At 63.6% G+C, this 57,046-nt stretch carries 50 protein-coding genes and 1 pseudogene (1 of these 51 running past the window's edge); 36 read left to right on the top strand and 15 right to left on the bottom strand.

The genetic code is table 11. The features are described from left to right. The 12 genes from murB to arfB form a co-directional block, all read left to right on the top strand. Window positions 1-130, top strand: the 3' end of a protein-coding gene (gene murB / locus ACYCTF_RS01045) for a UDP-N-acetylmuramate dehydrogenase (protein WP_461283023.1). Its footprint begins 758 nt before the window's first position; the window shows 130 of its 888 coding nt (coding positions 759-888); the start codon falls outside the window, past its left edge; its stop codon occupies window positions 128-130. After that, entirely contained in the window at window positions 127-1,035 is a 909-nt protein-coding gene (locus tag ACYCTF_RS01040) for a D-alanine--D-alanine ligase (protein WP_461283022.1), read from the top strand. Before murB ends, ACYCTF_RS01040 begins: the two co-directional genes overlap by 4 nt. Continuing rightward, window positions 1,032-1,811, top strand: a complete 780-nt coding sequence (locus ACYCTF_RS01035) for a cell division protein FtsQ/DivIB (RefSeq protein WP_461283021.1) — start codon at window positions 1,032-1,034, stop codon at window positions 1,809-1,811. The genes ACYCTF_RS01040 and ACYCTF_RS01035 overlap by 4 nt, the downstream gene beginning before the upstream one ends. Then, window positions 1,804-3,045, top strand: coding sequence for a cell division protein FtsA (gene ftsA / locus ACYCTF_RS01030; protein WP_461283020.1), 1,242 nt, complete (start codon window positions 1,804-1,806; stop codon window positions 3,043-3,045). Before ACYCTF_RS01035 ends, ftsA begins: the two co-directional genes overlap by 8 nt. A 51-nt stretch (window positions 3,046-3,096) precedes the next feature. Then, window positions 3,097-4,245, top strand: a complete 1,149-nt coding sequence (gene ftsZ, locus ACYCTF_RS01025) for a cell division protein FtsZ (RefSeq protein WP_461283019.1) — start codon at window positions 3,097-3,099, stop codon at window positions 4,243-4,245. A gap of 175 nt (window positions 4,246-4,420) precedes the next feature. Continuing rightward, on the top strand, window positions 4,421-5,332 hold the full coding sequence (gene lpxC / locus ACYCTF_RS01020; RefSeq protein WP_461283018.1) for a UDP-3-O-acyl-N-acetylglucosamine deacetylase: 912 nt from the start codon (window positions 4,421-4,423) through the stop codon (window positions 5,330-5,332). Between the two features lie 28 nt (window positions 5,333-5,360). Continuing rightward, entirely contained in the window at window positions 5,361-5,858 is a 498-nt protein-coding gene (locus ACYCTF_RS01015) for a hypothetical protein (protein WP_461283017.1), read from the top strand. Beyond that, a complete protein-coding gene (locus ACYCTF_RS01010; RefSeq protein ID WP_461283016.1) occupies window positions 5,855-6,766 on the top strand; it encodes a M23 family metallopeptidase in 912 nt (303 codons plus the stop codon). Before ACYCTF_RS01015 ends, ACYCTF_RS01010 begins: the two co-directional genes overlap by 4 nt. A gap of 69 nt (window positions 6,767-6,835) precedes the next feature. After that, window positions 6,836-9,517, top strand: a complete 2,682-nt coding sequence (secA, locus tag ACYCTF_RS01005; protein ID WP_461283015.1) for a preprotein translocase subunit SecA — start codon at window positions 6,836-6,838, stop codon at window positions 9,515-9,517. Between the two features lie 9 nt (window positions 9,518-9,526). Further along, a complete protein-coding gene (gene argJ / locus ACYCTF_RS01000; protein WP_461283014.1) occupies window positions 9,527-10,744 on the top strand; it encodes a bifunctional glutamate N-acetyltransferase/amino-acid acetyltransferase ArgJ in 1,218 nt (405 codons plus the stop codon). Further along, window positions 10,635-11,690 carry a Nudix family hydrolase gene (locus ACYCTF_RS00995; RefSeq protein ID WP_461284415.1) on the top strand — a complete coding sequence of 352 codons (1,056 nt, stop codon included), beginning with the start codon at window positions 10,635-10,637 and terminating at the stop codon, window positions 11,688-11,690. The genes argJ and ACYCTF_RS00995 overlap by 110 nt, the downstream gene beginning before the upstream one ends. 449 nt (window positions 11,691-12,139) lie before the next feature. Beyond that, window positions 12,140-12,562 carry an alternative ribosome rescue aminoacyl-tRNA hydrolase ArfB gene (gene arfB / locus ACYCTF_RS00990; protein ID WP_461283012.1) on the top strand — a complete coding sequence of 141 codons (423 nt, stop codon included), beginning with the start codon at window positions 12,140-12,142 and terminating at the stop codon, window positions 12,560-12,562. On the opposite strand, the gene ACYCTF_RS00985 is transcribed toward arfB, so the two are convergent. Continuing rightward, a complete protein-coding gene (locus ACYCTF_RS00985; RefSeq protein ID WP_461283011.1) occupies window positions 12,546-13,082 on the bottom strand; it encodes a GNAT family N-acetyltransferase in 537 nt (178 codons plus the stop codon). The two genes, arfB and ACYCTF_RS00985, sit on opposite strands and share 17 nt — an antisense overlap. 381 nt (window positions 13,083-13,463) lie before the next feature. Between ACYCTF_RS00985 and ACYCTF_RS00980 the strand changes: the two genes are divergently transcribed. The 3 genes from ACYCTF_RS00980 to ACYCTF_RS00970 all read left to right on the top strand — a co-directional run bounded on the left by ACYCTF_RS00980 (window position 13,464) and on the right by ACYCTF_RS00970 (window position 16,269). Beyond that, the gene (locus ACYCTF_RS00980; protein WP_461283010.1) at window positions 13,464-14,117 is read left to right on the top strand and encodes a beta-class carbonic anhydrase; all 654 of its coding nucleotides are present in this window, start codon (window positions 13,464-13,466) and stop codon (window positions 14,115-14,117) included. A 54-nt stretch (window positions 14,118-14,171) separates the two neighbouring features. Then, window positions 14,172-14,408, top strand: coding sequence for an FmdB family zinc ribbon protein (locus ACYCTF_RS00975; RefSeq protein ID WP_461283009.1), 237 nt, complete (start codon window positions 14,172-14,174; stop codon window positions 14,406-14,408). Window positions 14,409-14,517: 109 nt separating this feature from the next. Beyond that, window positions 14,518-16,269 carry a sigma 54-interacting transcriptional regulator gene (locus ACYCTF_RS00970; protein ID WP_461283008.1) on the top strand — a complete coding sequence of 584 codons (1,752 nt, stop codon included), beginning with the start codon at window positions 14,518-14,520 and terminating at the stop codon, window positions 16,267-16,269. On the opposite strand, the pseudogene coaE reads toward ACYCTF_RS00970, so the two are convergent. The 3 genes and pseudogenes from coaE to pilB form a co-directional block, all read right to left on the bottom strand. Further along, a pseudogene (gene coaE / locus ACYCTF_RS00965) lies at window positions 16,240-16,728 on the bottom strand (dephospho-CoA kinase); the annotation flags it as partial. The gene ACYCTF_RS00970 and the pseudogene coaE overlap by 30 nt on opposite strands. Next, on the bottom strand, window positions 16,721-17,587 hold the full coding sequence (locus ACYCTF_RS00960; RefSeq protein ID WP_461283007.1) for a prepilin peptidase: 867 nt from the start codon (window positions 17,585-17,587) through the stop codon (window positions 16,721-16,723). The gene ACYCTF_RS00960 and the pseudogene coaE, both read right to left, overlap by 8 nt. A 144-nt stretch (window positions 17,588-17,731) precedes the next feature. Further along, complete coding sequence (gene pilB, locus ACYCTF_RS00955) at window positions 17,732-19,456, bottom strand: type IV-A pilus assembly ATPase PilB (RefSeq protein ID WP_461283006.1); 1,725 nt, start codon at window positions 19,454-19,456, stop codon at window positions 17,732-17,734. 163 nt (window positions 19,457-19,619) lie between these two features. Between pilB and ACYCTF_RS00950 the strand changes: the two genes are divergently transcribed. The 10 genes from ACYCTF_RS00950 to ACYCTF_RS00905 all read left to right on the top strand — a co-directional run bounded on the left by ACYCTF_RS00950 (window position 19,620) and on the right by ACYCTF_RS00905 (window position 29,551). Continuing rightward, the gene (locus ACYCTF_RS00950) at window positions 19,620-20,039 is read left to right on the top strand and encodes a rubrerythrin family protein (protein WP_461283005.1); all 420 of its coding nucleotides are present in this window, start codon (window positions 19,620-19,622) and stop codon (window positions 20,037-20,039) included. Between the two features lie 73 nt (window positions 20,040-20,112). Further along, complete coding sequence (locus ACYCTF_RS00945; protein ID WP_461283004.1) at window positions 20,113-21,462, top strand: heterodisulfide reductase-related iron-sulfur binding cluster; 1,350 nt, start codon at window positions 20,113-20,115, stop codon at window positions 21,460-21,462. A 27-nt stretch (window positions 21,463-21,489) separates the two neighbouring features. Further along, window positions 21,490-21,795: an encapsulin-associated ferritin-like protein gene (locus tag ACYCTF_RS00940; RefSeq protein WP_461283003.1), complete on the top strand. Its 306-nt coding sequence runs from the start codon at window positions 21,490-21,492 to the stop codon at window positions 21,793-21,795. A gap of 15 nt (window positions 21,796-21,810) precedes the next feature. Then, window positions 21,811-22,392, top strand: a complete 582-nt coding sequence (locus ACYCTF_RS00935) for a DUF3501 family protein (protein ID WP_461283002.1) — start codon at window positions 21,811-21,813, stop codon at window positions 22,390-22,392. Next, the gene (parE, locus tag ACYCTF_RS00930) at window positions 22,392-24,284 is read left to right on the top strand and encodes a DNA topoisomerase IV subunit B (protein ID WP_461283001.1); all 1,893 of its coding nucleotides are present in this window, start codon (window positions 22,392-22,394) and stop codon (window positions 24,282-24,284) included. Before ACYCTF_RS00935 ends, parE begins: the two co-directional genes overlap by 1 nt. Then, entirely contained in the window at window positions 24,284-26,491 is a 2,208-nt protein-coding gene (gene parC, locus ACYCTF_RS00925; protein WP_461283000.1) for a DNA topoisomerase IV subunit A, read from the top strand. Before parE ends, parC begins: the two co-directional genes overlap by 1 nt. Beyond that, window positions 26,488-27,306, top strand: coding sequence for a tRNA pseudouridine(38-40) synthase TruA (gene truA, locus ACYCTF_RS00920; RefSeq protein ID WP_461282999.1), 819 nt, complete (start codon window positions 26,488-26,490; stop codon window positions 27,304-27,306). The genes parC and truA overlap by 4 nt, the downstream gene beginning before the upstream one ends. Before the next feature lie 78 nt (window positions 27,307-27,384). Further along, window positions 27,385-27,750: a metalloregulator ArsR/SmtB family transcription factor gene (locus tag ACYCTF_RS00915; RefSeq protein ID WP_461282998.1), complete on the top strand. Its 366-nt coding sequence runs from the start codon at window positions 27,385-27,387 to the stop codon at window positions 27,748-27,750. Then, window positions 27,750-28,196 (top strand): ArsI/CadI family heavy metal resistance metalloenzyme, encoded by a 447-nt coding sequence (locus tag ACYCTF_RS00910; protein WP_461282997.1) that lies wholly within the window; start codon window positions 27,750-27,752, stop codon window positions 28,194-28,196. The genes ACYCTF_RS00915 and ACYCTF_RS00910 overlap by 1 nt, the downstream gene beginning before the upstream one ends. 47 nt (window positions 28,197-28,243) lie before the next feature. Then, window positions 28,244-29,551, top strand: coding sequence for an arsenic transporter (locus ACYCTF_RS00905; RefSeq protein WP_461283046.1), 1,308 nt, complete (start codon window positions 28,244-28,246; stop codon window positions 29,549-29,551). Between the two features lie 57 nt (window positions 29,552-29,608). Here the strand turns inward: ACYCTF_RS00905 and ACYCTF_RS00900 are convergent, their stop codons facing one another. Both ACYCTF_RS00900 and ACYCTF_RS00895 read right to left on the bottom strand, forming a co-directional pair. Next, window positions 29,609-30,994 (bottom strand): PhoH family protein, encoded by a 1,386-nt coding sequence (locus tag ACYCTF_RS00900; protein ID WP_461282996.1) that lies wholly within the window; start codon window positions 30,992-30,994, stop codon window positions 29,609-29,611. After that, on the bottom strand, window positions 30,994-31,470 hold the full coding sequence (locus tag ACYCTF_RS00895) for a peroxiredoxin (RefSeq protein ID WP_461282995.1): 477 nt from the start codon (window positions 31,468-31,470) through the stop codon (window positions 30,994-30,996). The genes ACYCTF_RS00900 and ACYCTF_RS00895 overlap by 1 nt, the downstream gene beginning before the upstream one ends. 772 nt (window positions 31,471-32,242) lie before the next feature. Between ACYCTF_RS00895 and ACYCTF_RS00890 the strand changes: the two genes are divergently transcribed. The 3 genes from ACYCTF_RS00890 (at window position 32,243) to dapA (ending at window position 39,138) form a co-directional block, all read left to right on the top strand. Continuing rightward, the gene (locus ACYCTF_RS00890; RefSeq protein WP_461284418.1) at window positions 32,243-35,719 is read left to right on the top strand and encodes a HAMP domain-containing protein; all 3,477 of its coding nucleotides are present in this window, start codon (window positions 32,243-32,245) and stop codon (window positions 35,717-35,719) included. A gap of 9 nt (window positions 35,720-35,728) precedes the next feature. Continuing rightward, window positions 35,729-38,080, top strand: a complete 2,352-nt coding sequence (locus tag ACYCTF_RS00885) for a hybrid sensor histidine kinase/response regulator (RefSeq protein WP_461282944.1) — start codon at window positions 35,729-35,731, stop codon at window positions 38,078-38,080. A gap of 179 nt (window positions 38,081-38,259) precedes the next feature. Continuing rightward, window positions 38,260-39,138 carry a 4-hydroxy-tetrahydrodipicolinate synthase gene (dapA, locus tag ACYCTF_RS00880; RefSeq protein ID WP_461282945.1) on the top strand — a complete coding sequence of 293 codons (879 nt, stop codon included), beginning with the start codon at window positions 38,260-38,262 and terminating at the stop codon, window positions 39,136-39,138. Window positions 39,139-39,295: 157 nt separating this feature from the next. Here dapA and ACYCTF_RS00875 read toward each other — a convergent pair whose 3' ends face one another. Further along, a complete protein-coding gene (locus tag ACYCTF_RS00875) occupies window positions 39,296-39,436 on the bottom strand; it encodes a hypothetical protein (RefSeq protein WP_461282946.1) in 141 nt (46 codons plus the stop codon). A gap of 223 nt (window positions 39,437-39,659) precedes the next feature. Between ACYCTF_RS00875 and purL the strand changes: the two genes are divergently transcribed. Next, the gene (gene purL / locus ACYCTF_RS00870; protein ID WP_461282992.1) at window positions 39,660-43,544 is read left to right on the top strand and encodes a phosphoribosylformylglycinamidine synthase; all 3,885 of its coding nucleotides are present in this window, start codon (window positions 39,660-39,662) and stop codon (window positions 43,542-43,544) included. On the opposite strand, the gene ACYCTF_RS00865 is transcribed toward purL, so the two are convergent. Beyond that, complete coding sequence (locus tag ACYCTF_RS00865) at window positions 43,541-44,560, bottom strand: lipoate--protein ligase family protein (RefSeq protein ID WP_461282947.1); 1,020 nt, start codon at window positions 44,558-44,560, stop codon at window positions 43,541-43,543. The genes purL and ACYCTF_RS00865 overlap by 4 nt on opposite strands. Window positions 44,561-44,619: 59 nt before the next feature. On the opposite strand from ACYCTF_RS00865, the gene ACYCTF_RS00860 reads away from it, so the two are divergent. The 3 genes from ACYCTF_RS00860 to ACYCTF_RS00850 are packed head-to-tail and all read left to right on the top strand — an operon-like array spanning window position 44,620 to window position 46,374. Next, entirely contained in the window at window positions 44,620-45,312 is a 693-nt protein-coding gene (locus ACYCTF_RS00860; RefSeq protein WP_461282948.1) for a Crp/Fnr family transcriptional regulator, read from the top strand. 60 nt (window positions 45,313-45,372) lie between these two features. Then, window positions 45,373-45,822: a biotin/lipoyl attachment domain-containing protein gene (locus tag ACYCTF_RS00855; RefSeq protein WP_461282949.1), complete on the top strand. Its 450-nt coding sequence runs from the start codon at window positions 45,373-45,375 to the stop codon at window positions 45,820-45,822. Between the two features lie 24 nt (window positions 45,823-45,846). Next, entirely contained in the window at window positions 45,847-46,374 is a 528-nt protein-coding gene (locus ACYCTF_RS00850) for a hemerythrin domain-containing protein (RefSeq protein WP_461284414.1), read from the top strand. Here ACYCTF_RS00850 and ACYCTF_RS00845 read toward each other — a convergent pair. Continuing rightward, on the bottom strand, window positions 46,355-46,786 hold the full coding sequence (locus tag ACYCTF_RS00845; protein ID WP_461282951.1) for a hemerythrin domain-containing protein: 432 nt from the start codon (window positions 46,784-46,786) through the stop codon (window positions 46,355-46,357). The genes ACYCTF_RS00850 and ACYCTF_RS00845 overlap by 20 nt on opposite strands. Before the next feature lie 139 nt (window positions 46,787-46,925). Between ACYCTF_RS00845 and ACYCTF_RS00840 the strand changes: the two genes are divergently transcribed. The 3 genes from ACYCTF_RS00840 to ACYCTF_RS00830 are packed head-to-tail and all read left to right on the top strand — an operon-like array spanning window position 46,926 to window position 47,999. Then, a complete protein-coding gene (locus tag ACYCTF_RS00840; protein WP_461282952.1) occupies window positions 46,926-47,174 on the top strand; it encodes a thioredoxin family protein in 249 nt (82 codons plus the stop codon). Further along, window positions 47,171-47,545, top strand: coding sequence for a DUF488 domain-containing protein (locus ACYCTF_RS00835; protein WP_461282953.1), 375 nt, complete (start codon window positions 47,171-47,173; stop codon window positions 47,543-47,545). The genes ACYCTF_RS00840 and ACYCTF_RS00835 overlap by 4 nt, the downstream gene beginning before the upstream one ends. Continuing rightward, a complete protein-coding gene (locus ACYCTF_RS00830) occupies window positions 47,538-47,999 on the top strand; it encodes a hypothetical protein (protein ID WP_461282954.1) in 462 nt (153 codons plus the stop codon). Before ACYCTF_RS00835 ends, ACYCTF_RS00830 begins: the two co-directional genes overlap by 8 nt. Here the strand turns inward: ACYCTF_RS00830 and ACYCTF_RS00825 are convergent. Beyond that, on the bottom strand, window positions 47,979-49,775 hold the full coding sequence (locus ACYCTF_RS00825) for an ABCB family ABC transporter ATP-binding protein/permease (protein WP_461282955.1): 1,797 nt from the start codon (window positions 49,773-49,775) through the stop codon (window positions 47,979-47,981). The genes ACYCTF_RS00830 and ACYCTF_RS00825 overlap by 21 nt on opposite strands. Before the next feature lie 61 nt (window positions 49,776-49,836). Next, window positions 49,837-51,510 (bottom strand): energy-dependent translational throttle protein EttA, encoded by a 1,674-nt coding sequence (gene ettA, locus ACYCTF_RS00820; protein ID WP_461282956.1) that lies wholly within the window; start codon window positions 51,508-51,510, stop codon window positions 49,837-49,839. A gap of 234 nt (window positions 51,511-51,744) precedes the next feature. On the opposite strand from ettA, the gene ACYCTF_RS00815 reads away from it, so the two are divergent. Further along, window positions 51,745-52,527, top strand: coding sequence for a dienelactone hydrolase family protein (locus ACYCTF_RS00815; protein ID WP_461284413.1), 783 nt, complete (start codon window positions 51,745-51,747; stop codon window positions 52,525-52,527). 24 nt (window positions 52,528-52,551) lie between these two features. On the opposite strand, the gene argF is transcribed toward ACYCTF_RS00815, so the two are convergent. From argF to ACYCTF_RS00795, 4 genes are all read right to left on the bottom strand, one after another. Continuing rightward, on the bottom strand, window positions 52,552-53,451 hold the full coding sequence (gene argF / locus ACYCTF_RS00810; RefSeq protein WP_461282958.1) for an ornithine carbamoyltransferase: 900 nt from the start codon (window positions 53,449-53,451) through the stop codon (window positions 52,552-52,554). After that, window positions 53,448-54,629 (bottom strand): acetylornithine/succinylornithine family transaminase, encoded by a 1,182-nt coding sequence (locus tag ACYCTF_RS00805; RefSeq protein ID WP_461282959.1) that lies wholly within the window; start codon window positions 54,627-54,629, stop codon window positions 53,448-53,450. The genes argF and ACYCTF_RS00805 overlap by 4 nt, the downstream gene beginning before the upstream one ends. Window positions 54,630-54,771: 142 nt before the next feature. After that, on the bottom strand, window positions 54,772-56,238 hold the full coding sequence (locus tag ACYCTF_RS00800) for a M17 family metallopeptidase (RefSeq protein ID WP_461282960.1): 1,467 nt from the start codon (window positions 56,236-56,238) through the stop codon (window positions 54,772-54,774). Next, window positions 56,235-57,046: RRXRR domain-containing protein (locus tag ACYCTF_RS00795; RefSeq protein ID WP_461284412.1), on the bottom strand; the 812-nt coding region annotated here is incomplete at its 5' end. The genes ACYCTF_RS00795 and ACYCTF_RS00800, both read right to left, overlap by 4 nt.

Raw genomic sequence — 57,046 nt, 5'->3', positions numbered from 1 at the left:
CATCATCAACGATGCAGCGGCCACGGCCTCCGATATTGAGCGCCTGATCCTTCGAGTTCAGGCAGAGGTCCATGAGCGCATGGATGTGTGGCTGGAGACCGAGGTGAAGATCGTGGGAGACGCTGCATGAGTCCTTACGGGAAGGTCGCGGTCTTGTGCGGAGGGGCCTCGTCCGAGCGCGAAATCTCCCTGAAAAGTGGCGCTGCGGTGCTTGCCGCGCTGCGCGCGCGGGGCGTGGATGCTCATGGGGTGGATGCCGGGCGCGATCTGCCGATGCGGCTTGCCGAAGGTTACGATCGCGCCTTTATTGCGCTTCACGGGCGGTTGGGTGAGGACGGATGTGTGCAGGGTCTGCTCGAGGTCATGGGCATACCTTACACGGGCAGCGGTGTTGCCGCCTCGGCGCTTGCCATGGACAAGGTGGCGACCAAGGCGCTGTTCCTGGCGTCTTCTCTCTCGACACCGGATTATCGCGTGATCGATACCGAGGCCGATCTCGCGGCCGCGGCAACGCTTGGATTCCCTCTTATCCTGAAACCCGTGTCCGAGGGGTCGAGTGTCGGCGTAAGCCGGGTGGCACAAGCCACGACCCTTGCCGAGGCGTTTCATAAGGCGCGCGCCTTTGGTTTCGTGCTGGCTGAGACTTGCATCGTGGGCCCCGAGTACACCTGCGCCATCCTCGGGGACCGGGCTCTACCAATTATAAGACTAGAGACGCCGCATGACTTCTATGACTACGAGGCGAAGTATCTAGTCGGCACGACGCGCTATCACTGTCCGGCGGGCCTGACGCCAGAACGCGAACTTGCGATGCAGGACCTTGCCATGCGGGCGTTCAAGGCCTTGGGCGCGCGTGGCTGGGGCCGTGTGGACATTATGGAAGACAGCGCCGGTCGATTTTACGTGCTGGAGCTCAATACCGTTCCGGGCATGACAGATCATAGTCTCGTGCCGATGGCCGCCCGCGCTGCAGGATTGTCCTTTGAGGATCTGGTGCTCGAGATCTTGTCGCAAACTTTGGGGGATGGCCTGTGAGCGTCGGCGCAGACATCAGGGTACGGCCGACCCGCAATCGGCGGACATCACGCTGGTACGGGCGCTTTCGCGGGCTCAACCGGCGTCACTTACGCATCGCGGCCTTCGCGCTTTCGGCCCCGTTCGCGGCGTGGGGACTCCATTCCTTGCTTGCGCCTGGAAGGTTCCCGGTCCGGTCAGTGCGCGTCGTAGGCCACCTCGGTCACATCCCGCAGCCTCTGCTCGTGGCCGCCATCCGGCCTTTCCTATCCCAGGATTTTTATACTCTGCCGCTCGATCAGGTGGGGGCCGCCGTGAAGGCGGTCCCATGGGTCGGCTCGGTGCGCGTCGAGCGCCGCTTTCCAAGAACCCTTGTCATCCATGTGAAGCGTCTGCACCTCAAGGCGCAATGGGCGCGCGGCGGGTGGCTTGATGCGCAGGGCCTGCGCGCGCACTTGGATCATTATGAGCAGCCCAAAGGCTTGCCCTTGTTCCAGGGGCCGGCAGGCACTGAGAGCGCCATGTGGGCTCATTATGGACGCTTCGAGGCGCTCCTGAAGCCTGTCGGTTTGACGATAGCGACGCTCACTTTATCCGACCGAGGCGCTTGGCGTGCGACCTTGAGGGGAGGACCCAAGGTTGTTTTGGGTCATGACTCTTACGCGCGGCTCGCACGCTTCGTCGCGGTTTTTCCGCAGCTTGAGAGCGAACGGGCGAAGATGCGCCAGGTGGATTTGCGGTACACGAATGGTTTTGCCATAGGCTGGAAGACGGGCTCGGGAGATAAAAATGACTAAAAGGGGGGAAACCCGGCTTGTAGTGGGGCTCGATATTGGAACCTCTAAAGTGCTTGCAATCGTAGGCGAGGTTGGGCCAGGCGGGGCAATAGAGATCATCGGCGTTGGCCACCAGCCATCGCGGGGTCTGAAAAAGGGTGTGGTCGTCAATATCGAGTCGACCGTCCAGTCGATACAGCGCGCGGTCGAAGAGGCTGAGCTCATGGCCGGCTGCCAAATTCACTCGGTTTACGCAGGCATAGCCGGAAGCCACATAAATTCCGTCAACTCGCATGGAATCGTTGCCATAAAGACCAAGGAGGTCGGGCAAGGGGACGTCGATCGCGTCCTCGAGGCGGCGCGCGCGCTACCGATCCCGGCGGATCAGAAGATTCTCCACATCCTTCCGCAGGAGTACATCATCGATCGCCAGGAGGGGGTCCGCGAACCCATTGGCATGTCGGGGGTGCGCTTAGAGGCTAAGGTTCACATCGTGACGGGTGCCGTGAGCGCCGCTCAGAATATCATCAAATGCGTGCGGCGTTGCGGGCTCGAGGTCGAGGACATCATCCTTGAACAATTGGCGTCGAGCATCTCGGTTCTGACTGAGGATGAAAAGGAACTCGGCGTGTGCCTGGTCGATATCGGTGGCGGCACGACCGACATATCGGTCTTCACGCAGGGCGCAATCCGCCACACCTCGGTGATCCCCATCGCCGGCGACCAAGTCACAAATGACATCGCCGTAGCGCTGCGCACGCCTACGCAATACGCCGAAGACATCAAGAAACAGTGGGCCTGCGCCTCTGGGCGCGGCGTCGAGGATGGTGTGGTGGAGGTCCCGGGCGTGGGGGACCGCGCACCGCGCAAACTTTCCCGGCAGACGCTCGCGGAAGTGGTCGAGCCGCGCATAACGGAATTGTATGAGCTGATTGCCGATGATTTGCGCAAGAGCGGCTTCATGGACCTGTTGGGCTCGGGGATCGTGTTGACCGGTGGGAGCGCGAAGATGGAGGGCATGGTTGAGTTGGCTGAAGAGGTATTTCACGTGCCGGTGCGACTGGGGGTCCCGCAGTACGTGGGAGGATTAAGCGGCGTAGTGCACAACCCCATATTCGCGACCGGCGTTGGTCTTGTTTTGTACGGGCACAAGCAGACAGCGAGCGCTGTTTTTGCGCCAACGGGCCGCCAGAGCCCGGGGCGTTTTTCGGAAATATTGAATCGCATGAAAAGTTGGTTTCAAGGGAATTTTTGACATCGGGAAGGAAGTCGGTGCGACATCCATTAAAGGATAGGAGAGTGGGCCATGTTTGAAATCGTAGAGACGAGCGGCCAACAGGCCATCATCAAAGTCATAGGGGTTGGCGGCGGCGGCGGTAACGCCATAGAGTACATGATGAACTCCAATATCGACGGCGTAGAGTTCATCGTTGCCAATACGGACGCACAGGCGATCAGGAAGTCGTCGGCCAACGTGATCTTGCAGCTTGGTTCCAACCTCACCAAGGGGTTGGGCGCCGGTGCCGATCCTTCGGTCGGGCGCCAAGCGGCCATGGAAGACCGGGAGCGCATAGCCGAGGCGATTGCTGGGGCCGACATGGTATTCATCACGGCGGGCATGGGCGGAGGTACCGGTACGGGTGCGGCGCCCATCGTAGCCCAAGTGGCGAAGGATCAGGGCATCCTGACGGTGGCTGTGATCACGAAGCCGTTCCCTTTCGAGGGCAGAAAGCGCATGAGCGTTGCCGAGCAGGGGATACGGGACCTCGCCGAGTATGTCGACTCGATTATCACAATCCCGAACGAGAAGCTGCTTGCCGTGGTCGGCCGTGACATGACCTTGCTCGACGCCTTCGCCAAGGCCAACCAGGTCTTGCAAGGGGCTGTGCAGGGGATTGCCGAGCTCATAACGAAGCCCGGCCACATCAACGTCGATTTTGCCGACGTCCGCACGGTAATGTCGGAGATGGGGATGGCAATGATGGGGTCGGCGGTTGCGCGGGGTTCCGATCGTGCCCGCGAGGCGGCGCGTGCGGCGATCTCGAGCCCGCTTCTGGAGGATGTGGATATCGCCGGCGCCCGCGGTATGCTAGTAAATATCACCGCAAGCGCCGACATGTCTCTGGGCGAGTTTGCCGAAGTCGGCGATACGATCAAGGAGTTTGCGTCCGACGACGCAACCGTGGTCATGGGCCATGCGATCGATCCCACAATGGAGGACGCGATGCGCGTCACGGTGGTCGCGACCGGGCTTGGCGGCGGTCAGAAGCGGGCGGCCGTCGCATTGAAGGTGGCCAAGGGCGGCGCCGTGGGGGGTGGGGCCACTCCGCTCCCGGACTACGACGATCTGGATACTCCCACCGTCATCCGCAACCGGCGGGTGGGCCAGAAGCTCGACACCCAGGCCGCGGATTACCTTGACATTCCGGCCTTCCTCCGTCGTCAGGCCGATTAGGTCCGTTTGTCGGGGCAGAGGGGCCGGATATGACCGTATTGGACGACCGACCTGGACAGAGCCGGATTTTGTCTTTATTGTTTAAGACACTAGCCGAGGCTTGCCTCCGGTGGCCGAACAGGGAGGTCCGGCATGGTCAGCAAGGTGCTATTCTGCATCACAGCGCGGAAGTCTCATGATAAAGCAACGTACGTTAAAGAACGTGATTCGGGCCACAGGGGTCGGGTTGCATACCGGGGAGAAGGTTTACCTGACCTTGCGTCCGGCGCCGGTCGATAGCGGCATCATCTTCCGCCGGGTCGACTCACCGCAGCTCATGGAAATACGGGCGTGCCCCGAGAACGTCAGTGACACACGCCTCTCGACGACGCTCGAGCATAACGGGGCACGTGTTTCGACGGTCGAACACCTGATGTCGGCCTTTGCGGGTCTTGGGATCGACAACGCCTATGTGGATTTGACCGCGCCAGAAGTCCCCATTATGGACGGCAGTGCGGGGCCCTTCGTCTTTTTGATCCAGTCGGCGGGGGTCGAGGAGCAGGCGGCTCATAAGCGCTTCATCCGCATCCGTAAGACGATTGAAATTCAGGATGGCGACAAATGGGTGCGCTTTGAACCGTGGGACGGTTTCAAGGTGTCCTTTGCGATAGACTTTGATCATCCCATTTTCCGCAATTCGACCCAGACGGCTTGCATCGACTTCTCCACGACCTCGTTCGTGAAGGAGATCAGCCGGGCGCGGACGTTCGGCTTCATGCGCCAGCTCGAGGCCCTGCGACAGAATGGCTTGGCCCGCGGGGGCGGTCTCGACAACGCCGTCGTCATGGATGATTTCCGCATTTTGAACGAGGACGGGCTGCGTTACGAAGACGAATTCGTGAAGCATAAGATCCTGGATGCGATCGGGGATCTCTACCTTCTGGGGCATCCCCTGATAGGGGCCTTCAGCGCCTGCAAGTCGGGTCATGCCTTGAATAATCGCTTGCTGCGCGCGTTGGTTGCGGATGCCGAGGCCTGGGAGATCGTCTCGTTCGAGGAGACAGATCGTCCGGCCATCTCCTTCGCGAGGGCCATCCCCGCAGTTTGATGGGGTCAGGGCGACCGAGGACAGTGACGTGAAAGCGGACAAGCCTGCGAATGTGACGTTGAGGATCGTGGGCCACCGGAGCCGCTTGAATCGCCATTGGCGGCTTAGCGCACGGCAATGGCAGGTCGCGATCGGCGTCTGTGTGGGCGTCGTCCCCCTGCTGCTTGCGTTCGGGGTTTATGGGCTGCTCGCGGCCCTGGTCCCCGCCGTGCAGGGTCCTGGCCGGAGCGCAGGCGCGGCCATCGTGGCCCACGCGGAGCTCGCATCGATCACCCGCAATACCGCCGCCGGCCTCGATGTCATGGGCTCTGAGCTCGGCGCGTTGCATAGTGATGCCGTCCGACTGGCGCTTCTTGAGCGGCGGCTGGTGCAGTCAGCGGGCCTCCCGCTCGGCGCCGCGCTCCACCCGCACGCGCGGCTACGGACCATGCCGGTCTCGTCGGCGAAGCGTCCACGCCGGATCTCTAAATTGCGCGCCCTTGCGCAAGAGCTTTCGCTCCCGGCACGCAAGCGGCGAACCCTATGAACATCATCTTTATGCGCGAGGGCGATGCGCGTTCGCGGCCCGTCAGTTTGAGTGTTGGGCGGATAGCTGCCGGTGCCACGGCCTTGTTCGGCGTGATGCCGCTTGTTTTGGGGGTGCTCGCTTTTTGGTTATTCGCCCATCGGGGGCCTGATACGACAGCAAGTGCCGGTGCGCCCGACGCCCTGGCACAGGTTCAGAGGCTTGCTACCGTGAGCCGCACCGACCTCACGGGTCTTGCGACGGCAGTCGGTAGGCTGAGAGCCCGCGCCAGCCGGCTCGATGCCATGTCGGCGCGCCTCGGAGCTCTCGCGGGCCTGCCGGTCGGAGCCTTGTCGCTGCCGGCGGCTTTCTCTGCCGATGAAGCGGTGCCCAAGGACGGCCGGGGTTGGACGATTGCCGGTCTCCGGGCCTTGTCGGGGCGACTGAAGATCGAGTTCGCGCGCCGTTCAGCTCAACTGGCGGTGCTCGCAGCGATTCTGGCGGCCCATCGTGTCGCGGCGCGTATGACCCCGCGCGGCTGGCCTGTGCGCGGCGGCTGGATATCCTCACCCTTCGGCCCGCGCCCGGACCCCTTCACGGGTCGGCCGGGCTTCCATCCCGGGATCGACATCGCCGTGCCACTCGGCACGCCGGTGCGCGCCATGGCCGCTGGTATCGTCATTTTCGCTGGTCAAGATGGCGGTTTTGGCCGCCTCATCAAGATTTCGGATGGCCACAGTGAGGTGACCATGTATGCCCATCTGAGCGCGCGCTTCGTGCATGTGGGGGAGGTGATCCACAAGCACCAACTCCTCGGGCGCGTGGGCGATACCGGGTATTCGACGGGCCCGCACCTGCATTTCGAGGTTATGCTCCACGGCGTACCCATCAATCCGGCGGGCTTTCTGCGACTGGCCGACCGGCATTGAGTGAAAAAGTGTTCAAGTAGCCCCCCTTTTCGGCCATAATGCGACTTTTTCTGAGTCGTCCAGAGGGTTATGGCCGCGAACGTCCTAAGTAGATTCTTCGGTAGCCGCAACGAGCGCGTGGTTCGACGCTTGCGCCAGAAGGTGGGGTCGATCAACGCCCTCGAGCCGCGCTATGCGGCGCTTTCGGACGACGAGCTGCGCAATCAAACGGCCGTGTTCCGCGAGCGGCTCGGGCGTGGCGAGCCGCTTGATGCCCTGCTCCCAGAGGCCTTCGCGGTGGTCCGCGAGGGCTCGCGCCGAGCGCTTGGGATGCGGCACTTCGATGTCCAGTTGATCGGCGGCATGGTCCTCCATGAGGGCAAGATCGCGGAGATGCGCACGGGTGAGGGTAAAACCCTCGTGGCGACCTTGGCCGCCTATCTAAATGCCTTGCCCGGGTCTGGGGTCCATGTCGTCACGGTGAATGACTATCTGGCTGCGCGTGACGCGGAATGGATGGGGCGCCTCTACCGTTTTCTGGGCCTGTCGGTTGGGACCATCGTCTCATCACTGGACGGCCCGGCGCGTCGGGAGGCGTATAACGCCGATATCACGTACGGAACGAACAACGAGTTCGGGTTCGATTATTTGCGCGACAATATGGCGTTCAGCGCCGACGAGCGTGTCCAGCGTGCGCTGCATTACGCCATCGTAGACGAGGTGGATTCGATCCTCATCGATGAGGCCCGCACACCCCTCATCATATCCGGGCCTACCGAAGAGAATACGGATCTTTACGTCAAGATTGACGTCATCGTGCCCCGCCTGAAGAAGCAGGAGACGACCGGGGGCCCCGGCGATTATTCGGTGGACGAGAAGGCCAAACAGGTTTACCTCACAGAAGAGGGTCATGAGACAGCCGAGCGCCTGCTGGCACAGGCCGGTTTGCTCACGGAAGGGGAGAGTCTCTACGATCTTGCCAACATGGGTCTGCTGCATCATCTGAACGCCGCGCTGAGGGCTCATGCCCTGTACCATCGCGAGGTGGATTACATCGTGGCTAACGGCGAGATCGTCATCGTCGATGAATTCACGGGACGCATGATGACGGGACGGCGCTGGTCCGACGGGCTTCATCAGGCCGTCGAGGCCAAGGAGCGGGTCGAGATCCAGAACGAAAACCAGACGCTTGCGTCGATCACGTTCCAGAATTACTTCCGTCTCTACGAGAAGCTCGCCGGGATGACCGGCACGGCCGACACGGAGGCCTTTGAGTTTCAGGAGATTTATAACCTCGAGGTCACGGTGATCCCGACGCATCGCGCCGCGATCCGTAAAGATCAGGGGGATCAGGTCTACAGGACCACCGCCGAGAAGCATGCCGCCATCGTCACCGAGGTCGAGGAGGCCCACAAGAAGGGGCAACCGGTGTTGGTCGGGACGGCCTCCATCGAGAGCTCCGAGAGTCTGTCGGCCCTGCTGGAACAGGCGCGCATCCCTCACGAGGTGTTGAACGCTAAGCATCACGAGCGCGAGGCGCACATCATTGCTCAGGCGGGTCGCGCAGGGGCCGTGACGATCGCCACCAATATGGCGGGCCGCGGCACGGATATCGTGCTCGGAGGAAACCCGGAGGCGGAACTGACGCCCGATGCTGACGAGACGGCGCGTAAGCGGGCCCGGGATGAGTGGCAGGGAAGGCACGATCGCGTCATCGAGGCGGGCGGGCTCAAGGTGATCGGGACCGAGCGGCACGAGTCGCGCCGTATCGACAATCAGCTGCGTGGGCGGTCGGGTCGCCAGGGCGACCCGGGCGAGACCCGCTTCTATCTCTGCCTCGAGGATAATCTGATGCGTATCTTTGGGTCGGATCGGATTGCCGGTCTCATGGAGAAGCTCGGCATGGAGCAGGGCGACGCCATCGAGCACCCGTGGGTGACGAAGGCGATCGAGAACGCCCAGCGTAAGGTCGAGGCCCACAACTTCGATATCCGAAAGCAGTTGCTCGAGTATGACGATGTCGCGAACGATCAGCGCAAGGTGATCTACGAGCAGCGCAACAAGCTCCTCGTTGCCGACGATGTGGGCGCGAGTGTGGCGGCGATTCACCGTGATGTGGTTGATGCCCTGATCAGCAACCATGTGCCGCCGGCCAGCTTTGAGGAGCAATGGGATATCGAGGGGCTTAAGACGACGCTCGACCATGAACTGCGTCTCGGTCTGCCGGTCGACCAATGGTTGAAGGATGACACCAACCTGGACGAGGAGGGGCTGCGCGCGCGGATTCTGGAGGAGGCCGAGAAGCGTTATCGTGAAAAGGCTGAAGAGATCGGCGCGGAGACTATGCGTCATCTCGAGAAGGCCATCATGCTCCAAGTCCTCGATCTGCAGTGGAAAGACCACCTCGCGGCGATGGATCATCTTCGCCAAGGGATACAGCTGCGAGGGTACGCGCAAAAGAGTCCGCAGCAGGAGTACAAGCGTGAGGCCTTCGAGCTTTTCTCGCACATGCTCGATCGCATAAAGCATGAAGTAATCACGACCATCGCCCAAGTGGACATCCAGGACGATAGCGATATCGACGCCATCGACGAGCAGCGCCGCCAGCAAGGGGCCGCGTTCTATGAACACCCAAGTCTCGATCTCGCGGGAGAGGGCGCGGACCTTGCGGTGCAGACGATCACGCGCAGCGGGCGCAAGGTTGGGCGCAACGATCCCTGTCCGTGCGGTTCAGGTAAGAAGTACAAGCAGTGTCATGGGCGTCTCGTCTAAGGAGTTATTATGGCCGTAGGAGTGAGGGCAATGCCGCCGCTTGGCGTGATCGCGGGCGTACGGCTGGGGACCGTCGCTGCGGGGATCCGTAAGGCCGCTCGGCGCGATCTCGTCGTCATTCAGTGTGCCCCAGGGACGACGGCCGCCGCCGTCTTCACGCAGAGCCATTTCGCGGCCGCACCCGTGATCGTAGCTAAGGAGCACTTGCGCGCCTGTGAGCCGCGCGCGCTCGTCATTAATACTGGTTACGCGAATGCCGCGACCGGCGCCGCCGGCCTCGAGGATGCACGTTCCTGCTGCGTGGCCGTAGCCGAGGCTCTGGAGTGTAGGGTCCAGGAGGTCCTCCCTTTCTCGACGGGCGTCATAGGCGAGCGTTTGCCGGTGGCGGCGGTGGTGGCCGGGATCCCGGCGGCAGTGGCCGCTGCCACCGAGGACGGGTGGGCGGATGCCGCGTTTGGCATCATGACCACCGACACGGTGCCCAAGGCGGGCGTTCAGGAGGTGAGTATCGGCGGCGTATCGGTGCACTTGGCCGGTATCGCTAAGGGGTCGGGCATGATTCACCCGAATATGGCGACGATGTTGTCTTTTGTCGCGACCGATGTCGAGGCCCCGCGGCCCATCCTGCAGGCGGCTCTGGAGCGTGCCGTAAAGACCACCTTCAACGCGATTTCCGTCGATGGGGATACCTCGACGAACGATGCCTTGGTCGTGCTCGCCACCGGTCGCTCGGGCGCGCGCCTTACGGCCGCCGAAGGTCCGGAATTCACGGCTTTTTGCGATGCCCTGGAACGTCTCTGCGCGGAACTTGCGCAGGCCATCGTCCGTGATGGCGAGGGCGCGACCAAGTTTGTGCGCGTCGAAATCTCCGGGGCCCGCTCCGATGGGGAGGCGCGGGTGGTGGCTGACACCATCGCGGGTTCTCCGCTCGTCAAGACCGCCCTTTTTGCGAGCGATCCCAATTGGGGCCGCATCCTCATGGCCGTGGGGCGCGCACCTATCAGGCTCGATGATGCGAACCGTGTGGTCGTACATTTGAACGGGGTGCGGGTGTTCCGCCAGGGCATGGTCGATCCCGATTACCGTGAAGAGATGGGTCAGAAGGCCTTGGCCGGGGATGAGATCGTGGTGGCCGTGGATCTCGGGCAGGGCGTGGGGCGCGCGGCCGTGCACACCTGCGATTTTTCCTATGATTATGTCCGCATCAATGGATCCTACCGGACCTGAGCGCGTCGTCGCCGGCCTCCTTTGGGGGGACGGCGGGCGCGTGTTGGTCGCATGCCGTCCGCCAGGCAAGGCCGGCGCGGGGCTCTGGGAATTCCCGGGCGGCAAGGTCCGGGCCGGTGAGGCGGACGCTGATGCCTTGAGACGCGAGCTCCATGAGGAGCTTGGGATCACGGTGGGCGCGTGCACGTTTTTGCCTCACTACCGCGCGAACCCGCCTGCGGGTCTCGAGCTCACATTCTGGCGTGTCGAGTCCTATGACGGTGTACCGGAGGGTCGCGAGGGCCAGGAGATCCGCTGGTGTCCGATCGATGCGCTCGGAGATCTCCCCTTCCTACCAGCCGACCGCCCCATTCTGGCGCGATTGCGTCTGCCGTCCCTCTATCTGGTTAGCGACGTCGACGGTTTGGGTGAGGCCTTGTTTGAGGAGCGCCTCTTCCAGGCCGCCCGTCGCGAGCCGGTCTTGCTGCAGTTGCGCGAGCCGTGGGCCGCCCCGCGTCTGCGTGAGTATGCGGCGTATCTGAAGCGCGTATTGGCCCCCCATGGCGGCCGCTGTGTCGTGAACGGCGATCCCCAGGAAGCGCTTGGGTGCGCCGACGGGGTCCATCTGTCGGCGGCGCGGCTTGCGCGCCTGAGTGCGCGCCCGGCGTCGGCTGACGGGCTCGTAGGAACATCCTGCCACAATGCGCAGGAATTACGGCAGGCCGAGGCCCTGGGCTGCGATTTCGCCGTGCTCTCGCCTGTGAAGGCCACGCTGACGCATCCCGGCGCCACCCCACTAGGCTGGGAGCGTTTTCGGCACATGGTTTCGGAGGTAACGTTGCCGGTTTACGCTTTGGGGGGCATGACGCGCGCCGACCTCGGGGTGGCGGAGACCCATCTCGCGCAGGGCGTGGCTGTGCGCAGCGCAATTTTTGGGAAGGAGGGCGTGACGCTCCCGCCCCGCTAAAGCGGGTAGGCAATCTGGCTTAAAGCCGCGCTCAGCGCCGCGCCACACCGTTTCAGGCGGGCGATCTTTCCTTTTGATCCCGGGCTCCGGTTGTCTGATCTAGGCGCGCGTGGCGTCCGGCGCCAGGTCGACTCCCTGAGGTCCGCGCCGCGCCACACCTCACGCGCGCCTGCCCGAAGAGCGCATGGTCGGCTTAGGTGGCAAAACGCCCGCGTTGGCCGAACGGATGAGCGCCGTCAGATCCATCACGTCCTCGGCTCCCTCCCTGAATCGGATACGCAGACGACATGCGGGAAGGGCGGCGCGCTTGCCGCGGACGAATCCGTGTCGGACTCGTACAGGCTCTATGCGGCTTTATGGCGCCTTGATGCGACAGCCGGTGGGGGTTCGGCGCCTTCGCTTAGGCCGCGATCCTTGAAGGGGTGGGGGTCTGCGCGTATCGTGACGCCATGATCCCCATCGCACCAAGCCTGTCGCTCTCCGAGGATGAGATCGAGGAGCGCTTCGTCCGTTCCCCGGGTCCCGGTGGGCAGAACGTGAACAAGGTCGCCACGGCCGTGCAGTTGCGTTTCCATGTGGCAAGTTCCCCGTCTCTGCCTTCGGGCGCGCGCGATCGCCTGTTGCTTTTGGCGCGCGGGCGTATCACGCGCGAGGGGTACCTTATAATCCACGCTCATACCCATAGGACCCGCGAGTGCAACCGGCGCGAGGCCCGTAAACGGCTGGTCCATTGGATACAACGGGCCCTCGAGGTCCCGGAACGGCGTATCGCAACCCGTCCGACGCTCGCTGCGCGTCGGCGCAGGCTCGATGACAAGCGCGCCCGCGGGCAGGCCAAGGACCGCCGCCGCCCGGTCACGGCCGGTGACTAGCCAAGCCGCCGGAGGCCTCGCGGTCAGGTCCGGCGCTTCCTTCCGGTTCCTTCAGATCCTTGTCGAAATGGAAGCCTATGATGCGGTAGCCGCGATGCATGTAGAAGGCGTGCGCCCGATCGTTTGTGACGTAGGCGTCGAGCACGGCCTTCTGGCAGCCCTGCCGGCGGGCGTAGTCTTCCACCCAGTCTAGGAGCGCCTGTCCGATCCCGTGGCTGCGCCACGCAGGATCGACCACGACGTTGTCGATGTCGACGTAGCGGCCACACCAAAAGCGCGTCCCGAACCACATGCCGGCCACGCCCACGCACCGGCGGTCCACGAACGCCCCCGCGCAGCGATAGCCGTTGTCGCGCATCTCGCCAAGTCGCTGGGCAAGCACCGCCCGCGACGTGTCCGGATTCAGGATCTCGATGAGCGGCAGTATCGCTGCCAGCTCGTTTTCGGCCAAGAGCCGAATGCAGGACCGGGCCTCGGGCCGCGGCTGTTGCGCCTCGTCCATTTCATGTCGCGTTGCCAAATCACAGTCCTCGCGAGGGGTTTGAAGGGCATGCGCCCCGATCCGCCTTGGGCTCGGTGAGTTTAGCCGGCCATGGTCGCGGTGGCCACGGCCGGGGGTTGGCGCCCCTAGGGGGTGCTCGTCGGATGAGTCGGTGGGCAGCAGTGACGCAGGTGTTCCCTATGAGAACTTGTGTTTCCCACGGCAATTCCCCGGCGGCGAGTGTCAGCGGCCGGTTGTCCGCCGGAGAGTGAGTAGCGTCGCTTCCCTGTGGCGTCCTTTAAGCTATTGATTATTCAGAAACTCCTAATCGGCACGGTCCTTGCGCCCTAGATGGGGCCGAGCGCCACTTTGCAGCCTCGGTTGGACGTTCATTCATTCATGTCAGAGGAGATAGCAGCCATGGCGACATTGAAAGACCAATTGACGGCGCAGGTGGGCGCTTACGACAAGTGGGCCAAGCGGCGGCGTTACGGGGCCGACGGCCCCAATAATCGGCGACTGTGGGTTCTCGCCTGCATGGACGAGCGCCTGCCCGTGGATGAAGCGCTCGGCATTCATGTGGATACGCCCGCCGGCGGCGGTGATGCGCACTGCTTCCGTAATGCGGGCGGGATCGTCACCGACGACGCCATCCGTTCGGCCATGTTGACCTGTCAGTTTTTCGGCACCAGGGAAATCGTGATCGTCCAGCATACGCAGTGTGGGATGCTTTCGGCTAACGCTCGGGATCTCGAAAAGGTCCTGCGGGAGCGAGGCGTAGATCCCGACAAGCTGACGCTGGATCCGACTCTGCCGGAACTGACCTTGGCCAAGGGCGCGTTCGCCAAATGGATAGGCATGATGGATGACGTCGATGTGACATGCTTGAAGACGATCGAGGCCTTCCGTGCCCACCCCCTTATCCCTAAGGATGTGACCATTAGCGGCTGGATCTGGGAAGTGGAGACCCGTCGCCTGCGAGCCCCGCGCAGCGACAAGAAGGGGCGCGAGGCCACCGACGTCACGGCCGCCGATTTTGGCGTTAGCGGTCACCAGCCGCCGCGCTGGGCCTGACTATGATCGGGCGGGGCGTCCTGGGGGCGCCCCGCCCCTGCCCTGGAGGTGGCCATGGCGCCCACTTATGATTACCGTTGTCTCCGCTGCGAACAAAGGCTCACCGCCCGTCATCCCGTGCACGCGCTTAGGCCTCACTGTCCGTATTGCGCGGGTCCCTTGCGTCCCGTTGTGACGACCGCGCCCGCGGTCCATGGGACTATGGCTCGGGGGCGCGAGGCGGCGATACGTTCACTCGAGCACCCGCCTGCGCCTTGCCCGACATGTCGAGGACCTTGCGGTCATCACTAGGCCTATTGGGGTTCGCGGGCGGACCCCCTTATACTGGGGTCTACGCCTCCTCTAGGGCGCGACCCCGCAGGATGCGCGGGCCGCGCCCCCAGCCCCGAGGACTCGCATCATGACTATTAAAGACCCGCTTGCGGACCTAAGCCCGTTGTCGTTTCTTCAGATGTTCGTAACACAAAGCGCCAAGCTCTCGGGACAGGCCGGCGGCCGATCCGTCGATGCCATCGAGTATCTGGGGCTTACGGCAAGCAGCTGCCTCGAGCTCCATGCGCGCCAGCAGATGGATCTTCCAGAAACACTCGACCACGAACAATACGGGCGGCTCATCGTGCATATTAAGAACGCGATCGGCGGTGAGTTCCGCGCCGTTGCGGCGCCGCCGGGGGTCGTGCGCGTCAAAAACCTCCGCTGCCCTTTCGGCGCGCGTGTGCAGGATGCCCCGGAGCTGTGCCGCACCACCGCATCGGTTTTCGGCGGTATCGCCGCTCGCAGTTTCGGTTATGCGAAGGTGGAGATGAAAAAGCGCATCGCCCTGCGCGACGAATGTTGCGAGGTTGACATCTATACGGATCGGAAAGCGGCCGAGGGGCAAGCGGGCGATGAGTATGTGAGCGAAGGTAAGGAGATCGTGTCGCACCAGACCCTGAGGGATATAAGCGTACGCGTTGCCGAAAGGATGGCGCGCGCTCTCTGTCCGGCCGGCCCCGCGGGCCGCCCCCGCAAGCCGCCCGCGATCGTGGCCGAATCGCGCTCCATGCGCGAGATACTAAAGGCCGTGGAACTCGTGGCGCCCACCCGCTCGAGTGTCCTGATCAGCGGCGAGACCGGGGTCGGCAAGGAGATCATAGCGCGCGCCTTGCACGCCCTAAGTCCGCGCGCCCCGCGTCCCTTTCTAGCTGTCAACTGTGGCGCCGTCCCCCAGGACCTGATTGAGACTACGCTTTTCGGTCACGAGAAGGGCGCCTTCACGGGCGCTCAGAATCTGCACCATGGGCTCTTTGAGCGCGCCCATCAAGGGACCTTGTTCTTGGATGAGATCGACAGCCTGCCGCTCCTTGCGCAGGCCAAGCTTTTGCGTGTCTTGCAGGAAGGCGAGTTCGAGCGGGTTGGCGGGCGCGAGGCACGCCAAGTCGATGTCCGCGTCGTGGCGGCCGCGAATAGGCCCATAGGATCTCTGGTCGAAGCCGGGCTCTTTCGCAGCGATCTCTATTACCGGCTGAACGTCGTGCCCATAGCCGTGCCTCCCTTACGGGAACGTCCGGAGGACGTGACGGGTCTTGTCCATCATCTGCTTGCGGCCCTGGCGGTGCGCCACGGCAGCCCGAGTAAGTGCTTGGGCGGTCGCGCCTGGGCGCAGGTCATGGCGTATGCGTGGCCGGGCAACGTCCGTGAACTCGAAAATGTGCTGGAGCGGGCCTTCCTGTTTACGCCGGGATCCTTGATCGATGACGTTGGTTTGCGCGACGAGCCGCAGGGCTCCGCTGTTCGCGGCGCGTCCGGGGCTCGTGCGCCCTTGCATGTCGCCAAGCGCCAGGCCATGCAGAGCATTGAGACGCGTGTACTACAGGACGCCCTCGAGCGCCACCACGGAAACGTGACGGCCGTGGCGCGGGAGATGGGGATCACACGCCGCGCCGTTCATCAGAAGCTGAAGCGCTACTCGCTTCCCGCAGCGCCCTACCGGGATGCCGCTCAGCATTCGGGAGCGCCCCGCAGTCTGGCCTCAGCGGGTTTCCGCGAGGGCAAGGTAGCGGCTGTGGAGCGCCCGTACGTCGGCTGCGAGGGCGCGGAGCGAACCGTTATTGACGATGATGTCGTCGGCGCAGGCGCGACGGGTGGCGCTAGTCGCCTGGATCGCGAGTAGTCGCTCGATGGTGTCGGGGTCCCACCCCCGATCTTGAAGGCGGTGTCGCTGTTTTGAGGGGTCGGTCTCGACGGCGAGCACTCGGCTTATGTGGGTTGGGCGTCCGGTCTCAGCGAGCAGGGGGATGACGAGAACCGCATAGGGCCGCGCAGCCTCGGACCGACGCTTCATGAGCTCGTGGATGGGTGGATGCAGGATACCTTCAAGGGTCTTACGGGCGGCGGTATCGGCAAATACCCGTTCGCGCAATCTCGCGCGCAGGATGCGTCCCTCGCTATCGGCGATGTCATGACCGAAGGCGCTGATGATGGCGGCGCAGGTGGGTTGTCCCGGTTCCATGAGTTCATGGGCGGTCTGATCGGCGTCCACGACGAGCGCGCCGCATTCGGCAAACACTTGCGCGGCGGCCGATTTGCCGGCGCCCGCGCCCCCAGTCAGCGCCACGCGAAAGCTAGACATGCGTGCCGCGCAGATAGAGGGCCATGAGCGGCCAGCCATAAAACAGGGCAAGCCAGATCGCGGCACATAGGAACGGCCCGAAGGGCATGGGTGTCGAGCGCGTCAGTCGCCGCGTCAGAATCAGCGCGCCGCCGTAAAGTGCGCCCGCCAGCGATGCAAACAGCAGCACGAGTGGCAGCAATTGCCAGCCGAGCCATGCCCCACCGAGTGCGAACAGCTTGAAGTCCCCCTGACCCATGCCCTCCTTGCCGGTGGCTAATCGGAAGGCGTGGAACACGAGCCATAAAAAGAGATAGGCCCCGACCGCGCCTAGGACCGCTGAATCCAGGGACGCGTACAGACCATCCCGATTGACGAGCAGGCCCAGCCATAGAAACGGCAGGGTGATCGTGTCCGGAAGGATCTGCTCGCGCATATCGATGAAGGTGAGCGTGATGAGTGCCGCCCCCAGCAGGAAGGCCCCCGCGCCACGGGGCGTGAGCCCGAAATGCGCGACCGATACGAGGGCCGCCAAGGTCGTTAGGGCCTCAATCAGGAAATATTGTCGCGGAATCGACGTACTACAATGGCGGCACCGGCCGCGCAGCAGCAGAAAGCCAAAGAGCGGGATGTTATCGCGCAACTTGAGGGGCGCGTGACATTGGGGGCAGTGGGACGCGGGCCAAGCGATATTGAAGGTCTCGGCCTTTTCGGGCGGGGGAAGGGCGAGCGCCTCCCGGCAATCACGATCCCACTCGCGTTTTAGAATGATCGGCAGGCGGTAGACGAGCATGCTGAGGAAGCTGCCGACCACAGCCCCTAAGATCCCCACGACCAAGTAGGCTGCGACGGGATCGGACGCGAAAGAAGTGGGGTTCATGGTGATCATTTTCCGAACATCTCGGTCGTTGCCGACCGCCTATGGGGAATGGCGACAGATCCTGTAAGGGTTGCTGTCGCCGACGAGACGCGCTTACGGGCCCTGGGCGCGCGAACTGTGCCGGCGGGCAGTTTTGTGCGATCGCTATTCGTTGGTCACGCGTTCCACTTCCTCGAGGCTCGTGATGCCTTCCCGCACTTTTCTGAGGCCCGATTGCCTGAGGTCGGAAATCCCCTCTTTTTGGGCCTGTGCGGCAATATCGGTGGGGTTGCCGCCGTTCAATATGATCTGCCCGATGGCCGGGCTCACGGGCATGACCTGATAGATGCCCACCCGGCCCTTATAGCCGCCGTTGCATTGATCGCATCCAACTGGGCCGTAGATATTGAGGTTTGGGATGTCGGCCTCATGAAAGCCCACCTGACGCAGGGTGGTCTCGGGGAGCTTTACGGGTTTGCGGCAGTGCACGCACAATCGACGGGCTAGGCGCTGGGCGATGATGAGATTGACTGCCGAAGCGATATTGAAAGGCGGCACACCCATGTTGACGAGTCGCCCCAGGGTCTGTGGTGCGTCGTTTGTATGCAAGGTGGAGATGACCATGTGACCGGTCTGTGCCGCCTTGATGGCGATCTCGGCTGTCTCTAGGTCGCGGATCTCACCGACCATGATGATGTCCGGGTCCTGGCGCAGAAAGGCGCGCAGCGCGGTCGCGAAGGTGAGTTTCGCACGCTCGTTGATATTGACCTGATTGATGCCGGCGAGGTTGATTTCGACTGGGTCCTCCGCAGTCGAGATGTTCCGGTCCGCGGTATTCAGAATATTGAGCGCGGTGTATAGGGTGACGGTCTTACCGCTTCCGGTAGGCCCGGTGACGAGCACCATGCCGTAGGGGCGCTCAATCGCCTCAAGATAGATGGCCCTCTGTTCCGCCTCGAAGCCAAGCTTGTCGACGCCTAGTGACGCCGATGCCGGATCGAGGAGGCGCAGCACGACCTTTTCGCCAAAGAGCGTGGGCAGGGTGCTGACACGGAAATCGATCGCGCGGGTCTTCGAGACGCGGATCTTCATCCGTCCATCCTGTGGGACACGGCGTTCCGAGATATCGAGCCGCGCCAGGATCTTGACGCGCGCCGCGATCCGTGCGGCGAGCGCGATGGGCGGGGACGCGACTTCCTGAAGGACGCCGTCTGTGCGGAAGCGCACGCGGTAAATCCGCTCGTAGGGCTCGATATGGATGTCCGAGGCCCCGCGGTTGATGGCGTCGAGCAGGATCTTGTTGACGAAGCGGACGATCGGTTTGTCGTTGATGTCGCTTTCGGCAGCTTCGGTGGTCGGCTCTGTATCGCCGCTCACATCGATGTTTTCCAGGCCTTCGCTGGCCGCCATGTCAGCCAGCGACCCATCTTGCTGGGTAAGGTTGCGATCTATGATGTTCCCAAGCTTGCCTTCCTCGACCAGCAGAGGCTCTGGAAGTAAGCCGGTATTGAATTTAATTTCGTCGAGGGCTGCCAGGTTGGTCGGGTCCGCCACCGCCACGAACAGGCGGTTGCCGCGCTTGAAGATCGGCAGGACACGGTGGCGCCTGATGAGCTTGGCGTCGACAAGCTTGATCGGGAAGGTTTCGTTGTCGAAGGCGTTGATGTCGAGCAGCGGGATGCCGAATTCCTCGGAGGCGGTCTTGGCGACGGTTAGGGCATCGAGCTTTTTGCTCTCCACCAAGCGTGTCACAAAGGAGACCTTATTGGTCAACGACTCCGCGTTCAGGCGCTCCGCCTCGGCCGGCGTCAACAGCTGGTCGCGGACGAGACGCGCCGCGAGGCCAGTTAGGAGTACGCCGCCGTTTGCCATCGGATTGACTGTTGCCATAGATGCTGACTCAACCTTGCCTGAGATTGTGGTGAGCTTGATATCATAGTAGTTGACTTGGCGCCGTTAGCCAGTATGGTGTTTTTCAGACCGCCCGGGGCTTGACCGGGATCCCCCTATAATTTAGACTGATTCTAAAGTTACAACCACATGGAGCACGACAATGAACCTGAAAGGTACCAAAACACACGATAATCTCAAGGCCGCATTTGCCGGTGAGTCGCAAGCCAACCGCCGCTACCTGTATTTCGCCGCCAAGGCCGACGTCGAGGGTTATAATGACGTCTCCGCGGTATTCCGCTCGACCGCTGAGGGAGAAACCGGCCATGCCCACGGTCATCTGGAGTATATGGAGGCCGTCGGTGACCCCGCCACCGACCTGCCGATCGGCAGCACCTCGAACAACCTGAAGGCCGCGATCGCAGGCGAGACCCATGAGTATACCGATATGTATCCGGGTATGGCCAAGACTGCGCGCGGCGAGGGCTTCGATGAGATTGCCGATTGGTTCGAGACCCTCGCCAAGGCTGAGCGGTCGCACGCCAACCGGTTCCAAAAGGCGCTCGACAGCCTCGGCAAGTAAGTCTTTACAATACGGCACAGTAAAGGGGGGCGGGTCGGCGATGCCGGCCCGTCTTCATTTTTCAGGGGGGGTTATGGAGAAGGATACGGAAAAGTCCGTGGTCAACCGGGAAGGGAATCTCGAGGCGCCGACGCGTCACCCGATTGCCTGGCGGGACCCGCTCTTTACCGATGCTGCCGCCCTTGAAACCGAACTGACCCGGGTTTTCGATATCTGTCACGGGTGCCGGCGCTGCTTTAATCTGTGCCAAGCCTTTCCCACGCTCTTCGATCTCATAGATAACTCGGCCGATATGGAGCTGGAAAGCGTCGATCGTGCCGATTACGCGAAGGTGGTCGACCAATGCTATCTCTGCGATATGTGTTATATGACGAAATGCCCCTATGTGCCGCCTCATCCATGGAACGTGGACTTTCCGCACCTGATGCTGCGTGCCAAGGCGGCCAAGTTCCGCGCGGGTAAGACCCGCTTGCGTGATCGCGTCCTAACAAACACAGATGCCGTCGGCAGGCTTGCCGGGATCCCGGTCGTCACCCAGATCGTGAATGCCGCGAACCGTAATTCCGTGGCGCGGGGGCTCTTGCAGTCCACGCTCGGTGTCGACGCCCGGGCACGTCTGCCGGCCTACCACAGCCGCACCTTTCGCAAGACTTGGCGGCCGGCACCTCTGAAACCGGAACCTACGCCCGACACCCGGGGTCAGGTCGTCTTGTTTGCAACCTGTTTTGGTAACTACAACGAGCCGGAGCTTGCTGCAGACCTCGGGCGCGTGTTCGAGCACAACGGTATCGCCGTACGCATCTTCGAATCGGAGCGCTGCTGTGGGATGCCAAAGCTTGAGGTCGGCGACCTGGAGGGCGTGGCTTCGCTCAAAGAGGCCAACATACCCGCGCTCGCCGCCTTGGTCGACCAGGGCTTCGATATCGTGGCCCCAGTACCCTCGTGCGTCTTGATGTTCAAGCAGGAACTGCCGCTCTTATTTCCGGAGGACGAGGCGGTGACCAAGGTCAAGAACGCGATGTTCGATCCGTTCGACTATCTGCTCTTGCGCCACAAGGCCGGTCGCATGAATACCGATTTCCAGGAGCGTCTCGGCAAGGTAGCCTATCATGTCCCTTGCCATCAACGCGTGCAGAACATCGGCTTGAAGACGCGGGATCTTTTGATGATGGTCCCGGGGACCTCGGTGGAAGTGATAGAGCGTTGTTCGGGGCATGACGGGACCTACGGTGTCAAAAAGGAATTCTATGAGGATGCCGTCAAGATCGGGCGACCGGTGGTAGCGCGCATCCTCGCGGCCGAGCCCGATTACTTCATGAGTGATTGCCCCATCGCAGGCCACCATCTCGCGCAAGGGCTTGGGAGCGAGGCGCAGCCCGTATCACGGTTCGCGCTGCTGCGTCGCGCCTACGGCATCGATTGACGGACCAACCGATAAGGAGGAAGGCATATGGCGCACGAGGACTTGCACGAGGCGGCGTCTGATCTGACCCAGACGACCCGGGATATGCACAGGGCGATCATATCGCTCATGGAGGAGCTTGAGGCGGTGGATTGGTATCAGCAGCGGGTCGACGCCTGCCAGGATCCAGAGTTGCGGGCCATTCTGGCCCACAACCGGGACGAGGAGAAGGAGCATGCGGCCATGGTGCTTGAATGGATAAGGCGGCATGACCCGGCGTTCGATCACGAGCTTAAAGCAAACCTTTTCCAGGACGGCAGCATCGTCGCCCGCGAGCGTAAGGACAAAGACTGAGGGCAAGGAGGTTCCATGCAGGCACTGACACGCAAAGACCTGATGTCTCTTGAGAGATACGCCGAGGAGCGGCCCGCGTTCCGGGCCCGCGTCATGGCGCACAAGCGCGACCGGCAGATCGCGATAGGGCCGTATGCGCGGCTCTATTTCGAAGATAGGCTCACGATCCAGTATCAGGTCCAGGAGATGCTGCGTATCGAGAAGATCTTCGAGGCGAGCGAGATCGAGGAGGAATTGAAGGCTTATAACCCCCTCATACCGGATGGCGCCAATTGGAAGGCGACCTTCATGCTCGAGTACGAGGACGTGGCCGAACGCCGCGCCGCGCTCGCCAAGCTCGGTGGGGTCGGGTCCCGGGTCTATGTACGGGTGGGGGAACGGCCGCGGATCTATGCGGTGGCCGATGAGGACATGGGTCGCGAGAATGACGAGAAGACCTCGTCTGTGCATTTTCTGCGCTTTGATCTTGGAGGTGGTATCGTGGCCGCCGCCCGGGCTGGGGAGCTCATCGCTTGCGGTATAGATCATGCCGCCTATCGCGACGAGACCGTCCTCACTGAGCGTCAACGCGCGGCGCTGCTCGCGGATTTTGCCTGATGGCGCGTTACGACGCCTCCGACATCGAGGTTCTGACGGGGCTCGAGCCGGTTCGGCGACGCCCCGGGATGTATACGCAGACCGATCGGCCGCATCACTTGGCGCAGGAGGTCATAGACAACTCCGTCGACGAGGCCATAAGTGGTCATGCACATCGGATCGTCGTGACTTTGTATAAGGATGACTCGTTGTCGGTTGAGGATGACGGGCGCGGGATGCCGGTCGACCTCCATCCGGAGGAGGGCATCAGCGGCGTCGAGGTGATCCTAACCCGTCTGCACGCGGGCGGTAAATTCTCCGGGAAGAACTATACCTTTTCGGGGGGGCTGCACGGCGTCGGCGTCTCTGTGGTCAATGCCTTGTCAGAACGCCTCGAGGTTACGGTCAAGCGGGGCGGGCAATCCTATCGCATGGCGTTTTCGCGCGGCGAAAAGGTGGAGGACCTGGCGGTGATTGGGTCGGTTCCGCGCAAGGAGACCGGCACCACGCTCAGGTTCTGGCCGGAGGCCCGTTATTTCGACAGCGCCAAATTTCTTCCCGCCCGTCTAAAGCATTTGTTGAAGGCCAAGGCGGTGCTCTGCCCGGGCCTGCGGGTCGTGTTCCGCTCGGAGCAGGATCCAAACGACGACGCCGAATGGCATTACGAGGATGGCCTCGGGCAATATTTGGCCGAGTCGCTCGACGATCGCGAATTTTTCCCGTCCACGCCGTTCATTGGGGCCATGGCGGGCGGCGGCGAGCAGGCCGAGTGGGCGGCGGCGTGGGCTGCCGAGGAGGGTCCGGCACCAGTCCGGGAGAGTTACGTGAATCTCATTCCGACCACTCAGGAAGGCACGCACGTGAATGGTTTTCGCGTCGGGCTCACCGATGCGCTGCGGGAGTTCTGTGAGTTCCGTAACCTCCTGCCGCGTGGCTTGAAGCTCGCGGGAGAGGACGTATGGGAGCGGATCGCTTTTGTGTTGTCCGCCAAACTGAGGGAGCCACAGTTCTCGGGCCAGACCAAGGAGCGGCTCACGTCGCGTGAGGCGGCCTCGTTCGTGTCTGGGGTGGTGAAGGATGGCTTTGCCCTGTGGCTGAACGCGCATGTCGCCGAAGGGACGGAGATCGCGAAGATCGTCATCGAGTGCGCACAGGCCCGCGAGCGGCGCTCCAAGCGCGTCGAACGCAAGAAGGCGGTCAACGGCCCGGCCTTGCCTGGTAAGCTTGCCGATTGCACGATGCAGGATCTGGCCCGCACGGAGCTCTTCCTTGTGGAAGGCGATTCCGCCGGCGGGTCCGCCAAGCAGGCGCGTGACCGCACCTTCCAGGCCATCATGCCCCTGCGCGGGAAGATACTGAACACATGGGAGGTGGACTCAAACGAGATCCTCGCCTCCCAGGAGGTGCATGACATTGCCGTTGCCCTGGGGGTTGATCCGGGTTCCGATTCCGTGGAGGGCCTGCGCTACGGAAAGGTCTGCATCCTGGCGGACGCCGATTCCGACGGGGCGCATATCGCGACCTTGTTGTGTGCGCTCTTCGTGCGTCACTTCCGTCCGCTCGTGGCCGCCGGTCGCGTGCATGTGGCCATGCCGCCCTTGTATCGGATCGACGCCGGCAAGGACGTCTATTACGCGCTGGATGACAACGAAAGGCAGGGGGTGCTCGACAAGATCGCCGCAGGCCGCGGGCGCATGAAGCCCAATGTCCAGCGGTTCAAGGGTTTGGGCGAGATGAATCCGGTGCAGCTGCGCGAGACGACCATGAATCCGGACACGCGCAGGCTCGTGCGTCTCGTGCTTGTCGACGATGACGGCACGGACGCCTCCTTCGATATGCTGCTTGGCAAGAAGCGCGCTGCGGATCGCAGGCGCTGGCTTGAGGCGAGCGGTGACAAGGCGGAGGTGGCGTAATGGAGCAGACCGAACTTTTTGGCGAGCAGATGCCGGTCGTGGGCTTCACGGAAAAGGCCTACCTCGATTATTCGATGTACGTCATCCTGGACCGTGCCCTGCCGCATATCGGCGACGGCCTAAAGCCTGTGCAGCGCAGGATCGTTTACGCTATGTCCGAGCTTGCGCTCGCCGCGGGCGCGAAATTCAAAAAGTCGGCGCGTACTGTCGGCGATTGCCTCGGTAAATTTCATCCGCATGGCGATACGGCCTGCTATGAGGCCATGGTTCTCATGGCCCAACCCTTCAGTTATCGCTATCCGCTCGTGGATGGTCAGGGCAACTGGGGTTCCCCGGATGACCCCAAGTCTTTTGCGGCCATGCGCTACACCGAGGCGCGCTTGTCGCGCTTCGCCGACGTGTTGTTGGCGGAGCTTGGGCAGGGCACCGTCGACTGGGTGCCGAATTTCGACGGCACGCTCGAGGAGCCCAAGCTCTTGCCCGCGCGCCTGCCCCATGTGCTGTTGAATGGGGCCACCGGCATCGCTGTGGGCATGGCGACCGACATACCGCCGCACAACGCACGCGAGATCGCCGCCGCCTGCGTGCGGCTCTTGGATGAGCCTAAGGCGAGCGTCGAGGAGCTTTGTGAACATGTGCTCGCGCCGGACTATCCGACCGGCGCCGAAATCGTGACGCCCCGTGAAGACATCCTGGCCTTCTATCGTAGCGGCACGGGCTCGGTGCGGGCGCGCGCGGTCTGGGAGCAGGAGGATGGCGCGATCGTGGTTACGGCCCTGCCCCATCAGGCGTCGGGATCGAGGATCCTGGAGCAGATTGCCGAGCAGATGCGCAACAAGAAGCTGCCCATGGTGGAGGATTTGCGCGACGAATCAGATCACGAAAACCCGACCCGGCTCGTGATCGTTCCGCGCTCAAACCGTGTGGACGTCGAGGCGCTCATGAGCCACTTGTTCGCAACGACCGATCTGGAAAAGAGTTACCGGGTCAATCTGAACCTCATAGGGTCAGACGGTCGGCCGCGCGTCTACGGTCTGCGCGAGCTACTTTCGGAGTGGCTCGTGTTTCGCGTGGAGACGGTACGCAAACGGCTCGCCTTTAGGCTCGACAAGATCAACGAGCGTCTGCACATCCTCGAGGGGCTGCTCACGATCTTCGCGCATCTGGACGAGGTCATACGCATCATCCGGACCGAGGATGAGCCCCGTGAGGCCTTGATGGCGCGGTTCGCCCTGAGCGAGCGCCAGGCCGATGCCGTGCTCGAGATTCGTCTGCGGCAACTGGCAAAGCTCGAGGAGATCAAGCTCAAGGAGGAGCACGACCGGCTTACCGACGAACGCGCCGGGCTCGAGCGTCTCCTGGGTTCGCAGGCGCGATTGCGGCGTTTTGTGAAAGACGAGATCACGCGTGACGCAGCCGACTATGGCGATGATCGCCGTTCGCCTTTGCGTGAGCGGCCGGCCGCTCGGTCCATAGAGCCGGGCGATCTGGCAGCTGAACCCGTCACGGTCGTGTTGTCGGCGAATGGTTGGGTGCGTCAGGCCCGCGGCCATGAGGTGGACGGCGCGGCACTCTCCTACCGCACGGGGGATGCTTTCCGTCAGTCGGCGCGCGGGCGCAGTACGCAGTTTGCAATCTTTCTGGACGGTGCCGGCCGCAGTTACGCGGTCCTTGCCCACAAGCTCCCCTCGGCGCGAGGTTTCGGGGAACCCTTGTCGAAGACCTTGGAGCCGGAGGCGGGGGTCGAATTCAAGGGTGTCTTGATGGGCGACGACGGCGACGAGGCCTTGCTCGTGGCCGATAGCGGGTATGGCTTCAAGGCTCTGCTCGGTGACCTTCAGACGCGCGCGAAGGCCGGCAAGGCCATCGTGAAGCTCGAAGCTGGGGCGTCGCTGCTGAAGCCCGTGGTGGTGGCGAAAGGGGGCTTTATCGCATGCGCGACGGCCACGCGGCTGCTCGTCCTCGCCGAGGCCGATCTGTCGGTTATGCCCAAGGGGCGCGGCGTGAAGCTCCTGGACGCACAGGGCGAGAAGCTGGTCGCGGTGGCCGCAGGCGAGGCCGGGCAGACCTTGGTGCTCGTTGGCGCGCGCAAATCGGTGTCTCTGTCGGCGGCCGATCGCAAGCGCTTCCAAGGGGTGCGCGCCACGCGCGGTAAGGTGGTGCCCGAGGCTGTGCGCGGCCTGATCGATCTTGCCGTCGGCTCGTGACCCGCTGGGCGCTCGGCGTCGAATATAACGGCGCCCGGTTTCGCGGCTGGCAAAGCCAGGTCGGGGTGCCAACCGTGCAGGACGCCCTCGAGGGGGCGCTTGCGGCGGTCGCGTGCGAGCCGATACGTGTCATCGCTGCTGGACGGACGGATACGGGCGTGCACGCCCTGGGTCAGGTGGTCCATTTCGACAGCGAGGCTATGCGTCGAGCGGAGGCCTTCGTGCGCGGTACCAACGCCCATCTCGGTGAGGATGTGGCGGTCCAGTGGGCACAGCCTGTGGCGGGGGATTTTCATGCGCGATTCTCGGCGCGTGCCCGCCGCTACCGCTATATTTGGCTCAACCGGCGAGTGCGCCCCGCGGTCTTTCGTGATCAAGTGAGCTTCGAGTATCGACCGCTCGATGCCGCGCGTATGCAGGAGGCGGCCACGGCGCTCCTCGGCTGTCACGATTTCAGCGCCTTCCGGGCTGCCCAGTGTCAGGCCAAGTCGCCCGTACGTACGGTCCATGCGTTGTCCGTCGAGCGCAGCGGCCCTCTCGTGGTCATGCTGATCCGCGCCGATGCCTTTCTTCATCACATGGTGCGCAATATCGCGGGGGTGCTGGCTGCGATCGGGGCGGGGGAGCATCCGGTGTGTTGGGCAGGCGAGGTCCTCGCTGCCCGCGAGCGCGCGGCGGCCGGCAATACGGCATCGCCCCACGGCCTGTATTTCGAGGCGGTCGAGTATCCGGAGCATTATGGTATCCCCGCAGCGCACGAAGTCGCGGGCGTCGGACTCCCCTTCTTTGCCGAAGCGGGGCTCCCCAGCCGCTAGCGCGCGTTCCTTTCCTGCCCAGGGTCGTGCCGCTATATGTGCTTGCTTATATATATCGAATCGGATATATATAAGCCCATGCCTACCGAGGACGACCTCTTTTCCGTACTGAGCCACGATACGCGCCGCCGCCTCCTGCTCTTGCTGGAGGGCTTCGGTGAGCTCTGTGTCTGCGATCTGGTGGCGGGCGTGGATCTGCCGCAGGCGGTCGTCTCGCGCCACTTGGCGGTCTTGCGCGCAGGCGAGCTTGTCATTGCGCGCAAGCGCGGCACCTGGGTGTACTACAAGCGGCGCCCGAGTCTCGCGCCTTGGGTGGCGGATATCATTGCGGTGCTGCGCGCGGGGCCGGGCGCCGAGGCGTTCGCGCGCGACGCGCTGCGCGTTAAGGCCCTGCAAGCCCAGGGTGCGGTGTGTTGCGAACCCCACGATAGGAGTGATAAGTGATGAAGCGCATGCATATCCATTTGACGGTAAGCGATCTCGCCACCAGTGTGGCGTTCTACTCGGGGCTTTTTGCCCATCCCCCGAGCGTTCTGAAGCCGGATTACGCCAAGTGGATGCTGGAAGATCCTCGGGTCAATTTCGCGATCTCCACGCATGGGGCGAAGCCCGGGCTGAATCACCTCGGCATTCAAGTGGACAGCGAGCAAGAGTCGGCGGCGCTCGCGGAGCGTCTGGCGCAATTGGCGGCACCGATGGTGGAAGAGGGCATGAGCGCATGTTGTTATGCCCAATCCGAAAAATCCTGGGTATTCGACCCCCAAGGCGTGCCGTGGGAGGCGTTTCGCACCATGGGCGAAGCGCGGGTATTCGCCGACGAGGCTCGCGCGGAGCGCCCCTGTTGCGTGCCGACCGTGGTGCCGATGCCGGGTCGCTCGAAGGGGTGTTGACGGTCGTTTGAGCGGGTCTCGGACCGCGCAGGGGAGGATGGGGCATGGTGTTGGCAGTGGCGGTCTTCGTGTTCACGCTTGTTCTGGTGATCGCGCAGCCCAGAGGGCTCGGTATCGGGTGGGGCGCCACCATAGGCGCGGTCCTGGCTTTGGCGCTCGGGGTCGTGCATCTCGACAACATTCCGACCGTGTGGGCCATCGTCTGGAACGCGACTTTGACCTTCGTGGGCCTGATCGTGATCTCGCTCTTCCTGGACGAGGCCGGCTTTTTCCATTGGGCGGCTCTGCATATGGCGCGGGCTGGACGCGGGCGTGGCGGCCGCCTCTTTCCGCTTATTATTCTGTTGGGAGGCTTGGTGGCCGCCTTCTTTGCCAACGATGGCGCCGCGCTCATCTTGACGCCCATCGTGCTGGCCATGCTGGTGGCCTTAGGGTTTCGTCCGAGTGCCGCCCTCGCCTTCGTAATGGGTACCGGCTTCATCGCCGACACGACGTCGTTGCCGTTTGTGATATCGAACCTTGTGAATATCGTATCGGCCGACTTTTTCGGGATCCCGTTTCGCCGCTACGCTATTGTGATGACCCCCGTCGACATCGTCGCCGGTCTCGCCACCTTCGCCATGCTCTGGCTCTATTACCGGCGCGACATCCCGCAGAGCTACGATGTCACGCGTCTCGATGAGCCGCGAAGCGCAGTCAAGGATGCCCTCCTGTTCCGCCTGTCGTGGCCCATCCTCGGCCTGCTGCTTGCGAGCTACTTTCTGGCCGGGCGGCTCCACGTGCCCGTGTCCTTGCTCACGGGCATCGCCGCCCTCATCCTTTTGCTCGTGGCCGGTCGCGTCTGGGCGGGCGGCAGGGGGGCTGTGGTCCCGGTGGGGCGCGTGTTGCGCGAGGCCCCGTGGCAGATCGTCGTTTTCAGTCTCGGCATGTATCTCGTGGTCTACGGCCTGCGTGACGCGGGACTTACAGTCTGGCTTGCGCGCCTCTTGCGGGTATTGGCCGCCCACGGACTTCTGGTGGCCACCGTCGGGACCGGCTTCCTCACGGCCTTGCTGTCGGCGATCATGAATAATATGCCCACAGTCCTCATAGGCTCGCTCGCCATCCACGACATGGGGACGGTCCCCGCCGCTACGCGCGAGGCGATGATCTATGCCAACGTGATCGGTTGCGACATCGGTCCGAAGTTCACGCCCCTGGGGAGTCTCGCCACGCTCCTATGGTTGCACGTGCTGGCCCGTAAGGGCGAGGTCATATCGTGGAAGACCTATATGCGTGCCGGGCTCGTCATGACGCCCTTTATCCTATTGGTGACGCTCGTGGCGCTCGCGCTCTGGTTACGTTATCTCGCCTAGGGACTGAGGAGTGCTGATCGCCGGGTACGTTTACCGCCCCGCCCCCCTGTTCGTGCCCTATAGGGCCGCGGTCGCGTAGTCGGCGAGACGCGAGCGCTCACCACGCGCCAGGGTGACGTGGCCGCCATGGGCCCAGCCCTTGAAGCGGTCCACGACGTAGGTGAGGCCCGAGGTCGTCTCGGTGAGATAGGGGCTGTCGATCTGGGCGATATTGCCGAGACACACGACCTTGCTGCCGGGTCCCGCGCGGGTGATGAGCGTCTTCATTTGGTGTGCGCTCAGGTTTTGCGCCTCATCGATGATGATGAATTTCCGCAGGAAAGTGCGGCCGCGCATGAAGTTCAGGCTCTTGACCCGGATACGGGCGCGCATCAGATCGGAGGCCGCGGCCCGCACCCATTGCGAGTGCCCGCGGCCCTGGGACTCTCCCTGATTCAGGATATCGAGATTGTCCTCGAGGGCCCCCATCCACGGGCTCATCTTCTCTTCTTCGGTGCCTGGCAGGAAGCCGATGTCTTCCCCTACCGGTATGGTCACGCGCGTCATGATGATCTCTGCGTAGCGTTGGTGCTCTATGGTCTGATGGAGGCCCGCGGCCAGCGTCAGCAGGGTCTTGCCGGTGCCGGCTTGGCCCAGCAGGGTGACGAAGTCGATGTCCGGGTCCATGAGAAGATTGAGCGCGAAGTTCTGCTCGCGGTTGCGCGCGCGGACCCCCCACACCGGCCGTTCGTCCTCCGTGTAGTCGAGCACGGCCTCGAGGCGCGCGCGCCCGGGCCCGACTTCCCGCACGATGGTATCGGGCAGGGAGGCCTCGTCGCCGAGCAGGAATTCGCCGACATGCCAGGCCGCGGTCGCGGCCCCTCGGACCTCGAAGGCCGCGCGGGCCGGGGTCGTGGTGGGGAGCGCCTCGACTGTGTCCGAGGGCGTAAGCCGCAATTCCCCGATGCCCCGGTACAAAAGATCGGCGTCGTCCAAGACCCGCTCGCTCGTGTAGTCCTCGGCCTTGAGGCCCAGGGCGCGTGCCTTGATGCGGAGATTGATGTCCTTGGTGACGAGGATCGCCTCGCGCCCCCGATGTTCGTCCGCGAGATCGCGTGTAATGGAGAGGAGTTGGTTGCCGATGCTGTGGGTAGGCAGGGCGGCTGGCAGCGCGCTGCGCGGGCCGCCGAGCGGGATAAAGAGGTGTCCCGCCGCCGCGCCGTCCACGTGGGGGAGCGGGGCGCCGTTTGCGAGGTCGGCGGCTGTGCTCAGGGTGTCGTCGAGAAAGCGACTGGCCTGGCGGGCGTTGCGAGCAGTCTCCGAGCTGCCCTCTTTGTGGGCGTCGAGATCCTCCAAGACCGCAATCGGCACGTAAACGTCATGCTCCTCGAATCGATAGAGGGCCGCCGGATCGTGAGTCAGGACCGTGGCGTCGAGGACAAAGAGCTTGCGCGGGCCGTTCATCAGCGCGCTACGATCTCGCGCAGGTCTCGCAATACGGCAAGGACATGGCCGTCGACTTTGACCTTGCGATACTCGCGCCGCAGCACTCCTTGGCCATCTATGATGAAGGTGCTCCGTTCAATCCCCATGGACTTCTTTCCGTAGAGGTTCTTTTCCTTGATCACATCGAACGCCCGGCATAGTTCTTCGTCGGTATCGGCGATGAGGTCGAAGGGGAAGCACTGTTTGCCCTTGAAGGACTCGTGGGATTTGATGTCGTCGCGCGAGACACCGAGGATGGTCGCGTTCAGTTTCTCGAATTCCTCGTAGTGGTCGCGGAAATCCTGCCCTTCGGTCGTGCAGCCGGGGGTGTTGTCTTTGGGGTAGAAATACAACACGACATTACGGCCTTGGAGTTCCGACAAGCGAAACGCCTGATCATCGGTTGCCTGGACCGACAGATCGGGGATAGGTTGGCCGACTTGAACTGTACTCATTAGATATCCACCTACTCTGATGACTGTTTATAGGGACGGGGACGCCCCTCTTGGCGTCAGACGCCCACACGCCGTTTGGCGTATTTTTAAGGGCGCCCCCTTTTTTTCTTGCAAGGCATCCCCGACGCGCGGGGTGCGGCTCGTCGCCTCGAACGCCGCCGCGAGGCGCCGAGACCCAAACCACGACCGCGTCGAGGCGGTAGGAGCGGCTTTCGGGCCTGCCGACATCGCCTGATGCGCCCCAGGCGGCGTGTCCGCCAGTCGGGTCGCGGTCCCAGGCATCGCCCCTTATCTTCCCTCTATGGCCCCAAGGCGCCTTGCATCTGGCCGGCCCCGGTCGGGCCGGCGCTTGCTGAATAGTATTCAGTATCTTGCTATCGCCCACAAGACGATCGGGTGGGCCGAGGCGGCCGGGCGCAAGCGGCTCAGGCGGGTTGCCGGCGGCAGCGTTTGGGCGCGCCCCGCCCCCTGCCCAGGCCGTCTTGCGATGCGCCTTGCGCGCAGGGTTGCGTTCAGTACAATACCCGCAGGGCGGAGGCGGCGCCGGACCATCCAGAAAACCCCTCCAAAATATAGGCCGGGCCGCAGTCGAAGAACGAGCCACCGGTGTGATCAGGCACCGGTGCGTTGCTGCGCGCCGCTGCGTTCGCCCTTAGAACCCCGCTCCGTGGCACTCGTTCTTGGTGAATCAGACGCTGATTGTTCAGGAGGAGTTACCGTGACAACAGGGTTGAGGAGCAAGAAGGGGCGGACGTCGACGGTTCCCTCCCGAATGCCGGTTCGGGCGCGTCGCACGGGCCCTGGGGACAAGGACGACGACATGCAGCGCCTGCTTGTCGGGCTGCAACGCCTGCATGATGGGGATTTCAGTGCCCGGCTGCGTTTGCGTCAGGGCGGACAGGCTCAGCAGATCGCCCAGGTCTTCAATTCCCTTGCTCGCCACAATCAACGATTAGCCCATGAGTTCGGTCGCGTCGCGAACTTGGTCGGCCGCCACGGCCGTATCGCCGAGCGGGCATCACCGAATGGCATGCAGGGCATGTGGGCCTCCATGATCGAGGCTCAAAACAGTGCCGTCGATGACCTCGTGCACACCATCCACGAGATCTCCCGCGTCATCCGCGCCGTCGCGAGCGGTGACTTGTCTCAGACGGTTCCCTTCGAAGTCGCGGGGCGCCCCGTCAAGGGCGATCTTGTGCGAATCGGCCGTGCAGTGAACACCATGGTCGACCAGTTGCGCTCGTTTGCTGCCGAGGTGACGCGTGTTGCCAAGGAAGTGGGTATCGAGGGCAAGCTCGGCGGCCAGGCACGGGTGAAGGGGGTCTCCGGCACCTGGAAGGATTTGACCGACAATGTGAATGGCTTGGCCGGCAATCTCACCTCGCAGGTGCGCAATATCGCGCTTGTGACGACGGCGGTGGCCAACGGCGATTTGTCGCAAAAGATCACAGTCGACGCGCGTGGCGAAATCCTCGAGCTCAAAAGCACCATCAACACCATGGTGGATCAGTTGCGCTCGTTCGCGGCGGAAGTGACGCGTGTTGCCAAGGAAGTGGGTATCGACGGCAAGCTCGGCGGCCAGGCGCGCGTGCCGGGGGTCTCGGGGACCTGGAAGGATTTGACCGACAATGTGAACGGTTTGGCCGGCAATCTGACCTCGCAGGTGCGTAACATCGCCGAGGTCTCAACCGCCGTTGCAAACGGCGATTTGTCGCAAAAGATCACAGTCGACGCGCGTGGCGAAATCCTCGAGCTCAAAAGCACCATCAACACCATGGTGGATCAGTTGCGCTCGTTTGCTGCCGAGGTGACGCGTGTTGCCAAGGAAGTGGGTATCGAGGGCAAGCTCGGCGGCCAGGCACGGGTGAAGGGGGTCTCCGGCACCTGGAAGGATTTGACTGAGAACGTAAACCAGCTGGCCGGCAATTTGACCTCGCAGGTGCGTAATATAGCGCTTGTCACAACCGCCGTCGCGAAGGGCGATTTGTCGCAGAAGATCACAGTCGATGCGCGCGGCGAAATCCTGGAATTGAAAGACACCATCAACACCATGGTCGACCAGCTGCGGTCCTTCGCGGCCGAGGTGACGCGTGTTGCCAAGGAAGTGGGCATCGAGGGCAAGCTCGGCGGTCAAGCCAAGGTGCCGGGGGTTGCTGGCACCTGGAAGGATTTGACCGAGAACGTGAACCAGCTGGCCGGCAACTTGACGGCACAGGTACGCGCGATCGCCGAGGTATCCACGGCGGTGACCAAGGGTGATCTCACGCGCTCGATTACGGTTGAGGCTGAGGGCGAGGTTCTCGCGCTCAAAGACAACATCAACCAGATGATCAAAAACTTGAAGGAGACCACCGAGAAAAACATGGAGCAGGATTGGCTCAAGACCAATCTGGCGCGCTTTTCGGCCATGATGCAGGGCCAGAAGAACCTGTCGGCGGTCTCCCGGCTCATCATGAGCGAACTCACCCCGCTCGTGTCCGCTCAGCATGGGGCCTTTTACAGCGTCAACGTCGAAGAGAACCGCCTGGACCTGATCGCGTCCTACGCCTACAACAAGAGCGCCTCAGTTCCCACGAGCTTTGAGTTCGGCGAGGGAATCGTCGGCCAGTGTGCTCTTGAGAAGAAGCCCATCGTTCTTGGCACCGTACCCGACGACTACATTCGCGTCGCCTCCGGGCTCGGCTACGCCGGTCCCGCCAACATCCTGGTGTTGCCTGTGCTGTTCGAGGGCGACGTACTGGCGGTGATCGAGCTTGCCTCGTTCCAGTCGTTCAACTCAATCCATCGGGTGTTTCTCGATCAGCTCATGGTGAGTATTGGCGTGGTGCTGAACATCATGGGCGCCTCGATGCGCACAGAGGAGCTGCTCCAGGAGCTTCAGAACTCGAATGGCGAACTTGAGGCCCAGGCCAAGGAGCTTGAGGAAAAGGCTACGCTGCTCGAGATCAAGAATCAGGAGGTGGAGATGGCGAGCCTGTCGCTCGAGGAAAAGGCCGAGCAGCTCGCCATGATCTCCAAATACAAATCCGAGTTCTTGGCCAATATGTCGCACGAGTTGCGGACGCCGCTCAACAGCCTGTTGATCATGGCCAAGCTCCTGGCCGAGAACCGCGATGCCAACCTAAACAGCAAGCAGGTGCAGTTCGCCAATACGATCTACGCCTCCGGGCGCGATCTCCTGAACCTCATCAATGAGATCCTTGACCTCTCCAAGGTCGAGGCGGGCAAGATGGGCATCGTCGCCAGCAACACGAAGGTCGCCGAGCTTATCGACTACGTGGTCCGGGACTTCCGCGCGGTCTCACAACAGAAGGACATCGCCTTTACCATTAAGGTCGCAGGCGATGTTCCGGAGGCGATGTTCACGGACGGCCAGCGGCTCCAGCAGGTGTTGAAGAATCTGCTATCGAACGCCTTCAAGTTCACCGATAGCGGAACCATCGCCCTTGAGGCCTACCGTTACCGGGGCAACCGCTCCATGTTTCAGGCTGACACTTTGCGCGAGTCCCAGGTCGTTGTGGCCTTCACGGTCCGCGACACCGGTATCGGGATCGCCGATAACAAGCAGCGGCTCATTTTTGAGGCCTTTCAGCAGGTAGATGCGACCACAAGCCGCAAGTATGGTGGCACCGGGCTTGGTCTTACTATCAGCCGCGAAATCTCGCGACTTCTCGGGGGTGAGATCCATCTTCGTAGTGTTGAGAGCGAGGGCAGCGAGTTTACGCTCTACCTGCCCGAGGCCTATACGGGGCAGGAGGTCGAGGACGAAGGCGGGCGCGAGCCGGCCGCCGACTTCGGGGAGGCGATCGTATTCGAGGCTGATAGTGCCGCGAGCGACGACGATACCCTGGCCTTTTCGGGGCAGAAGGTGCTCGTGGTCGACGACGACGTGCGCAACATTTTCGCCATATCGAGCGTCCTTGAGAACCACAAACTGAACGTGGTATTCGCCGAGAGCGGTGCGGCAGCCATCGAGATCCTTCAAGAAAGCGAGGATGTCGATGTCGTGCTCATGGATATCATGATGCCGAATATGGATGGTTACGAGACCAGCCAGGCGATTCGACGGATTGATCGCTACAAGGATCTGCCGATCATTGCGCTCACCGCGAAGGCCATGAAAGGGGACCGCGAAAAGTCGCTGGCAGCGGGCTTATCGGATTACATAACGAAGCCTGTGGATGCCGCGGCGCTCTTGCGTATGGTCAAACGCTGGCTCAAGACCGGCACTCCCGAGGCGGTTTCATAGGAGCGTATCGTGGATAGCGACGAGAAAATCAAGATTCTGGTCGTCGACGATCGCCCCGAAAACGTAACGGCAGTGGCCGAATCGTTGGATAATCCGGAATACGATGTGGTCAAGGCCTTGTCCGGCGACGAGGCGCTGAAGGAGGTGTTGCGCACCGAGTTCGCCGTCATTCTGCTGGACGTCCAGATGCCCGGATTGGACGGCTTCGAGACCGCGAGCCTCATCCGCAAGCGCCGCAAGTCGCGCTCAATCCCGATCATTTTTGTGACGGCGATCAACAAGGAAGAACAGTACGTCTACAAGGGCTATTCGCTCGGCGCGGTCGACTATCTGTTTAAGCCCTTCGATATCGAGATCTTGCGCTCCAAGGTTGCGGTCTTCGCGGATCTATTTCGCAAGAATCGGCAGATCAAGGCCCAGGCGCGGCTCATACAAGAGAGCGAGCGCCGCGAGCGCGCGCGACAGGTGGCGGAGGTGCAGCGGCGGGGCGAGCGCCGCTACCGGAATCTGGCCGATTTCGTACCGCAGCTCGTCTGGATCATAACTCGTGACCTGCGTTTCGAGTACGTGAATCAGCGAACGTTGAGCTACTTCCGTGTCGATAGCGAGAGCGTAAGCGGGCTTGCCTTGGAGGACGTCGTGCATGCCGATGACTTCAAAGGGAAGAAGCATGTGTGGCGCGAGGCCTTGCTCGGGGGCGCCGAATTGTCCGCGGAGGTGCGGCTTAAACGGGGCCGCGACCAGAGTTATCGTTGGCATCTCGTGCATATCCAGCCCGAACATGACGCCCGGGGACGGGTGCGCGCGTGGCTCGGCGCGGCCACCGACATCGACGATCAGCGCCGGGTGGCCGAGGCCTTGGCGCTGGAGAAGGAGCGTCTCGCGGTCACCTTGCGCTCGATAGGTGACGGCGTGATCGCGACCGATATCGGTGGGCGCGTCGTTTTGATCAATCGCGCGGCCGAGCAGCTCACAGGGTGGAGCCAGGAAGAGGCCGTCGGGCGACCGCTTACGGAGGTGTTCGTGGTGCGCGAGGCGCCTTTCATTGCCGAGGTCGTGAGTGGCGGCAGCGAGCGCGTGGGCTACGGCGGACCGGACCGGGAGGGGATATTGATTCGTCGCGACTTGCGCGAGTGCGCGGTGGCGACCGGAATTATGCCGATGCGCGATGCCGAGGGGCAGTTGCGGGGAACTGCCGTGGTGTTTCGCGACGTGACCGATGCGCAGCGGCTCGAGGAAGAGCGCCAGAAGGCCAGCAAGCTCGAATCTGTAGGGCTTTTGGCCGGCGCTATCGCCCATGACTTCAACAATATTCTTACGGCGATCATGGGCAACATCTCGCTTGCCAAGCTTTATACATCAGCGGGTGAGCAGGTCTATGACAGGCTTGAGGAGGCGGAGCGCGCCGCCCTTTGGGCCAAGGATCTTACGCAGCAGCTCCTGACCTTCTCCAAAGGCGGGGCGCCGGTCAAAAGGCCGATTGACATAGGTTCGGTAGTGCGCGATTCGGCCGAGTTCGCCTCGCGTGGATCGAACATTCTCTGTGAGGTGTCGGTGAACGGCCACGTGGTGGTGGAGGCCGATGAGGGGCAGATTCGTCAGGTCGTGCACAACCTCGTCTTGAACGCGCAGCAGGCCATGCCGGAGGGTGGGCGGATACGTGTCATTGTCAACGAAGTGCGACTCACGGGGGGCGAGGGGCATGGTTTAGCCCCGGGGCACTATGCCGAAATCGTGTGCGCCGATGAGGGCACGGGGATTAGCAAGGAGAATCAGGCGCGGATTTTCGACCCCTACTTCACCACGAAACAAAAGGGCAGCGGACTTGGGCTCGCCACGACTTATTCCATTGTCCGCAAGCATAGCGGCGTGATCACAGTCGACTCCGACGTCGGCCGGGGTGCGACGTTCCGGATCTTGTTGCCAGCTTCCGACAAGGGCCTCCCGTCCGCCACCAACCCCGCGGGGCGTGTGCGCCCGGGCCACGGACGCATCCTGATCATGGATGACGAGTCGTTCATTCGTGATGTTCTGGGCCGACTTTTTACCCATTTCGGCTACGAGGTCGGCTACGCAAAGGACGGAGCGGAGGCGCTCGCTGCCTATAAGGGGGCGGTCGACGAGGAGCGGCCCTATCATCTCGTGATCATGGATCTCGTGATACCGGGAGGCATGGGCGGGCGCGAGGCCGTGCGCAAGCTCTTGGAGTTCGACCCCAAGGCCAAAGTAATCGTGTCGAGCGGTTACTCCAACGATCCGATCATGGCCAATTATAAGCACTACGGCTTTTGCGAGGCCGTGGCCAAGCCTTACCGTAATGACGAGTTGCGGACGGTGGTGCAAAGGGTCCTTGCGCATTAAGGTCGCGTGCCCAGGGCAGGGGCGGCGGGGGCGGGAGCCCCAGGGGGTCCGGCTGGCAGCGACTTGCCGGATCGCCATGCGTTTCTTTGCCTGTCCCGATCGGGGCGCTGCCATGCAGCCCTTCCCTTGCTTGCCAGCGGTATGGCAAGTAGTATCGCGCTTTTACTGTGGGCCGGCTTATGATTCGCGGTAGTCTTGTCGCCATCGTGACGCCCATGCGTGACGATGGCGCTGTCGATTTTGCAGCCCTAGACAGGCTTCTCGACTTCCATCTCCATGCCGGAACTCACGGCATCGTAGCGGTCGGAACGACCGGCGAGGCGTCGACTTTGGATGTCGACGAGCATGTGGCGGTCATCGCGCACGTGGTGCGGGCGCTGGCGGGGCGGCTGCCTGTCATCGCCGGGACCGGCGCCAACGCCACCTCGGAGGCCATCGCCTTGAGTCGCGCGGCGGCCGAGGCGGGGGCTTCGGCCTGTCTGGTCGTGACCCCTTATTACAACAAACCGACACAAGAAGGGCTCTTCCAGCATTTCTCGGCGATCGCGCATGCCGTCGATGTCCCCGTGATTCTGTATAACGTTCCGAGCCGCACGGCGTGCGATATGTTGCCGGAGACCGTGGCGCGGCTTGCGAGAGTGCCGGGTATCGTGGGCATCAAGGAGGCGACCGGGAACCTGGACCGGGCGCGCGCCATACGCGCCTCGTGCGGTCCGGATTTCGCCCTTTATGGCGGCGATGACGCGACGGGTGTCGCGCTCGGGCTCCTCGGGGCCCAGGGCGTGATCTCAGTGACGGCGAATGTCGCGCCGCGGGCGATGAGCGAGGCGTGGGAGGCGATCTTCGTGGGTGATCGCGAGGGTGCGCGACGGGCGGACGCGACGCTTACGGCCTTGCATCAGGCCTTATTCGTGGAGTCGAATCCGATTCCCGTGAAGTGGGCGCTGCACGCGATGGGCCTCATCGGGCCCCGTCTGCGGCTTCCATTGACACCGTTATCCGGCGACAGGCAGTCGGCGGTTCGAGACGCATTACAGCAGGCGGGGATCAAGCTATGAGGTATGGATGGTTGGCGGTGGTGATTGTGGCAGGCGTGGGTCTTTCGGGGTGTGCATCGACGGGGGGCGGATGTCGGGCGCCGGCTTATGTAGTGCCGCCCCCGTTGCCGCCCCTGCAGATCCCATCCGGCATGTCGACGCCGCCCGATCACAGTCGCTACGCGGTGAATGGACAGGTGCTCCCGTCCACGACGACGCGACAGGCGCCCGGGACCGGCCGCGAGGCCGAGCCGCCGGCGGGCCCCGTGGCCCCCGCGGCGACGCAGTCGCCCCCGGCCACCTCCCAGTCATCTGCCACGGCCAAGTCATCCCAGAAGGCTCCGCCCGGAATGAGCGGGCCGCCGTTAAGCAATACGCACGCCAATTCCAAAGGGGAGAGTGCAGGTAGCGTGCCGCTGGCGTCGCCCGCCACGTCAACGCAGTAGGCGCGTGGCGCGAGGTGGTGGATCGGGGGTCTTGCGCCCCCCCTTGAGGGGCCCGAGTCTGGGCAAGAGGTCGCGGAGCCGACGTCGATGACGCATATGACCTTGAGTTTTGACGGCCCGGCGGCCGTTGCGGCGTTTCGCGCGGAACGTATGCTTCGACGCCTGACGCAGGTGGCGCCGATTACGGCGGTGGCGGCCCGCTATCGGCATTTCACGCACCTCGATGGCCCGCTGTCCGACGCTGAAGAGAAGGTGTTGGCGGCGTTATTGGATTACGGCGCACCGCCGCTACCGATTGCGCCTGAGTCACGCACCTTCCTCGTGGTCCCGCGGCTTGGGACCATTTCCGAATGGTCGAGCAAGGCAACCGACATCGCCCGCCGATGCGGCCTGCAGTCGGTGGTGCGGCTTGAGCGCGGGATCGTCTGGCATCTGGCCTCCGAGCGGGTTCTGAGCGCCGAGGAATGCGACCGCGTAGCCGCGCTCATCCACGACCGCATGACCGAAACGGTGCTCGCCGATCCGGCCGACAGCGCCGCCCTGTGGTTGGATGCGACCCCGGCGCCGGGGTCCGTAATCGACGTTTTGGGCGAGGGAATCGACGCCCTGATCCATGCTGATCGGATCTTGGGTCTCGCGCTTTCGGACGAGGAGCGCCGCTATCTACTGGAGGCCTTTACTGGCCTCGGCCGCAATCCGACCGATGCTGAGCTCATGATGTTCGCGCAGGCGAATTCCGAGCATTGCCGCCATAAGATATTCAATGCCGATTTTTCGATCGACGGGAGACCTTGCGAGCGGTCGCTGTTCGCGATGATACGCGAGACCGCCAAGGCGAGTCCGGGGGGTCTTCTGAGCGCCTACGCCGATAACGCGGCAGTCGTTGAGGGGGCGCCACTCGGGTCGCGCCTGTTCGTCGACGGAGAGACTCGGCGCTACATCACCCACCAAGAGCCCGTACCCATACTGCTCAAGGTCGAGACTCACAACCATCCGACTGCGATCTCGCCTCATCCAGGGGCGGCCACCGGGGCCGGGGGCGAGATCCGCGACGAGGGCGCGACGGGCTTGGGGGGGCACCCCAAGGCAGGCCTCGCGGGCTTCTCGGTCTCTGATCTGCGTCTGCCGGACGCCCTGCGTCCTTGGGAGGTCGATCGCGGGGCACCGGAGCGGCTCGCAAGCGCGCTCGATATCATGCTCGAGGCCCCCGTCGGGGCGGCGGCCTTCAATAATGAGTTCGGTCGCCCGGTCATCCTCGGCTATTTCCGATCTTTCGAGCTCGAGAGTGCGGGCGCAGTCTATGGTTACCGCAAGCCCATCATGCTGGCGGGCGGGGCCGGTATCGTGCGGCCTTCGCAGGTGACCAAGCGCGACCTGCCCGTCGGGACCCCCCTTGTGGTCTTGGGCGGTCCCGCGCTTTTGATCGGGCTCGGAGGCGGGGCCGCCTCCAGCGGCGCCAGTGGCGGCGGTCAGCAAGAGTTGGATTTCGCTTCTGTGCAGCGCGGCAATGCCGAGATGCAGCGGCGCGCTCAGGAGGTCATCGAGGCGTGCATAGCCTTGGGCGCAGACACCCCCATCCTCTCCATCCACGATGTCGGGGCAGGGGGCCTCTCGAACGCGCTACCCGAGATCGTCCACGGCGCGCATCGCGGTGCTGACATCGAGATGCGCGCCATCTGGAACGGCCAGCCGCAGATGTCGCCCATGCAGATCTGGTGCAACGAGGCGCAGGAGCGCTATGTCCTGGCGGTGCGCGAGGACGCGCTTGCGCTTTTCATGGTGCTTTGCGAGCGCGAACGCTGCCCCGCGGCTCTTGTCGGTCGTGTGACCGAAGAGCAGCGGCTGCGGGTGCATGATGCGCATTTCGCTGATCGCGGCGCGCCCTATCCCGTCGATCTCCCGCTCAGCCTCTTTCTTGGGGACCCGCCGCGCATGAAGCGCGATGTGCGATCCGTGCGCCGTCCATCGCGCGCCGTGGCGACTCGATCGCTCGATATCTACGAGGCCGTCGCCCGTGTCCTCACCCTGCCTGGGGTCGCGAGCAAGGAGTTCCTTGTGACGATCGGCGATCGCAGCATATCGGGGCTTGTGTGCCGTGACCAGACAGTGGGTCCCTGGCAGGTGCCGGTGGCAGATGTGGGCGTGACTGCAACCGGTTATGGGGATACGACGGGCGAGGCGCTGGCCCTGGGCGAGCGCGCACCGGTCGCGGTGATCGACGCCCCGGCCTCGGCGCGCATGGCGATCGGCGAGGCGCTGACCAATCTGGCGGCCGCGCGCATCCGGCGCCTCCCGGATGTGAAGCTGTCCGCCAACTGGATGGCGAGCGCCGGCAGTGAAGGTGAGGACGCCGCCCTTTATTATGCCGTCGAGGCCGTGGGTCTGGAGCTGTGTCCGGCCCTCGGTATCGCCATTCCAGTCGGCAAGGACTCCCTGTCCATGCGCGCGCAGTGGCGGGCGCATGGTGATCGGCAGGAGGTGCGCGCGCCCGTGTCTTTGGTCGTAACGGCGGCGGCCCCGGTCATCGATGTGCGCAAGACCTTGACGCCGCAGTGCGTGGTCGCGGGCGACACGGAACTGCTTCTCGTCGATTTCGGGCACGGTAAGGATCGTTTGGGCGGATCGGCGCTCGCGCAAGTCTATGGGCTCGAGGGCGGCCGCCCGCCCGACGTGGATGACCCGCGGCTCCTCAAGCTGTTTTTCGGGGTCGTCCAGGCCCTGAATGAGCTTGGGCTGCTTCTAAGCTACCACGACCGTTCGGACGGCGGCCTGTTCGTCACTTTGTGCGAGATGGCGTTCGCCGGCAAGTGCGGCCTCGACATCGATATCACGGGCCTCGGCCTCGACCCCGTGGCGGCCTTGTTCAACGAAGAATTGGGCGCGGTATTGCAAGTGCCGGCCGCCTCCCGCGAAGGGATTTTCGGGGCCCTGAAGAAGAAGGGTCTGCTGCGTTACACGAGGCGCATAGGGACTGTGCGCCCGGGACGCGACATTATCGTGCGCCATTGCGGCCGCGTGTTCCTGGAAGGCGACCGCATGGCTTATGAGCGCCTCTGGGCCGAGACCTCGTTCCGCATGCAGGCCTTGCGTGACGAGCCGCAGAGCGCGGCTGAGTCCTATGCGCTATTGGCCGACCCGGCCGATCCGGGCCTGCATGCCCATGTGCCCTTCGATGTGGATGTGCCGCTCGCCCCGCATCTGGCCTCGACGAGGCCTCGCGTGGCCATCCTCCGCGAGCAGGGAGTCAATGGCCAGCGCGAGATGGCGGCGGGCTTCATGGCGGCAGGCTTCGAGGCGGTGGACGTCACCATGAGCGATTTGCTCGCAGGCCGCGAGGATCTCGCATCCTTCGCGGGATTTGCGGCCTGTGGCGGTTTTTCGTTCGGGGACGTGCTGGGAGCGGGCGGCGGTTGGGCCAAATCGATCCTCTTTCATGAGGGGCTGCGCGGGCAATTCGCGGCCTTCTTCGAGCGCCCCGACACCTTTGCCCTTGGGGTCTGCAACGGTTGCCAGATGATGGCGCATCTGCGGCCGCTTATACCGGGTGCCGAGGCCTGGCCATCGTTCGTGCGCAACCGCTCCGAACAATTTGAGTCGCGCACCGTGTTGGTGGAGCTTCCGGATAATCCTTCCGTATTGCTTGCGGGCATGGCCGGCGCCCGCCTCCCGGTGCCGGTCGCCCATGGCGAGGGCCGCGTGGTATTGACGTCCGAGGGCCGTGGCGTGCTGGAGCACGAACGGCTCGTGGCGGCGCGTTATGTGGATCACTACGGGCGTCCGACCGAGGTCTATCCGCGCAATCCCAACGGGTCGACCGGCGGCATCACCGGACTCACGACCCCGGACGGCCGCTTCACCATCCTCATGCCGCACCCGGAACGGGCGGTTCACACGGTCGCCAATTCCTGGCACCCACCAGCTTGGGGCGAGTACGGCCCGTGGTTCGAGATATTCCGTAATGCCCGGCGCTTCGTGGCTTAGCTTGGCGCACCTAAGAGCGCCGCGATGAAGGCGTCGCGCTCGACGCCGAGGGCGGAGAGGTTGGGGAGGGCGGCTAGGAGTGCTGCGTGCTCGAGTGGCCGGCCGACGAGGGATGATAGGTTGATGGGCGCGTCTCCCGAGGCCGCGCGCAGGGCCACGGTTCTTATGCGGTCATCCTGGATCGTGAGCGATACGACGATGCGGCCGGTAGCGGTCACGATTGCGCGTTGGCAGAGATAGAGCCCTTCGCGCACCTTGAAGAGCGGCCGGGGCTGGGTGTCGTCGGAGTTCACGACCTGCGGGTCACTCAACTCGCGGGCCACCTCGTGCGCCTTGGTAAGAAGGCAGGTGGGCACGGCACGCGGCGTGAGACCTCCGAGGAGTGGCGCGAAGGCCTCGGTCAGGGCACGTTTGACGGCCACAGGCTCTGGGTGCGTCCCGGTGCGGGCGTAGATGGATGTGAGTCCCTCATCCAGGCCGGCCTTAAGGGGGGCGCGCAAATCCTCATCCGGCAGCTTGACCACGCGATGCATGAGGTCGGTATCGAAATCGAGCAGGATGCTGCCGACGAAGCAGAAGCGCCCGTTGATGTCGCCCGCGCCTTGCCCGCCGATCTTGCACCCCTCAGCTGTGACAATATCATTGATAGGGCGCAGCCGGGCATCGATGCCGAAACGGCGATAGACTGCGATCGGGGCTTCGGAGAGGTGCCGATAGGCCTCGTCGACCCGGCTTGGCACGGTGGCGTGGGGTCGTCTTAGGACCAGCGTATAGAAGACCTGGCCCGGGCCCAGCAGCACCATGCCGCCGCCGGTCTCGCGCCGCATGACCGGGATGTCGTGGGTGCGGCAATAGTCCTGGTCCAGGCAGCTTGCTGCATCGTCGAACGCGCCTAAGCTCACGAAGGACCGCGCCGGCTCTATCAGGATCAGTCCCTCACCGCCTAGGCGCGCCAGGGCATGGAAATAGGCGATGGGGAGTATGCCGCTATTGTCGGCGGGTTCGAAAAGCTCCATCGGACGGTCACCTGAGCGCGGGGCGCGAAGGGCGCCTATAGTAACAGGAGGAGGTGGCCATGCATGAGGATTTGAAGGCGGTCCACAAGGCGCCACTCTTTGCGGGACTGTTCCCGGACGAGATCGAGCAGCTGCTCGGCCATGCCAAACGACGCACCCTCAAGGCCCACGAGAACTTGTTCGCTGAAGGCGATCAGGCCAGCGCCTTCTATTTCATCGTGACGGGCTCCGTGCGCCTCTATCGGCTCTCGCCCCAGGGCAACGAGAAGGTGATCGAGATCCTGATGGCCGGACAGACATTTGGGGAGGCTGTCGTGTTCCTGGGCGGCCACTATCCGGTCTATGCCGCCGCCCTGTCCGATGCCGTGCTCGTGGAGATCCCGACCGGCGACTTCGTGAGGATATTGAAGGCCAACGGCGGCATGGCGCTGCGCATGTTGGCGAGCATCAGCATGCGTCTGCACCAGCTCATCAACGATGTGCAGGCCCTGACGCTGGAGACCGCCGGACAGCGTGTGGCGGGCTACCTGCTTGACCAATCCCCGGCCGACGCCAATTCGGGGGACGTTCATATCCAGGTCCACAAGAACGTTGTGGCCTCGCGCCTTGGGGTCAAGGCCGAAACCTTCTCGCGCGTGCTTGCGGCCTTGCGCGATCTGGGGCTCATTTCGGTCGCTGGCAACGACATTCATATCACCGATCGCGCGCGGCTCGCGCAATGGCGGGACGAAGCGGGATCGGGGCGGCCTTGATGGCAGTCAAGGTGGGCGTTGTGGCCCGATCCTTACACTGAAACCCAAGGAGCACAAGGCATGACAGAGTACCGCGGATGCGAGCTGCCGGACGATCTTTTCTATGACCTCGACTATGTGTGGGCGCGTCCCGACGAGAACGGCCTTGTGGTTCTCGGTATCACGGATGCCGCGCAGACCATGGCCGGGCGCGTGCAGAAGATCCGCATCAAGAAGGTCGGCACGCACCTGAACAAGGGCCGCCACGTGGCGACCCTCGAGAGCGGCAAGTGGGCAGGCGGCGTGCCCTGCCCGTTCGAAGGGACGGTGGAGGAGGTGAACGCCGCGGTCCTCGAGACCCCGCACCTAGTCAACATCGGTCCGTATACGGATGCCTGGCTTGCCAAGGTGCGGCCTGTCGAACCCGCGACCGCGTTCGCCGATCTCGTGACCGGACCCAAGGCCATGGAGGCCTTGCGGGTCTGGCTGGATCGCTACGATGTCCAGTGCATGCGCTGCGCCGAGCCTTGATGACGCGAAGACGGAGGTGATGCCATGCATATCGGCGAGAAGGGCGCGCAGGCTGCGCCTGGCTTCGACGACCCCTTGGGGCTCCTAGCGGCCTGTCACGAGCGCATCGAGGGGCATTGCGCGACGCTTGTGCGCTTGAAGGCCCATGTGCGGGCTCACGGCGGCGACCGCGATGCGCAGCTGGCGGCCGAGCGGGTGTGGGCTTATTTCGCGCAGGCGGGGCGTTGGCACCATGAGGATGAAGAGCACGATCTCGCGCCCCTGCTTGAACGTGAGGGCGATGGCGCGCTTGCTGCGGCCATGGCGCGTCTGATGGCCGAGCATCGGGATCTGGAGCGCACCTATGCGCCCCTTGAGCGCATCCTGCGGGCGCTCCCCGCCACACCGACCGATCTTCCCATCGAACCTTATGTGAGCCGCATGCGCGCCCACATGGAGGCCGAGAATACCGTGATCCTGCCGCGCGCCCGCGCCCTGCTCGGTGCGCCCGAGATCGCGGCTTTGGGCCGCGCCATGGCGGTGCGCCGCGGCGTTACGCCCCCAGCGCCTTGATAGCTGGGCCCGCATCCTTTAAGAGCGGGGCGACCGCCGGGTAAAACTCCTGCTCCTCCTTCTCGTCGTGGTGCTGGAGGATCTGGCCCACCGTGCCTATGAGCGCCACGGCCTCCTCGCCCTCGGCCTGCTCCAAGGCCTCGGCGATCTCCTCGAAGAATCCGCGTAGGTCACGATGTCCCTTGCGAAGGATGGCGGTCATGGCGTTGTCGGGGCCGTGCTGGGCTTCGTAGGCTGGAAAGAGCCAGGTCTCCTCCGCCCCCATATGGCGCTCAAGGGCCTCACGAAAGGCTTGCAGCGCCTGGCTTGCGCGTGCGAAGTCGCCGTCTTCGGCGGCTGATCGCGCCTCTGCGAAGGTGTTGTCGAGCGCGCGATGGTGGTGTGTGAAGCTCTCGATGAGTTGGCTGTCCATGAAGTCTCCTGGGCGCTTGTCGCGCCGGCCGCTATCATTACCATACAGCCGCGGCCCCGTCATCCTTGATGGCCATCAAGGAGCCGTGCCAGGTGCGACTCGTAGAGTGGCTCCAAACGATGGTTTGTGGAGGTGTGCGATGGAAGTGCGACTATTGGTCTCGAAGTGGTGTCCCGTGTGCCCGCAGGCCGAGCAGGTGTGGAGTGAGGTGGCGCGCCGCCAGCCGATCGACTATCAGGTTCTTGATATCGCCGAGCCCGTCGGGCGGGCGCTGGTCGCGAACCTGCGTGTGCGTACCGTGCCGGCGCTGGTGGTCGACGGCAAGCTTGCCGCCGTGGGGCTGCAATCGCTCGGCGATGCCCTGAAGATCGTTCAGCAGGCGGCGTGAATCGCGGGTGTGCGCCGCGCATCATCGCGCGTCGTATCTATGAGCCGGTGGGGCCCGACGAGCCTCCACGTTGGCTGGTCGATCGGGTGTGGCCGCGGGGCCTCAGCAAGGCGGCCGCGGGCTTGGCCGGATGGGCTCGGGACGCCGCACCCACGACCCCGCTACGCCAATGGTTTGGGCATAAGCCTGCGCGTTTCCTGGAATTTCGTCGACGTTACTTGGCTGAACTGCGCGCTCATCCGGAGGTCGCTGATGCGCTGGTGGTCGCGGCGTGCGAGAGCGGGGTCGTGCTGGCGTACGCGGCGCGTGACGAGACCCACAATAACGCGGTCGTGCTGCGTGAATACCTGATGGAGCGCGTGGATGGGTGAAGCCATATTCCTGGCGCTGATCGCGCTCCATGTGTTGGCCGCTACCACGTGGGTGGGCGGTGTGTTGTTTTTCGTGTTTGCGGTCGTGCCGGCGGCGCGCGCGGCGCCTGGGGCCGGTATCCCCGAGGCCCTTGGCCGCGCGTTTCGTCCCGTGGCTTATGTGGCGCTCGGCACTTTGATCGTGACTGGCCCTTTGCTGCTCTGGGTTATCGGCGTAGGCCCCGAGATGTTCCTGCAGGCCAGGTTTTGGTCGGATCCCTTTGGTATCACCTTGGGTGCAAAGCTTGTGATGGTCGGGCTGGTGCTCGCGCTTACGGCTTGGCATGACACGGTGCTCGGCCCCCGCGGCCTGCGCACAGGCCAGTTCGGCGCCACGCGCATCGTCGGGCGCACCATAGGTCTGTTGTCGGTCGCGATCCTATTGGCTGGACTTTTATTGGCCCAAGGCCTTTAGCGTCGGTACTGGATCCGCGTGTGGCGGCCGGTGCGTCTCTTGCTGCAGGGCCCAGAGTTCCGCGTAGAGGCCGCCTTGTGCAATGAGTTCGCGATGGCGCCCGCGTTCCACGATGCGTCCCTCGCGCATGACAAGGATCTGGTCCGCGTGCTGTATGGTCGCGAGCCTATGGGCCACGACGATCGTCGTCCGGCGCTGGGCGAGCAGCGCGAGGCCCTCCTGCACCACCCGTTCGGAGGCGGCATCCAGGGCCGATGTGGCTTCGTCAAAGAGCAGAATCCGGGGGCGCTTCAGTAGGGTCCGGGCGATCGCCACGCGCTGTTTCTCGCCGCCCGAGAGCTTCAAGCCGCGTTCACCTACCCGGGTTTCGTAACCGTCCGGCAGGGCGGCGATGAAGCGGCCCAGATGGGCCAGTTCCGCGGCCTCTCGCACCTCATCGAGGCTTGCGCCCGGACGACCGTAGGCGATGTTGGCATACAGGCTGTCGTTGAAGAGGACCGGGTCTTGCGGGACGATGCCGATCACCTGCCGCAGACTCTTTTGTGTCACGGCGCGAATGTCTTGGCCATCGATCAGGATGCGGCCGTCCTCGGGATCATAGAGGCGTGCCAAGAGCCGCATGACGGTCGATTTCCCCGAACCGCTCGGCCCCACCACTGCGGTGGTCGATTGGGGCGCGACCGTGAAGTCGACATGATCGAGGAGCGGCTGGCCGCCGTAGGAGAAGGCCACGTGATCGAATCGCACCTCGCCACGCGTAATCGCGAGATCGGGCGCCCCCGGAGCATCGGCGATATCGATCGGCGCGTCCAGCAAAGCGAACATTCTTTCCATGTCCGCGAGTGAATGCTTGATCTCGCGATAAACGAAGCCCAGGAAGTGCAGGGGCATGAAGAGCTGGATCAGGAATGCGTTGACCAGTACGAGGTCGCCTATGGTCATGGTGTGGTTCGCGACACCTTGGGCCGCGAGCAGCATGAGGCCTGTGGTGCCGACCGCGATGATGGCCGCTTGTCCTGCGTTCAGAAAGGCGAGCGATGACTGATTTTTGACGGCGGCATCTTCCCATTGGGCGAGATGGGCATCATAGCGTCCGGATTCGTAGTCCTCATTGGCGAAAAACTTCACCGTTTCGTAGTTCAGGAGGCTGTCCACCGCGTGGTTGTTGGCGCGCGAATCCATGTCGTTCATCGATCGTCTGAAGACCGTGCGCCATTCCGTGATGAACAAGGTGAAGCCGACATAGAGTGCGAGCGTGCAAAACGTGATGACCGCGAACCAGAAGCGGAATTTGGCGATCAGGATGCCGGCTACGAGCGCGATCTCGACGATCGTGGGGATGATATTGAAGAGCAGTACGTTCAAGAGCAGCGCGATGCCGCGACTGCCGCGTTCTATGTCGCGCGCCACCGCACCTGTTTGTCGATCCAGATGGAATCGCAGGGACAGGGTATGGAGGTGACGGAAGACCGTCGTGGCCGCGCGCCGAACAGCACGCTGCTTGACGCGCGCGAACACGAGGTCGCGTAGTTCGCCGAAGAGCGAGTTGGCGAATCGCAAGCCGCCGTAGGCGGCGAGCAGTGCCACGGGTACGATGAGTATAGAGCGCTCGGAGTCGAGGTCGTTGACGATGTCTTTCAGAACCAGGGGAACCGCCACCCCGGCCGCCTTCGCCACGATGAGCGAGGCGAGCGCGAATCCCACGCGCAGCCGGTATTCCCATAGGTAGGGGGCAAGCCTTTTGATCGTCGACCAGAGGAGGCCGCGCGTGGCCACCGTGTCCTGGCCTCGCCCTGCAAGGGCATCGCCGGACCGACCCCCGGAGCTACGCACGACGTCAGGCCAGCCGCTTGTACTTTATGCGGGTGGGCCGATCAGCCTCCACGCCCAGGCGTCGTTTGCGGTCGACCTCGTAGTCTGCGTAGTTGCCCTCGAACCATACGACCTGGCTTTCGCCTTCGAATGCCAGGATGTGGGTCGCCACGCGGTCGAGGAACCACCGGTCATGGGATATGACGATGGCGCAACCACCGAATTCGAGCAGGGCTTCTTCCAGTGCCCGCAAGGTATCCACGTCCAAGTCATTGGTCGGTTCGTCGAGTAGCAGGAGATTGCCGCCACTTTTCAGCAGTTTGGCGAGGTGGACGCGATTGCGTTCACCCCCCGACAGGTCTTTCACGAACTTTTGCTGGTCGGCGCCGCGGAAATTAAAGCGCCCGACATAGGCGCGCGAGGAGACCTCGCGTTTGCCGAGCAGGATCATGTCTGAGCCGCCGGAGATCTCGGCCCACACGGTCTTATTGCCATCCAGGGCGTCGCGAGTCTGGCTCACGTACGCGGGCACGACGCTGGGACCGACGCGCAGCGCGCCACCGTCAGGTTTCTCTTCGCCCACGATCATGCGAAAAAGCGTAGTCTTGCCCGCGCCGTTCGGGCCTATGACCCCCACTATGCCCCCGGGCGGCAACTTGAAGTTCACGTGCTCCATGAGTAGGCGGTCGCCGAAACTCTTCGCAAGATCCAAGGCCTCCACGACCAAGTCCCCGAGCCGCGGTCCTGCCGGGATGAAGAGGTCCTGGGTTTCGTTGCGTTGTTCCGTATCCTGCGCGATGAGGGCCTCGTAGGCTGCCAGTCGGGCGCGGCTCTTGGCATGTCGCCCCTTGGGCGCCGTGCGCACCCATTCGAGCTCGCGCTTGATGGTCCGTGCCCGCGCGGATTCCTGTTTTTCCTCGATGGCGAGGCGCTTTTCCTTTTGATCGAGCCAGGAGGAGTAATTGCCCTCCCAGGGGATCCCTTGACCGCGGTCGAGTTCGAGAATCCAGCCGGCCACGTTATCCAGGAAATACCGGTCATGGGTCACCGCCACGACCGTTCCCTTGTAGTCCTTCAGGAAACGCTCAAGCCAGGCGACCGATTCCGCGTCCAAATGGTTGGTGGGCTCATCGAGCAGGAGCATATCCGGCTCCGACAGGAGCAGCCGGCAGAGCGCCACGCGGCGCCGCTCGCCTCCCGAAAGCACCGTGACGTCGGCATCGAAGGGGGGCAGGCGCAGCGCTTCGGCGGCGATCTCCAGTTTCCGCTCTAGGTCCCAGGCGCCGACTGCGTCTATCTCGCTCTGGACCGCTGCCTGCTCCTCGATCAAGGCGTTCATCTCGTCGTCGGAGAGCGGTTCGCCAAACCTCAAGCTTATGGTATTGAAGCGCTCGAGCAGGGCCTTCGTGGCCGCCACCCCCTCCTCGATGTTTCCGCGGACATCCTTGGTCGGATCCAGCGCCGGCTCCTGCGCGAGGTAACCTATGCGGACGCCGGAGGCCGGCTGGGCCTCGCCGTCGAAATCCTGGTCGACGCCGGCCATAATCCGTAAGAGGGTCGATTTGCCCGCGCCGTTCAATCCGAGTACGCCGATCTTGGCGCCGGGAAAGAATGACAGCGAGATATTCTTGAGAATTTCGCGCGACGGCGGGACAACCTTCGTCACCCGTTGCATGGTAAAAATATAAGGGATAGGCATGCGGCGAAGTATACACCGGGGCTTGGGAAGTTGCTCCCGGCGCTCCCCGTCCGCATGGCACCCCCGCGCCCCCGTTCATCGTCCTCGGCTCTTGTCCGGGGGCGCGAATGGGGTAGGCTTCGCGAACCCACAAGCTGGCGCCGGTTTCGACGCTTGAGGTCGATGGGGTAAGCCCTCATAATGCCCGGCGGCATGATGCGTGCCGCGGGACCGGGCGTAACGCGAGGAGTGAGGATGTTGCGTGGAATAGCGGCGGGCTTGGGTGCGGTCTTGGTCAGCGCCTCGGTGCTTGCCCACAAGCTTCCCGACTTATCGTGTCGGGCGTTTTCCGGAAAGTTCGTGCAACTGGCGACACAGAGCGGTCGTCGGTTCGACGTGTATCGCACGGGCCCACCATCGGCGCGCATCGGGCTTCTGCTGTTGCCCGGCAAGGCGGGCCTCGACCAGCATACGCTGGCATGGGCCGACCGCGTGGGCGCGCAGGGTTACCGGGTGCTGACCATGGGGCTCGGGTCCAAACATAAAGACGGTAGTGCACCCACCGGCACGCATGGGCGTTCGGTCGCCCGCGAGCGCGCCGCACTCCATTACCTGAGTGCACCGGGCCGCAAGATCGTGACCTTCGGTTGGGGGCGGGCGGGGGCCCTCCAGTCCATTCAGGCGAGCGCGGCCGATCCCGCCGATGTTTCGGGGACGGTCCTCTGCAACGGTGGCGTGTCGGCCAAATCCGCCCTTTTGCGCAAATTGAAGTCGGAAGTCCTGCTCGTTGCCTTCCAGAAGACCACGCCCCCGGCGAAACTGCAGGCCTTCGAGGCCCGCATGCGCTTATACGGCAAGCCCTTGATCGTGCATTACTACCATATCGATCCGGAGGCCGCGAACCCGACCGGCCGCCGTTTCGACAGCGCGATCGCACAAGAGGTGTGGGGGCAGGCGCGGCTCTTCTTCCGGCAGATTGCCTTCCTCTGCCGACGCTGCGCGCCTTATCCGCGGCTCTTGTTTGGTTACCGCCGATAGGTCTCCGGATTTCCTGGGGCAGGCTCAGCCGAGCAGGAATTCCAGGAGCGCCTTCTGGGCGTGGAGGCGGTTTTCGGCCTCGTCCCAGACCACGCTGCGCGGTCCATCTATGACATCGGCGGCCACTTCGACCCCGCGGTAGGCGGGCAGGCAATGCATGAAGAGCGCATCGGGGGCGGCGATCTCCATGAGGCGCGTGTCGACGCAGAACCCCTGGAAGGCGCGCGTGCGCACCTCCTTCTCTGATTCCTGTCCCATGCTCGCCCAGGTATCCGTCACGATGAGGTCTGCACCGGTGGCCGCTTCCTCCGGGCTCGCGACCGGTCGCGCCGCGTCCCCGGCGGCACTGAGGATATCCGCGTCCGGGCCGTAGCCTGGCGGGGTGGCGATGCGTAGGGTGAAGCCGAACTGCCGCGCGGCATTGATCCAGGATTGGCAGACATTGTTGCCATCGCCGATCCAGGCCACCGTGCGCCCGGCGATGTCGCCTCGGTGCTCGAAGTAGGTCTGCATGTCGGCCAAAAGTTGGCAGGGATGGAACCGGTCGGTCAGGGCATTGATGACCGGGACTTGCGAATGAGCGGCAAAGGCCGTGAGCTTGGCGTGTTCGTGGGTGCGGATGACGATGGCGTCGACCATGCGCGAGATCACGCGCGCGGTATCCTCGAGCGGCTCGCCCCGTCCCAGTTGGAGCTCGGCGGGGGCAAGGAACATGCTGTTGCCCCCGAGTTGCGTGATACCGGCCTCGAACGAGACCCGCGTGCGGGTCGAGGATTTCTCGAAGATGAGTGCGAGACTCGAGCCGCGCAGATATTCGTGAGGTTCGCGCCGACGCAGGATGGCCTTGAGCGTGACGGCGCGCTCGACCAGCATGCGCAGTTCCTTGGGCGTGCAGTCCATGAGACTCAGGAAGTGCCTGGTCATGACGCCAGGAACTCCTGGATCGCGGCCACCGTTCCCTGCGCAAGGAGGCCGGCCTCCTCGTCGCTCAGTATGAGCGGCGGCAGCAGGCGGACCGTCCGTTCGGCGGTGACATTGATCAGCAGGCCGCGGTCCAAGGCGAGCTTCATGACGGGCTGCGCGGGGCGATCGAGCTCTATGCCCAGAAGGAGGCCCTGGCCGCGGATCGCCTTGACGCCCGCGGTGTCGTGCAGCCGCTCTTGCAGGTCGGCGAGCAGTCGTGCCCCCAGGGTTTGGGCCCGTTCCCAGGCACGCATGGCTTCAAGTGTCTCGATGACAGCGAGCCCCACGGCCGTTACCAGAGGGCCACCGCCGAATGTCGAGCCGTGCTGTCCGGGATGGAACAGCTCGGCGGCCGCGCCATGCGCAAGGCACGCCCCGATCGGCAGGCCGTTACCGAGAGCCTTGGCGACCGTCATGACGTCCGGGCGCGCCTCCTCTTGTTGCCAGGCGAACCACGAGCCGCTCCGGCACATGCCGGTCTGGATTTCATCGAGGATGAGGAGCCAGCCCGCTTCGTCGCAGATCTTGCGCAGGCCCTTCAGGTAGCCTGGGTCCGGGATATGGATACCGCCCTCTCCGAGGATGGGCTCGACGAGCACCGCGACTACGGTCTGGTCCCGCTCGCGCACCTGGCGCACGGCGCCGAGATCGTTGAATGGCACGCGCCGAAAGCCTGGCACCAGGGGCTCGAAGCCCGCTTGCACCTTGCGGCTTCCGGAGGCGCTCAGGGTGCCCAGGGTGCGTCCATGGAAGCTCCCTTCCATGACGATCACAGCTGGCGCCTCGACCCCTTTGCGGTGTCCATGCAGCCGCGCGAGCTTCAAGGCCGCTTCATTGGCCTCGGCCCCGGAGTTCGCGAAGAACGCCCGATCCATGGATGCCACCTCGCAGAGTTTCCGGCCGAGGGCCTCCTGTTCGCGATTGTGATACCAGTTCGAGACGTGGATTAGGCGCCGGGATTGGGCGCAGACCGCCTCGACGACCGCCGGATGGGCGTGACCTAGGCCGTTTACCGCAACGCCGGCGAGGCCGTCCAGGTACTTACGACCTTCCTCGTCCCAGAGCCAGGCCCCTTCGCCGTGTGTGAAAGCGACAGGAAGCCGCCCGTAGGTCGTCATGAGATAGCGTTCGGTTGGCATCGCGCCCCCCAAAATATAAAGCGCCCCAAGGTGGGGGCGCTTAACGATTTAAGGATCGCGGCCGCCTGTGACACCAGGCAGTCCGATCAAAGGGCGAATAGTACCGCCCCGGCTCTCTAAAATCCAGTCTGGATGGCGCGGCCTACCACTTGAAGGCCGGATCGGCGAGCAAGGCCAGGGTGAAATCGACGCCAAATCCCGTGACATCCGAGGGAATCGCACCGAGCCCCCCTTTGTGGCGCCCCGCCGAGAGATCCAGATGGATCCAGGTCGGGTCGTGGGCTATGAAGCGCTTCAGGAACAGCGCCGCCAGGATGTGATCCGCTTCGCCTTCGAGCGTGCACTGCTTGATGTCAGCGATGTCGCTTTTCAGGTCGGCGTTGTAGTCCTCTTCGAGCGGGAAGGGCCATACCCGCTCGCCACTTGCGCGGCCTGCCTCAATGAGTCGTGGGATGAGCGCGGTACGGTTCGTGAAGACGCCTGTCATGCGCGTCCCGAGGGCATAGACGCACGCGCCTGTGAGGGTCGCGTAGTCGATGATGAGGCCGGGTCGCTCGCGGGAGGCGAACACCAGGGTGTCGGCCAGCACCATGCGTCCCTCCGCATCCGTGTGCACGACCTCTATGGTCGTGCCGTCGGCGGCGCGCACGACCTCGTTGGGTCGATAGCTTGCAGGACCGATGGCGTTCTCGGCGATGGCCAGGTAGCAGTCCACCTGGAAGGGCACCTGCAAGCGCGCAAGCGCCGATAGCGTCCCCAGGGCCACGGCGCTGCCGGCCATGTCCTCGTGCATCCCGTACATGTGGCGCGCGGGTTTCAGGTTGACGCCGCCCGTATCAAAACAAATCCCCTTGCCGACCAGGGCTATGGGGGGTTTCGAGGCCCTGCGTGGGGTGTAGCGCACATGCGCGATGCCCGAGCCCACCGCGCGTGTGCGCGTCACTGCCAGAAAAGCGCCGGCACCGAGTGCGGCAAGACGCTTTTCGTCCAGAAAGCGCAGGCGCCACCCGTTCTCAGCGGCGAGTTTTTTGACCCGCTTCACATACTGCGCGGGCCCAAGCTCGTTTTCCGGAAGCACCGACAGGGCGCGCGCGAGATGGTTGCCGTAGGCGCGGGCCCGCAAGGCCGCGTCTTCATTATGATCCACGCCGTAGACGTCGATGGCGACCGGGCTGGTATCGCGCCGCTCGGCCTGCCACGACGGCAGGGGCGCTTGTGCATAGACGGCGCGCACGAGGGCATGCACCGCCCCCGTGTGTGCGGCGCCCTCGAGCCCCAGGGCGAGCAGGGCGGCCTTCGTGACCCCTGGCCGGAACTTCGTAAGACTGCGGGCGAGTTCGAGGCGCGCAAATGGGCTCAGGGTCTCGTCCGCGAACCCTACAGCAAGCTGCGTGCCGGCCTCATTCGGTGCTTCGGTGAAGAAGGTCGCGCCCGGCTTCACCGTAACGGCCTGCGTCTTCAGGCGCTTTTGCAGGATATCGCCGAAGGGGGCGTGAGCGAGATCCGCGAGCCCGTGCACGATGAGGGCAATGTGCTGATAGCTGGCAAGGCCGGTCGTGAGGCGGGCGGTTTTCTTGTAGCGTACTCGCGGGGCCTTGAATGTCGTCATCCAGTGGCGCGGGAAACCCCGGCGCTCAGGCCGGGGAGGGAGAGCGCGGCGGCGCAAGCCGCCCCTGTTCCCGCATCTCCTTTGTCAAAGGCTCTCTTCGTGAGGGAATATCCATAGCCGTCCGCCCTCTGGATCAAGGTGCAGAATCGGTGATGGATGCCTTGTACCAGTCCTGGTGCGGTCTGGATGTTGAAACGCCCACTGGCGCGGATGGCGACGCGGCCCAGATAGGTGCCGACTTTTTGGCCCGTCGTCACCACAGCTCGGACCAGATCCCCGGTCTGGAACCCGAAGGCGCTTTTGCTACGAGTGAGATACCTGCGGGGGAAGCCGTGTTTGGTGAGACGCGTGCGCTGGTAGCTGCCACGACCCATAGCCTTGATGGCGAGGACGGGCTGTTGCCAGTGCTGAATGGCATCGACGTGGCCTACACAGGCGGCATCGAGGCTATGGTCCTTGGGGACGTGCAAGCGATGGCGATTCCATTTCGTTCGGCCGCCGCTCGCGACCTCCATATCCAGCCCTGTCGCCTTGAGCCGTTGGAACAGTGCCCAGCGGGTGCTGTTCACGGCGGCGGCGTCTTTCCATGGGACTTTGGCCTGGGTCTGGATTCGTTGCAACACCTCCGGCTGCTTTGCCAGGAAGGCGGCAACGTCTTGACTCCCCTTCCGCTGGTTGCAGTCGTACCCGGCCAATGTGCCTTGCTGGTACTCGATAGCGGATACTTCCGGGTTTTGCATCTGCTGGGTATCGAACCGGACCAGCGCCTGCGACAGGGATGTCACCGGCGCCAATCGGCGGAGCCGTG

Source organism: Acidiferrobacter sp. (assembly GCF_054609335.1).
This window is presented reverse-complemented; position numbering and strand designations above follow the sequence as displayed.

Excerpts from the sequence above, each read along its gene's own strand:
- ACYCTF_RS00815 (WP_461284413.1), top strand. The coding sequence starts at position 51,745 with ATGTTGCGTGGAATAGCGGCGGGCTTGGGTGCGGTCTTGGTCAGCGCC.
- ACYCTF_RS00855 (WP_461282949.1), top strand. The coding sequence starts at position 45,373 with ATGACAGAGTACCGCGGATGCGAGCTGCCGGACGATCTTTTCTATGAC.
- ACYCTF_RS00935 (WP_461283002.1), top strand. The coding sequence starts at position 21,811 with ATGCAGGCACTGACACGCAAAGACCTGATGTCTCTTGAGAGATACGCC.
- parC (WP_461283000.1), top strand. The coding sequence starts at position 24,284 with ATGGAGCAGACCGAACTTTTTGGCGAGCAGATGCCGGTCGTGGGCTTC.
- ACYCTF_RS01010 (WP_461283016.1), top strand. The coding sequence starts at position 5,855 with ATGAACATCATCTTTATGCGCGAGGGCGATGCGCGTTCGCGGCCCGTC.
- ACYCTF_RS00970 (WP_461283008.1), top strand. The coding sequence starts at position 14,518 with ATGACTATTAAAGACCCGCTTGCGGACCTAAGCCCGTTGTCGTTTCTT.
- ACYCTF_RS00895 (WP_461282995.1), bottom strand. The coding sequence starts at position 31,470 with ATGAGTACAGTTCAAGTCGGCCAACCTATCCCCGATCTGTCGGTCCAG.
- ACYCTF_RS01040 (WP_461283022.1), top strand. The coding sequence starts at position 127 with ATGAGTCCTTACGGGAAGGTCGCGGTCTTGTGCGGAGGGGCCTCGTCC.
- ACYCTF_RS00975 (WP_461283009.1), top strand. The coding sequence starts at position 14,172 with ATGGCGCCCACTTATGATTACCGTTGTCTCCGCTGCGAACAAAGGCTC.
- argF (WP_461282958.1), bottom strand. The coding sequence starts at position 53,451 with ATGACCAGGCACTTCCTGAGTCTCATGGACTGCACGCCCAAGGAACTG.
- ACYCTF_RS00980 (WP_461283010.1), top strand. The coding sequence starts at position 13,464 with ATGGCGACATTGAAAGACCAATTGACGGCGCAGGTGGGCGCTTACGAC.
- ACYCTF_RS00890 (WP_461284418.1), top strand. The coding sequence starts at position 32,243 with ATGCCGGTTCGGGCGCGTCGCACGGGCCCTGGGGACAAGGACGACGAC.
- ACYCTF_RS00910 (WP_461282997.1), top strand. The coding sequence starts at position 27,750 with ATGAAGCGCATGCATATCCATTTGACGGTAAGCGATCTCGCCACCAGT.
- ACYCTF_RS00840 (WP_461282952.1), top strand. The coding sequence starts at position 46,926 with ATGGAAGTGCGACTATTGGTCTCGAAGTGGTGTCCCGTGTGCCCGCAG.
- ACYCTF_RS00805 (WP_461282959.1), bottom strand. The coding sequence starts at position 54,629 with ATGCCAACCGAACGCTATCTCATGACGACCTACGGGCGGCTTCCTGTC.
- ACYCTF_RS00850 (WP_461284414.1), top strand. The coding sequence starts at position 45,847 with ATGCATATCGGCGAGAAGGGCGCGCAGGCTGCGCCTGGCTTCGACGAC.
- ettA (WP_461282956.1), bottom strand. The coding sequence starts at position 51,510 with ATGCCTATCCCTTATATTTTTACCATGCAACGGGTGACGAAGGTTGTC.
- ftsZ (WP_461283019.1), top strand. The coding sequence starts at position 3,097 with ATGTTTGAAATCGTAGAGACGAGCGGCCAACAGGCCATCATCAAAGTC.
- parE (WP_461283001.1), top strand. The coding sequence starts at position 22,392 with ATGGCGCGTTACGACGCCTCCGACATCGAGGTTCTGACGGGGCTCGAG.
- pilB (WP_461283006.1), bottom strand. The coding sequence starts at position 19,456 with ATGGCAACAGTCAATCCGATGGCAAACGGCGGCGTACTCCTAACTGGC.
- ACYCTF_RS00995 (WP_461284415.1), top strand. The coding sequence starts at position 10,635 with ATGAGATCGTGGTGGCCGTGGATCTCGGGCAGGGCGTGGGGCGCGCGG.
- ACYCTF_RS00865 (WP_461282947.1), bottom strand. The coding sequence starts at position 44,560 with ATGGAGCTTTTCGAACCCGCCGACAATAGCGGCATACTCCCCATCGCC.
- ACYCTF_RS00845 (WP_461282951.1), bottom strand. The coding sequence starts at position 46,786 with ATGGACAGCCAACTCATCGAGAGCTTCACACACCACCATCGCGCGCTC.
- ACYCTF_RS00830 (WP_461282954.1), top strand. The coding sequence starts at position 47,538 with ATGGGTGAAGCCATATTCCTGGCGCTGATCGCGCTCCATGTGTTGGCC.
- ACYCTF_RS00860 (WP_461282948.1), top strand. The coding sequence starts at position 44,620 with ATGCATGAGGATTTGAAGGCGGTCCACAAGGCGCCACTCTTTGCGGGA.
- lpxC (WP_461283018.1), top strand. The coding sequence starts at position 4,421 with ATGATAAAGCAACGTACGTTAAAGAACGTGATTCGGGCCACAGGGGTC.
- ftsA (WP_461283020.1), top strand. The coding sequence starts at position 1,804 with ATGACTAAAAGGGGGGAAACCCGGCTTGTAGTGGGGCTCGATATTGGA.
- ACYCTF_RS00940 (WP_461283003.1), top strand. The coding sequence starts at position 21,490 with ATGGCGCACGAGGACTTGCACGAGGCGGCGTCTGATCTGACCCAGACG.
- argJ (WP_461283014.1), top strand. The coding sequence starts at position 9,527 with ATGGCCGTAGGAGTGAGGGCAATGCCGCCGCTTGGCGTGATCGCGGGC.
- secA (WP_461283015.1), top strand. The coding sequence starts at position 6,836 with ATGGCCGCGAACGTCCTAAGTAGATTCTTCGGTAGCCGCAACGAGCGC.
- ACYCTF_RS00960 (WP_461283007.1), bottom strand. The coding sequence starts at position 17,587 with ATGAACCCCACTTCTTTCGCGTCCGATCCCGTCGCAGCCTACTTGGTC.
- ACYCTF_RS00950 (WP_461283005.1), top strand. The coding sequence starts at position 19,620 with ATGAACCTGAAAGGTACCAAAACACACGATAATCTCAAGGCCGCATTT.
- dapA (WP_461282945.1), top strand. The coding sequence starts at position 38,260 with ATGATTCGCGGTAGTCTTGTCGCCATCGTGACGCCCATGCGTGACGAT.
- ACYCTF_RS00945 (WP_461283004.1), top strand. The coding sequence starts at position 20,113 with ATGGAGAAGGATACGGAAAAGTCCGTGGTCAACCGGGAAGGGAATCTC.
- ACYCTF_RS00900 (WP_461282996.1), bottom strand. The coding sequence starts at position 30,994 with ATGAACGGCCCGCGCAAGCTCTTTGTCCTCGACGCCACGGTCCTGACT.
- ACYCTF_RS00915 (WP_461282998.1), top strand. The coding sequence starts at position 27,385 with ATGCCTACCGAGGACGACCTCTTTTCCGTACTGAGCCACGATACGCGC.
- ACYCTF_RS00800 (WP_461282960.1), bottom strand. The coding sequence starts at position 56,238 with ATGACGACATTCAAGGCCCCGCGAGTACGCTACAAGAAAACCGCCCGC.
- purL (WP_461282992.1), top strand. The coding sequence starts at position 39,660 with ATGACCTTGAGTTTTGACGGCCCGGCGGCCGTTGCGGCGTTTCGCGCG.
- arfB (WP_461283012.1), top strand. The coding sequence starts at position 12,140 with ATGATCCCCATCGCACCAAGCCTGTCGCTCTCCGAGGATGAGATCGAG.